This window comes from Exiguobacterium sp. SH3S1 (genome assembly GCF_004337105.1).
GTDB classification, from domain to species: Bacteria; Bacillota; Bacilli; order Exiguobacteriales; family Exiguobacteriaceae; genus Exiguobacterium; species Exiguobacterium aurantiacum_A.
In genome coordinates this window covers 166,178-223,408 of sequence record NZ_SJUW01000003.1, presented here as the reverse complement: position 1 = coordinate 223,408, position 57,231 = coordinate 166,178, and the positions used below count along the sequence as shown (strand labels likewise).

55 protein-coding genes and 1 pseudogene (2 of these 56 only partly in view) are annotated in these 57,231 nt (G+C 53.8%); 13 read left to right on the top strand and 43 right to left on the bottom strand.

Annotated elements, in window-relative coordinates:
* Positions 1-1,286, bottom strand: the 5' portion of a protein-coding gene (locus tag EVJ26_RS05555) for a glycerol-3-phosphate dehydrogenase/oxidase (protein WP_131470024.1). It extends 370 nt beyond the left edge of the window; the window shows 1,286 of its 1,656 coding nt (coding positions 1-1,286); the start codon lies at positions 1,284-1,286; the stop codon falls past the left edge of the window.
* A 281-nt stretch (positions 1,287-1,567) separates the two neighbouring features.
* On the opposite strand from EVJ26_RS05555, the gene EVJ26_RS05550 reads away from it, so the two are divergent.
* Entirely contained in the window at positions 1,568-2,683 is a 1,116-nt protein-coding gene (locus tag EVJ26_RS05550; RefSeq protein ID WP_131470022.1) for an NADH-dependent flavin oxidoreductase, read from the top strand.
* 111 nt (positions 2,684-2,794) lie between these two features.
* On the opposite strand, the gene EVJ26_RS05545 is transcribed toward EVJ26_RS05550, so the two are convergent.
* The 4 genes from EVJ26_RS05545 to rpoE all read right to left on the bottom strand — a co-directional run bounded on the left by EVJ26_RS05545 (position 2,795) and on the right by rpoE (position 6,670).
* The gene (locus tag EVJ26_RS05545) at positions 2,795-3,349 is read right to left on the bottom strand and encodes a GNAT family N-acetyltransferase (protein ID WP_131470020.1); all 555 of its coding nucleotides are present in this window, start codon (positions 3,347-3,349) and stop codon (positions 2,795-2,797) included.
* A 42-nt stretch (positions 3,350-3,391) separates the two neighbouring features.
* A complete protein-coding gene (locus tag EVJ26_RS05540; protein WP_236635505.1) occupies positions 3,392-4,207 on the bottom strand; it encodes a TVP38/TMEM64 family protein in 816 nt (271 codons plus the stop codon).
* Positions 4,208-4,358: 151 nt separating this feature from the next.
* A complete protein-coding gene (locus EVJ26_RS05535; protein ID WP_131439214.1) occupies positions 4,359-5,954 on the bottom strand; it encodes a CTP synthase in 1,596 nt (531 codons plus the stop codon).
* 236 nt (positions 5,955-6,190) lie between these two features.
* Positions 6,191-6,670, bottom strand: a complete 480-nt coding sequence (gene rpoE / locus EVJ26_RS05530) for a DNA-directed RNA polymerase subunit delta (protein WP_070328219.1) — start codon at positions 6,668-6,670, stop codon at positions 6,191-6,193.
* A gap of 205 nt (positions 6,671-6,875) precedes the next feature.
* Between rpoE and EVJ26_RS05525 the strand changes: the two genes are divergently transcribed.
* On the top strand, positions 6,876-8,171 hold the full coding sequence (locus tag EVJ26_RS05525; RefSeq protein ID WP_131457738.1) for a globin-coupled sensor protein: 1,296 nt from the start codon (positions 6,876-6,878) through the stop codon (positions 8,169-8,171).
* A 45-nt stretch (positions 8,172-8,216) separates the two neighbouring features.
* Here the strand turns inward: EVJ26_RS05525 and mgtE are convergent, their stop codons facing one another.
* The 7 genes from mgtE to EVJ26_RS05490 all read right to left on the bottom strand — a co-directional run bounded on the left by mgtE (position 8,217) and on the right by EVJ26_RS05490 (position 15,855).
* On the bottom strand, positions 8,217-9,575 hold the full coding sequence (gene mgtE, locus EVJ26_RS05520; RefSeq protein ID WP_131457739.1) for a magnesium transporter: 1,359 nt from the start codon (positions 9,573-9,575) through the stop codon (positions 8,217-8,219).
* Between the two features lie 96 nt (positions 9,576-9,671).
* Positions 9,672-11,801 carry a (Fe-S)-binding protein gene (locus EVJ26_RS05515; protein WP_131470016.1) on the bottom strand — a complete coding sequence of 710 codons (2,130 nt, stop codon included), beginning with the start codon at positions 11,799-11,801 and terminating at the stop codon, positions 9,672-9,674.
* An 89-nt stretch (positions 11,802-11,890) separates the two neighbouring features.
* A complete protein-coding gene (locus EVJ26_RS05510) occupies positions 11,891-12,607 on the bottom strand; it encodes a hypothetical protein (protein ID WP_131457741.1) in 717 nt (238 codons plus the stop codon).
* Positions 12,608-12,613: 6 nt separating this feature from the next.
* Positions 12,614-13,132 carry a GNAT family N-acetyltransferase gene (locus EVJ26_RS05505; protein WP_131457742.1) on the bottom strand — a complete coding sequence of 173 codons (519 nt, stop codon included), beginning with the start codon at positions 13,130-13,132 and terminating at the stop codon, positions 12,614-12,616.
* A gap of 47 nt (positions 13,133-13,179) precedes the next feature.
* Entirely contained in the window at positions 13,180-13,608 is a 429-nt protein-coding gene (locus EVJ26_RS05500; protein ID WP_131457743.1) for a hypothetical protein, read from the bottom strand.
* On the bottom strand, positions 13,605-14,024 hold the full coding sequence (locus tag EVJ26_RS05495; protein ID WP_131439225.1) for a YwiB family protein: 420 nt from the start codon (positions 14,022-14,024) through the stop codon (positions 13,605-13,607). The genes EVJ26_RS05500 and EVJ26_RS05495 overlap by 4 nt, the downstream gene beginning before the upstream one ends.
* Before the next feature lie 127 nt (positions 14,025-14,151).
* Positions 14,152-15,855 carry a glycoside hydrolase family 13 protein gene (locus tag EVJ26_RS05490; protein ID WP_131470014.1) on the bottom strand — a complete coding sequence of 568 codons (1,704 nt, stop codon included), beginning with the start codon at positions 15,853-15,855 and terminating at the stop codon, positions 14,152-14,154.
* A 220-nt stretch (positions 15,856-16,075) separates the two neighbouring features.
* Here EVJ26_RS05490 and EVJ26_RS05485 point away from each other — a divergent pair, with 220 nt between their 5' ends.
* A complete protein-coding gene (locus EVJ26_RS05485; RefSeq protein WP_236635504.1) occupies positions 16,076-16,537 on the top strand; it encodes a GNAT family N-acetyltransferase in 462 nt (153 codons plus the stop codon).
* Positions 16,538-16,742: 205 nt separating this feature from the next.
* Here EVJ26_RS05485 and EVJ26_RS05480 read toward each other — a convergent pair whose 3' ends face one another.
* The 8 genes from EVJ26_RS05480 to EVJ26_RS05445 all read right to left on the bottom strand — a co-directional run bounded on the left by EVJ26_RS05480 (position 16,743) and on the right by EVJ26_RS05445 (position 26,336).
* Positions 16,743-17,396 carry a hypothetical protein gene (locus EVJ26_RS05480; RefSeq protein WP_131470012.1) on the bottom strand — a complete coding sequence of 218 codons (654 nt, stop codon included), beginning with the start codon at positions 17,394-17,396 and terminating at the stop codon, positions 16,743-16,745.
* A gap of 76 nt (positions 17,397-17,472) precedes the next feature.
* Positions 17,473-18,174, bottom strand: a complete 702-nt coding sequence (locus EVJ26_RS05475) for a hypothetical protein (protein WP_131470010.1) — start codon at positions 18,172-18,174, stop codon at positions 17,473-17,475.
* A 28-nt stretch (positions 18,175-18,202) separates the two neighbouring features.
* Entirely contained in the window at positions 18,203-19,333 is a 1,131-nt protein-coding gene (locus EVJ26_RS05470; RefSeq protein ID WP_131470008.1) for a glycosyltransferase family 4 protein, read from the bottom strand.
* On the bottom strand, positions 19,321-20,652 hold the full coding sequence (locus EVJ26_RS05465; RefSeq protein WP_131457748.1) for a nucleotide sugar dehydrogenase: 1,332 nt from the start codon (positions 20,650-20,652) through the stop codon (positions 19,321-19,323). Before EVJ26_RS05465 ends, EVJ26_RS05470 begins: the two co-directional genes overlap by 13 nt.
* A 10-nt stretch (positions 20,653-20,662) precedes the next feature.
* Positions 20,663-22,030, bottom strand: coding sequence for a phenylacetate--CoA ligase family protein (locus EVJ26_RS05460; RefSeq protein ID WP_131470006.1), 1,368 nt, complete (start codon positions 22,028-22,030; stop codon positions 20,663-20,665).
* 24 nt (positions 22,031-22,054) lie between these two features.
* A complete protein-coding gene (locus tag EVJ26_RS05455; protein ID WP_131457769.1) occupies positions 22,055-23,398 on the bottom strand; it encodes a phenylacetate--CoA ligase family protein in 1,344 nt (447 codons plus the stop codon).
* Positions 23,398-24,426: an NAD-dependent epimerase gene (locus tag EVJ26_RS05450; RefSeq protein WP_131470004.1), complete on the bottom strand. Its 1,029-nt coding sequence runs from the start codon at positions 24,424-24,426 to the stop codon at positions 23,398-23,400. The genes EVJ26_RS05455 and EVJ26_RS05450 overlap by 1 nt, the downstream gene beginning before the upstream one ends.
* The gene (locus EVJ26_RS05445; RefSeq protein ID WP_131457751.1) at positions 24,423-26,336 is read right to left on the bottom strand and encodes a polysaccharide biosynthesis protein; all 1,914 of its coding nucleotides are present in this window, start codon (positions 26,334-26,336) and stop codon (positions 24,423-24,425) included. The genes EVJ26_RS05450 and EVJ26_RS05445 overlap by 4 nt, the downstream gene beginning before the upstream one ends.
* A 448-nt stretch (positions 26,337-26,784) precedes the next feature.
* On the opposite strand from EVJ26_RS05445, the gene EVJ26_RS05440 reads away from it, so the two are divergent.
* Positions 26,785-27,537: a homing endonuclease associated repeat-containing protein gene (locus EVJ26_RS05440; RefSeq protein ID WP_131457752.1), complete on the top strand. Its 753-nt coding sequence runs from the start codon at positions 26,785-26,787 to the stop codon at positions 27,535-27,537.
* Positions 27,538-27,572: 35 nt separating this feature from the next.
* On the opposite strand, the gene EVJ26_RS05435 is transcribed toward EVJ26_RS05440, so the two are convergent.
* The 4 genes from EVJ26_RS05435 to speE form a co-directional block, all read right to left on the bottom strand.
* On the bottom strand, positions 27,573-28,523 hold the full coding sequence (locus tag EVJ26_RS05435; protein WP_131457753.1) for a sodium-dependent bicarbonate transport family permease: 951 nt from the start codon (positions 28,521-28,523) through the stop codon (positions 27,573-27,575).
* Between the two features lie 198 nt (positions 28,524-28,721).
* Positions 28,722-29,090 (bottom strand): Na-translocating system protein MpsC family protein, encoded by a 369-nt coding sequence (locus EVJ26_RS05430; RefSeq protein ID WP_131457754.1) that lies wholly within the window; start codon positions 29,088-29,090, stop codon positions 28,722-28,724.
* 2 nt (positions 29,091-29,092) lie between these two features.
* A complete protein-coding gene (gene speB, locus EVJ26_RS05425) occupies positions 29,093-29,974 on the bottom strand; it encodes an agmatinase (protein ID WP_131457755.1) in 882 nt (293 codons plus the stop codon).
* Positions 29,971-30,810: a spermidine synthase gene (gene speE, locus EVJ26_RS05420; RefSeq protein ID WP_070328241.1), complete on the bottom strand. Its 840-nt coding sequence runs from the start codon at positions 30,808-30,810 to the stop codon at positions 29,971-29,973. Before speE ends, speB begins: the two co-directional genes overlap by 4 nt.
* A gap of 205 nt (positions 30,811-31,015) precedes the next feature.
* Here speE and EVJ26_RS05415 point away from each other — a divergent pair, with 205 nt between their 5' ends.
* The gene (locus EVJ26_RS05415; protein ID WP_201738335.1) at positions 31,016-31,936 is read left to right on the top strand and encodes an EAL domain-containing protein; all 921 of its coding nucleotides are present in this window, start codon (positions 31,016-31,018) and stop codon (positions 31,934-31,936) included.
* A 36-nt stretch (positions 31,937-31,972) separates the two neighbouring features.
* Here the strand turns inward: EVJ26_RS05415 and EVJ26_RS14405 are convergent, their stop codons facing one another.
* Positions 31,973-32,125 carry a hypothetical protein gene (locus EVJ26_RS14405; RefSeq protein ID WP_161566971.1) on the bottom strand — a complete coding sequence of 51 codons (153 nt, stop codon included), beginning with the start codon at positions 32,123-32,125 and terminating at the stop codon, positions 31,973-31,975.
* A gap of 238 nt (positions 32,126-32,363) precedes the next feature.
* On the opposite strand from EVJ26_RS14405, the gene cls reads away from it, so the two are divergent.
* Positions 32,364-33,893, top strand: coding sequence for a cardiolipin synthase (gene cls, locus EVJ26_RS05410; RefSeq protein WP_131457756.1), 1,530 nt, complete (start codon positions 32,364-32,366; stop codon positions 33,891-33,893).
* On the opposite strand, the gene EVJ26_RS05405 is transcribed toward cls, so the two are convergent.
* The 9 genes from EVJ26_RS05405 to ypfJ all read right to left on the bottom strand — a co-directional run bounded on the left by EVJ26_RS05405 (position 33,869) and on the right by ypfJ (position 42,230).
* A complete protein-coding gene (locus EVJ26_RS05405; protein WP_236634096.1) occupies positions 33,869-34,402 on the bottom strand; it encodes a TVP38/TMEM64 family protein in 534 nt (177 codons plus the stop codon). The two genes, cls and EVJ26_RS05405, sit on opposite strands and share 25 nt — an antisense overlap.
* 49 nt (positions 34,403-34,451) lie before the next feature.
* Complete coding sequence (locus EVJ26_RS05400) at positions 34,452-35,714, bottom strand: dicarboxylate/amino acid:cation symporter (protein ID WP_131457758.1); 1,263 nt, start codon at positions 35,712-35,714, stop codon at positions 34,452-34,454.
* A 156-nt stretch (positions 35,715-35,870) separates the two neighbouring features.
* Positions 35,871-36,374: a YwhD family protein gene (locus EVJ26_RS05395; RefSeq protein ID WP_131470002.1), complete on the bottom strand. Its 504-nt coding sequence runs from the start codon at positions 36,372-36,374 to the stop codon at positions 35,871-35,873.
* Positions 36,375-36,431: 57 nt separating this feature from the next.
* Positions 36,432-37,484 (bottom strand): DUF871 domain-containing protein, encoded by a 1,053-nt coding sequence (locus tag EVJ26_RS05390; protein ID WP_131470000.1) that lies wholly within the window; start codon positions 37,482-37,484, stop codon positions 36,432-36,434.
* Between the two features lie 53 nt (positions 37,485-37,537).
* Positions 37,538-38,911: a PTS transporter subunit EIIC gene (locus EVJ26_RS05385; RefSeq protein ID WP_131457760.1), complete on the bottom strand. Its 1,374-nt coding sequence runs from the start codon at positions 38,909-38,911 to the stop codon at positions 37,538-37,540.
* 13 nt (positions 38,912-38,924) lie between these two features.
* Positions 38,925-39,818 carry an N-acetylmuramic acid 6-phosphate etherase gene (gene murQ, locus EVJ26_RS05380; protein WP_131457761.1) on the bottom strand — a complete coding sequence of 298 codons (894 nt, stop codon included), beginning with the start codon at positions 39,816-39,818 and terminating at the stop codon, positions 38,925-38,927.
* Between the two features lie 139 nt (positions 39,819-39,957).
* Complete coding sequence (locus tag EVJ26_RS05375; protein ID WP_131468483.1) at positions 39,958-40,416, bottom strand: GNAT family N-acetyltransferase; 459 nt, start codon at positions 40,414-40,416, stop codon at positions 39,958-39,960.
* Positions 40,413-41,261, bottom strand: a complete 849-nt coding sequence (locus EVJ26_RS05370) for a MurR/RpiR family transcriptional regulator (protein WP_070328251.1) — start codon at positions 41,259-41,261, stop codon at positions 40,413-40,415. The genes EVJ26_RS05375 and EVJ26_RS05370 overlap by 4 nt, the downstream gene beginning before the upstream one ends.
* Before the next feature lie 114 nt (positions 41,262-41,375).
* Positions 41,376-42,230, bottom strand: a complete 855-nt coding sequence (ypfJ, locus tag EVJ26_RS05365; RefSeq protein WP_131457763.1) for a KPN_02809 family neutral zinc metallopeptidase — start codon at positions 42,228-42,230, stop codon at positions 41,376-41,378.
* A gap of 156 nt (positions 42,231-42,386) precedes the next feature.
* Here ypfJ and EVJ26_RS05360 point away from each other — a divergent pair, with 156 nt between their 5' ends.
* Positions 42,387-43,166, top strand: coding sequence for a VLRF1 family aeRF1-type release factor (locus EVJ26_RS05360; protein WP_131457764.1), 780 nt, complete (start codon positions 42,387-42,389; stop codon positions 43,164-43,166).
* Positions 43,167-43,232: 66 nt separating this feature from the next.
* On the top strand, positions 43,233-43,421 hold the full coding sequence (locus EVJ26_RS05355) for a 2-hydroxymuconate tautomerase (RefSeq protein ID WP_131469998.1): 189 nt from the start codon (positions 43,233-43,235) through the stop codon (positions 43,419-43,421).
* A 42-nt stretch (positions 43,422-43,463) separates the two neighbouring features.
* Here the strand turns inward: EVJ26_RS05355 and EVJ26_RS05350 are convergent, their stop codons facing one another.
* Together EVJ26_RS05350 and EVJ26_RS05345 are read right to left on the bottom strand one after the other, a co-directional pair.
* The gene (locus EVJ26_RS05350) at positions 43,464-45,050 is read right to left on the bottom strand and encodes a Na/Pi cotransporter family protein (RefSeq protein ID WP_131469996.1); all 1,587 of its coding nucleotides are present in this window, start codon (positions 45,048-45,050) and stop codon (positions 43,464-43,466) included.
* A 24-nt stretch (positions 45,051-45,074) separates the two neighbouring features.
* Positions 45,075-46,370 carry an HD domain-containing protein gene (locus tag EVJ26_RS05345; RefSeq protein ID WP_131469994.1) on the bottom strand — a complete coding sequence of 432 codons (1,296 nt, stop codon included), beginning with the start codon at positions 46,368-46,370 and terminating at the stop codon, positions 45,075-45,077.
* A 107-nt stretch (positions 46,371-46,477) separates the two neighbouring features.
* Here EVJ26_RS05345 and EVJ26_RS05340 point away from each other — a divergent pair, with 107 nt between their 5' ends.
* Positions 46,478-47,320 carry a lipoate--protein ligase family protein gene (locus EVJ26_RS05340; RefSeq protein ID WP_131458785.1) on the top strand — a complete coding sequence of 281 codons (843 nt, stop codon included), beginning with the start codon at positions 46,478-46,480 and terminating at the stop codon, positions 47,318-47,320.
* Positions 47,321-47,327: 7 nt separating this feature from the next.
* The gene (locus EVJ26_RS05335; RefSeq protein ID WP_131458784.1) at positions 47,328-48,173 is read left to right on the top strand and encodes a DegV family protein; all 846 of its coding nucleotides are present in this window, start codon (positions 47,328-47,330) and stop codon (positions 48,171-48,173) included.
* A gap of 45 nt (positions 48,174-48,218) precedes the next feature.
* On the opposite strand, the gene EVJ26_RS05330 is transcribed toward EVJ26_RS05335, so the two are convergent.
* Positions 48,219-50,168 carry a glycoside hydrolase family 3 protein gene (locus EVJ26_RS05330; RefSeq protein WP_131469992.1) on the bottom strand — a complete coding sequence of 650 codons (1,950 nt, stop codon included), beginning with the start codon at positions 50,166-50,168 and terminating at the stop codon, positions 48,219-48,221.
* 304 nt (positions 50,169-50,472) lie between these two features.
* On the opposite strand from EVJ26_RS05330, the gene lipA reads away from it, so the two are divergent.
* Complete coding sequence (lipA, locus tag EVJ26_RS05325; RefSeq protein WP_131469990.1) at positions 50,473-51,390, top strand: lipoyl synthase; 918 nt, start codon at positions 50,473-50,475, stop codon at positions 51,388-51,390.
* A gap of 17 nt (positions 51,391-51,407) precedes the next feature.
* Entirely contained in the window at positions 51,408-52,238 is an 831-nt protein-coding gene (locus EVJ26_RS05320) for a lipoate--protein ligase family protein (RefSeq protein ID WP_131458781.1), read from the top strand.
* A gap of 49 nt (positions 52,239-52,287) precedes the next feature.
* Here EVJ26_RS05320 and desA read toward each other — a convergent pair whose 3' ends face one another.
* The gene (gene desA, locus EVJ26_RS05315) at positions 52,288-53,304 is read right to left on the bottom strand and encodes a Delta(5) desaturase DesA (protein ID WP_070328262.1); all 1,017 of its coding nucleotides are present in this window, start codon (positions 53,302-53,304) and stop codon (positions 52,288-52,290) included.
* A gap of 253 nt (positions 53,305-53,557) precedes the next feature.
* A complete protein-coding gene (locus EVJ26_RS05310) occupies positions 53,558-53,713 on the bottom strand; it encodes a transposase (RefSeq protein ID WP_131458780.1) in 156 nt (51 codons plus the stop codon).
* 69 nt (positions 53,714-53,782) lie between these two features.
* Here EVJ26_RS05310 and EVJ26_RS05305 point away from each other — a divergent pair.
* Positions 53,783-54,097 (top strand): annotated as a pseudogene (locus EVJ26_RS05305) (VanZ family protein); the annotation flags it as partial.
* A 50-nt stretch (positions 54,098-54,147) separates the two neighbouring features.
* Here EVJ26_RS05305 and amyS read toward each other — a convergent pair.
* The 4 genes from amyS to EVJ26_RS05285 all read right to left on the bottom strand — a co-directional run.
* The gene (gene amyS / locus EVJ26_RS05300; RefSeq protein WP_131469982.1) at positions 54,148-55,692 is read right to left on the bottom strand and encodes an alpha-amylase; all 1,545 of its coding nucleotides are present in this window, start codon (positions 55,690-55,692) and stop codon (positions 54,148-54,150) included.
* A 172-nt stretch (positions 55,693-55,864) separates the two neighbouring features.
* A complete protein-coding gene (locus EVJ26_RS05295) occupies positions 55,865-56,392 on the bottom strand; it encodes a DUF2812 domain-containing protein (protein WP_131458777.1) in 528 nt (175 codons plus the stop codon).
* Positions 56,389-56,721 (bottom strand): PadR family transcriptional regulator, encoded by a 333-nt coding sequence (locus EVJ26_RS05290; RefSeq protein ID WP_131458776.1) that lies wholly within the window; start codon positions 56,719-56,721, stop codon positions 56,389-56,391. The genes EVJ26_RS05295 and EVJ26_RS05290 overlap by 4 nt, the downstream gene beginning before the upstream one ends.
* Positions 56,722-56,837: 116 nt before the next feature.
* On the bottom strand, positions 56,838-57,231 hold the 3' end of the coding sequence (locus EVJ26_RS05285; RefSeq protein WP_131469980.1) for a YfbR-like 5'-deoxynucleotidase. It continues 734 nt past the right edge of the window; the window shows 394 of its 1,128 coding nt (coding positions 735-1,128); the start codon falls outside the window, past its right edge; the stop codon is at positions 56,838-56,840.

Genomic DNA, 57,231 nt, shown 5'->3' with positions numbered 1-57,231 from the left:
GTCAAGAAGTCGTCAAAGCCGTTCGAACCACCCACATGTCCACCTGACATCGGCATATGTTTCGTCCGTGACGCCAAGAAGACGATGCCCTCGTCTTGTTTGAGTAGCTTCGCGACGAGATCGACGACCGTCTCAGACATCTTCCGGTAGCCTGTCAACTTACCGCCGGCGATTGTGATCAGGCCGCTGTCCGATTGCCAGATCTCATCTTTCCGTGAGATTTCGGACGGGTCTTTGCCTTCCTCATAGATGAGCGGACGGATGCCGGCCCAGCTCGACTCGACGTCATCTTCCGTCAACGACACATCCGGGAACATATAGTGGATCGCGCCCAAGATATAGTCGCGGTCTTCTGTCGTCATGCGTGGGTGTGCCTTATCTTTATCGAAGAACGTGTCGGTCGTCCCGACGTACGCTTTGCCGTCACGCGGGATGGCGAACACCATTCGGCCATCTGGTGTATCGAAGTAAGTCGCTTGTTTGAGCGGGAACTTCGATTGATCGATGACGAGATGAATCCCTTTCGTCAGACGAAGCATCTTGCCTTTATTCGAGCCGTCCTGCTCACGGAGCACGTCGACCCATGGGCCGGTCGCGTTGATGACTTTTTTCGCATAAATTTCATACGTCTTCCCGTCGATTTGATCTTCGACGTTCACGCCGACGACTTTGCCTTGCTCGTATATGAGACCGGTCACTTTCGAGTAGTTTAAGAGGAGTGCGCCATGGTTCGCTGCTTCTTTCGCGACTTCGATCGTCATGCGCGCGTCGTCCGTCCGATACTCGACGTAATAACCGCCACCGACGAGCCCATCTTTTTTGACGAGCGGTGACTTCTCGATCACCTCTTCGGGCTTCAACATCAAACGGCGCTCCGCTCGTTTGACGCCGGCCAAGAAGTCATACACCATCAGCCCGAGCGCGGTCGATAGCGGTCCGAACGTGCCGCCCTTGTGCATCGGTAGAAGCATGCGCTCCGGCGTCGTGACGTGCGGTCCGTTCTCATAGACGATGGCGCGTTCTTTCCCGACCTCGGCGACGAGCGCGACTTCGAACTGTTTCAAATAGCGCAAGCCACCGTGGACAAGTTTCGTCGAGCGGCTCGATGTTCCGGCCGCGAAGTCTTGCATTTCAAGAACCGCCGTCTTCATTCCCCTTGAAGCGGCGTCGAGGGCGATTCCGGCACCGGTGATGCCCCCACCGACGACGAGGATGTCATGACGCTCACTCGTCAATTGTTCGTATCGCTTGGCACGTTCTTTTGCTGAGAAGTTTCTGATTTCCACTTTATTCCCTCCTATAATGAATCCGGTTCGTATAAACAAAGAGACCACAACAAAATAAGGCTTCGCCTCCTATGTCGTGGTCTCTCTGTCGTCTCCAACCGGTTATCAACTTTTCTCCTGTATTATACCCTATTCTCTATTGTTCAACCATCGACATTCTCTATTGTTCAACCATCGATCGGCTCACCAGATGCGCAACCTGCCTGAGCGAAAGCGTCACGCTCGCAATTTGAAATTCAGAAGACTAGACTTCAAAGTATCACTACGAAGGAGGAGTTTTCATGAAACGCATGTTACAATCTTTTCAATTTAAAAATGGCGTCGAGCTTCATAACCGGCTCGTCCTTGCGCCGATGACCCATTATTCGTCCGAGCCGACAGGTGAGGTTTCGGAGCACGAACTCGCCTACTATCGGAAGCGAGCGAAAAATGTCAGTCTCGCCATCACGGCGTGTGCCTATGTGACAGAAGACGGTAAAGGATTCCCGAACGCGTTTGGCGCGAGCGACGATCACTTCATCACCGGTCTCCGTCAACTCGCTGAAAGTTTGAAGGCGGAAGGCGCCAAAGCCGTCCTGCAAATCTTCCACGCTGGGCGCATGTCTCCTCCAGAGCTCGTCCCGAACGAACAACCCGTGAGCGCAAGCGCGGTCGCACCCGTCCGTGAAGGTGCCGCCACACCGCGTGCCCTCGAGACAGAAGAAGTCGAGGCGATCATCGAAGCGTTCGGTGAAGCGACACGTCGTGCCATCGAAGCTGGATTTGACGGCGTCGAGATTCACGGAGCGAACACGTACTTGATCCAACAGTTCTTCTCACCGCATTCAAACCGCCGAGACGACCGCTTCGGAGGCGACGTACAGGCGCGCCTAACGTTCCCGCGTGAAGTCATCCGTTCTGTGAAAGCCGCGGCGAAAGACGCTGACGATTTCTTGATCGGCTACCGCTTCTCACCAGAAGAAGTCGAAGAGCCAGGTATCACGCTCGACGACACGGACGTATTGATCGACATGTTGCTCGAGGAAGGACTCGACTACCTTCACGCCTCGCTTTGGAACTTCAATATCGGTTCGATGCGCAACGAGAACGTGACTGAGCGCTCGATCGACCGGATCGCGAAACGCATCAACGGTGCCGTCCCGCTCATCGGAGTCGGACAACTTCAGCGCCCAGGTCAAGTCGAAGACGCTTTGAACGTCATCGACCTGGCCGCGCTCGGCCGTGAACTCATCATCGACCCTGACTGGCTTGAAAAAGTGCAAACGGATCGTGAAGAGGAGATCGAAACGGCGCTCGACTTGAACAAGCAAGCCGAACTCGCTGTCCCGGCCCCACTTTGGAACGCCATCACGACACGTGCCGGTTGGTTCCCAATCAAAGATGAAGCAGTAAAATAAGCAAGCTGTCCGCAGACATAAGTCTGCGGATTTTTTCTGAGCTCGAGGATGAAAATAAGTCACGGTGGAAATCATTCCAGCAATTGCTTTACATCTAAAAAGCGCGATGCCTCAACTTGAGACGTCGCGCTTTTGTTCGTCTTCCCATTCTTCACGAAGCATGCCCATCCGAATCGAATCGTAGCGCTCGCCACGGACGACGCGGACACGTCGCATCCGACCTTCGAGCTGCATGCCGACCTTTTCAGCGACGCGCACCATGCGCTCGTTCCCTGACCACGTCGTCAATCCGACCCGAACCGTCGAGAGCGTTCCGAACAGATGGTCGATCCAAAGTTTGAGCGCCCTCGTCCCGACACCTTGATTCCAGCGGTCTGACTGATGAAGGATGATCCCGACTTCGAGCCATTCCTTCCCGGCGTCTTCATAATAGTAGGACACCGTACCGAATACCGTCCCATCGACTTCGACGACCCACATGTCGTCACGTCCGACGTGGCGGTCCGCCTCCTCCCGATAAGCATCATAGCTTCGCGCGCGATGTTCAAAATAAGGCGCGTCCCAACGTTTCCATTCGGGCGCCGCTTCTTTGTAAATCAATTCCCATAATCGGTCCAAGTCGTGCGCCTCGATTGGTCGGATGACCAGTTCTTCATCTCGATACATAACATCGTCCTCTCTATATGTGCCCACCACTCATTCGAGACGTTAGTTCGAATTCCCTTTTTTCCGTTTCCGCCAGACGAGCGCCAAGATGACAAGGATCAAGCTTGCCGTCACCGAGACGACCGCGAACGGGCTCGTACCGGTCACGAACAGTTCACCGAGCGAGACCGAATAAGCTAACCCGAACGACGTGACGAGCTTCGCTCCGGCTGCGATCATCACGAAACGGACGAACGGCACGCGGCTGAATCCGGCGGCTATGCAAATCACTTCGTCCGGTAAGATCGGGATGATGAACAAGACGAGCAAGACACCGAGACCGTACTTACCGACATAACGATCATACGTCGCGAGTTTATCCGCATCGATCAAGTGCATGACCCGCTCCCGGCCGAACCGCGCGAGCCCGTACATGACGAGAATGCCGAGCGTCGTCGCGACACTGCCGATCAAGGCAGCGCGCAACGGGCCGAGGGCGACACTGCCGATCGGGACGCTGATCGCTTCCGGGACCGGCAGCGCGATCGGCTGCAGGAAACTGAAGGCGGCGAACACCCAGATCGCATGCGCCTCATAACGCTCGAGCAGACGATCGAGCCCATACGTATCGTATAAGATGAGGCCGAATGAGACGTAATAGATCAAGACGAATAATAAAAGCAACGTGAATGTCACTTTTAACATCTGCTTCAAGTAGACGCTCGATCCTTCACGGATCGACCGCAACAGACCGATCGATAGAGCCAACAGGACAACCCCGGTCCACCCGAGTTGATACGGCAATAAGAGTGTCGGCAAGACGACGAACGGCAATATGCTCAACGCGACTAAAGCGACACCATACCCCCAGTAAATCATGTTTCGTTCCCCCATGTGACATCGCCCTCTCCCCGTTCTACTCTTAGTTTACCCGGATTTAGGTGAACATGTATCCATCCTAAGCTGTTGAAGCAGTCAGTCTTTTGCCCGAGAAAAAAAGCCACGACCGAAAACGGTCGTGACCTCTCCCTCACTCTGCGAGTGCTGCTTGGATGAAATCGTGGAACAAGCGCTGCGGGCGCTCTGGACGCGAAATCAATTCCGGGTGGAACTGTGACGCGACGAACCACTTGTGTTCTGGAATCTCGATGATCTCGACGAGACGGCCGTCCGGGCTCGTCCCCGAGAACTTGAAGCCTTCCGCTTCGAACGCTTCACGGTACTCGTTGTTGAACTCATAGCGGTGACGATGACGCTCATAGACGAGCTCTTGGTTGTAAGCGGCGTGCGCTTTCGTGCCCGGCTCAAGCTTACAAGGGTAAAGGCCGAGGCGGAGCGTACCACCGAGGTCCTCGATATCTTTTTGCTCAGGAAGAAGATCGATGATCGGGTAGTTCGTCGTCGGATCGATCTCTGCCGAATGGGCGCCGTCTAACTTCAAGACGTTACGGGCAAACTCAACCGTCGCGAGCTGCATCCCGAGACATATCCCGAAGAACGGGACGTTGTTCTCACGCGCATAACGCGTCGCTTCAATCTTCCCTTCAATCCCACGCTCGCCGAAGCCGCCCGGGACGAGAATCCCGTCGGCGTCGCCGAGAAGCGCCTCGACGTTTTCAGCCGTCACGTCTTCTGCGTTGACCCAGTCGATGTCGATGTCGGCGTTGAACGCGTAACCGGCGTGCTTGAGCGATTCGGCGACCGAGATATAGGCGTCGCGGAGTTCGACGTATTTCCCGACGAGTGCGATCTTCACTTTCTTCTCGAGGTGCGTGACCGTATGGACAAGGTTTTTCCAAGCCGTCATGTCAGCCGGTGGCGTGTTGAAGCCGAAGTAGTCGTTGACGAGCTGGTCCATGCCTTGTTTTTGAAGGTTGAGCGGCACTTCATACAACGTCGACGCGTCTTGTGCCTCGATGACCGCTTCTTTGCGCGTGTCACAGAAGAGGGCAATCTTTTCACGCATGTCTTCCGGGATATCATACTCGGTACGGAGCACGATGATATCCGGCTGGATTCCGTAACTGCGGAGCTCTTTGACGCTGTGTTGTGTCGGTTTCGTCTTCATCTCGCCAGCTGCGCGAAGGTATGGGACGAGCGTACAGTGAACGTACATGACGTTCTCTTTACCGATGTCATTCTTCACTTGACGAATGGCCTCAATGAACGGAAGCGACTCGATGTCCCCGACTGTTCCGCCAATCTCTGTGATGACGACGTCCGCGTTCGTCTCGCGGCCGGCACGGAAGACGCGGTCTTTAATCTCGTTCGTGATATGCGGGATGACTTGGACCGTCCCCCCGTTATAGTCACCGCGACGTTCTTTTTTCAATACCGTCGAGTAGATGCGTCCCGACGTCACGTTCGCGTTTTGCGACAAGTTGATGTCGATGAAACGCTCGTAATGACCGAGGTCAAGATCGGTCTCGGCGCCGTCGTCCGTGACGAACACCTCACCGTGCTGGTATGGGCTCATCGTCCCTGGGTCGATATTGATATATGGGTCAAACTTTTGAATCGTTACGTTCAAACCTCGGTTTTTAAGCAGACGTGCGAGTGAAGCGGCTGTGATCCCTTTACCGAGTGAAGATACTACCCCACCTGTTACGAAAATATACTTTGTCATCATCATTCTCCTCTCTTGAATGCCCACATCGGGAAACGAAAAACAAAAAAAGCAAAAGTGCCCCCACTGACATGGGGGACACTTTTGCTGCATCGTACGTGCTAAACTAGCCCATGACTAATTTACGTCAGAGACGATGCAGTCGTCAAGTTATTATTTTTTTCTTGGTTACGTGTGCCAAAAAAAGAAAAAGAGACACGCCTAGCCGGGACAAATGCCCGGCTTTTTGCGGTCTCTTATAAGTCGTCCTCGTCTTCAAGGTCGAGGTCGTCGTCTAAGTCGTCGTCCTTGAACTCGTCAAGGTCTGGTACTTTTTCAGTTTCATCATCCGCATCAAATTCAGATGCATCAAAATCTTCACCTTTAGCAAAGACGTCAAGGTCGTCTTCGATGTCGACGATGCCTTCGTCCGTCTCATCGAGATCTTCCTCGAACTCGTCGAGCTCGCCGCGTTGGCGTGCCTCGATGACGAGATCTTCGTCTGACTTATCGAACGGATACCAAACACGAAGCGCCCAACGGTTAGCTCCCAAGTTGACGAATAGTCCGTCGATGTTCATGTCCGTGTAGAGTTGCGCGATTTTCTCGAGCTCTTCCTCTTCACTTGTGAACGTATAGTTTTGTCTGATCTGCTCGCGGATTTCATCAAATGAAACTGGTTGCTCCCCAGTCTTTTGAAGAATTTCGTAAACAAAATCGATCAACGATTTATTCATTAAAGGACACTCCTTTTCCGTCACTAGTTAAACATCACTCCTCATTATAAACAAAACCGATATAAAAAAGCTAGAGGAAATTATTTTCTTGCTTTGAACACCATGGAACGGGTGGAGAACACATCGACCACTCAGTAATTTCAAAAATCAACCGATATAGAAGTGACACCTCTATTCTATGTATGATGAAAAAGGAGATTTTTGAATGGCACTCTTCCGTAAACCAAAAGCACCTGTTTATACCGCATCAATCGCTTTCCCTGACGCAACGACCATTGCACAACCGTCAGACAAACGTCTGAGCGGACGCGCGCATTACATGGGTTATACGTCGACTCAAGTCGAACGACTTCAAGCGATGGCACCGCTCGTCGAATCCGTGCTCGATGACGTGTTAGAAAGCGTACTCGACCATTTGATGTTGCAGCCTGACATGGTCAAGATCGCCAACGCCTCATCGACGCGCGAGCGCTTGAAAAAAGTATTCGCCGACTACTTCCGCAGCTTGTTGACGGGTCGGATTGATGAGAAGTTTCTCGCCATGCGTAAACGCATGGGACAGACCCACCATAATTTCTCGGTACCGGTCGTCTGGTTCCTCGCGACGTACTCTGCCTTCAACACGTTGCTCGTCCCGAAAATCGTCGAGCACTATCAACACGACCCGGCGGCGATGACCGAGTCGTTGCTCGCGTTGTCTCACGCGATGAATTTAGACGCTCAAATCGTGACCGAGCAGTACGTCGACGCCAGACTCGGTGAAATCGAATCGGCAAACGCGGCCCGGACCGATTTGTTGACCGATATCGGTCGTGTCAGCACGGAAGTCGCGACGACGATGGAACGGACCGGCGCCGCCATGTCCGAGACGAGCGACCGGGCCCACCAAGTGTTGTCTGAAACCGAACAGACGGAGAAGATGAGCCGTCACTTGATGGAACTGACGCAAACGAACGGCAAACAGATCGAGCAGATGGAGACGGAGTTCACGCAATCGGCGACATACGTCGACGCCTCGCTCGAGCGCATCACAGCACTCAAAGACGGCTCGCAAGAGATCGTCAGCATGACCCGCAGCATCGAACAGATCGCCAACCAAACGAACTTGCTCGCGTTGAACGCCTCAATCGAGGCGGCCCGGGCCGGTGAGCACGGCAAAGGCTTCGCCGTCGTCGCGACCGAGGTCCGGACGCTCGCCGAGAACGCCAAACAGCTGAGCAGTCAAATTAACGTACTCATCCACGAGAACGAGACGAACATCGCCGCCCTGCTCGACCAGATGGGACAAATGCATCGGACGAACGACGAGGCGATGCGTCAGTTGAGCGCGGTCAAAGTCGGCTTCTCGACCGTGAAAGACGAGATGGGCAACTACGTCCTCTCATTCGAACGCAACAAGCAAGACCTCGGACGGATGGTCGAGACGATCTCAGCCATCAACGAGACGACGCAAGGACTATCTCACCTGACGTCTTCACTGCTCACAAAATCCGAAATGTAAGTAAACGAAAGCCGGGCCTGGTCGCTGACCAAGCCCGGCTTTGTTTTACATCAGTTTTGTCAAAAATGCCGTCGCGACACCGAAGTAGATGAGCAACGACAAAATATCGTTGATTGTCGTAATGAGCGGACCCGACGCGACGGCCGGATCAACGTTTAATCGATACAAGATGAGCGGGATAATCGTCCCGGCGAGAGTACCGATGATGAGCGTCATAAGCAGCGAACTACCGACGACGAGACCGAGCGTCCAACTGTCCTGCCAGAAAAATGCGATTACTGCAATTAGCACTGCACACGTGACACCGATGATGAGGCCGACCTTCAGTTCCCGGAAGATGAGTGCGCCAACTTGCCTCGGCGTTAAATCACGGGTTGCGAGTCCTCGGACGACGACGGCGAGCGACTGTGTACCCGTATTCCCGGTCATCCCGGCAATCATCGGCATGAAGAACGCGAGCGCGACGACTTGTTCGATCGTACCTGAGAATCTATCGATGATACTGCCAGAAATCAAACCGATGAACAACAGTAAAATCAGCCACGGTAAACGCCGATAGGCTGCGACGAGCGGTAACGTGTCAAAATCAATCGACTTACCGGACGCAGACAGTTTCTCGATATCCTCGTTCGCCTCTTGAATGACAATATCGATGATGTCATCGATTGTGATGACGCCGACGAGCCGGTTGCCGTCCTCGACGACAGGAATCGAAATGAAGTCATAACGACCAATCAACTTTGCTACATCTTCCTGATCGGTCATCACGTCGACTTTAACGACGCGTTTGTACATGACGTCCGCAATCGCCTCGTCCGGTTCGGCCAAAATTAAATCTTTATACGAAACGACACCGACGAGTCGTTTTTCTTCATCCACTACGTATAAATAGTTCAGGTACTCAGCGAGTGCGGCGAAATCTTTTAACTTCCCTACCGCCTGACGGATCGTAAACTGTTGCGGAATCCAAACGAACCGGTTGTTCATCAGACGTCCCGCCGTCTCCGCCGGATAGGTCATCATATTTTGGACGACACTCGATTCCTCATCTTTCATCTCAGCTATGAGTTCCTCGACTTTTTCCGGATCGAGTTCAGACAAAAACGACATGACATCATCATTTTCCATTAAATCGAGGACTTCGGTCGTCCGCTCAAAACCGAGCCGGTGTAGTACTTGAAGCCGGGTCGTCTGATCGAGTTCTTGAATCATGTCGGTCATTTGTTCGATAGTCAAGTACAATAAGAATTTATTCTGATGTTTGCTCGGCAACAGTTTGTATTGCTGGGCGACATCGTATGGCTGCAGTTCATCAACGATGTTCTGGAACTCGTTCTTTTTGGCTTCTTTTAATGCTTGAATGATGGCCAAAGCAATCTCGTTATCGGTCATCAATTCGACCATACGCTCACGTCCTTTATTCGGTCTAATCTTTGCTTATTCCCAATTTTACGATGCGACGAACAAAAAAGACAGAGCACAAAGGCTCCGTCTTAGCGATTACTGTACAAGCGGTTCTGGTACTTCGATCGGCTTCAGTGAACGATCGAGCAGCTCGACGACGTCGAACGTTCCGACCGTCTCATCGACTTCTTTCGCTTTCGTACCGTCCGAGAGCATCGTCAAGCAGTATGGACATGCCGAACCGATGACCGTCGGCTTCGTCTCGAGCAACTGCTCGGTCCGAGCGACGTTGACACGCGTCCCGACTTTCTCTTCTTGCCACATGAGTCCACCACCGGCTCCGCAACACATGCCGTTCTCGCGGTTACGTTCTGCTTCGACGAGCTCGACACCTGGAATCCGTTCGAGGACGAAACGCGGTGCGTCATAGACATTGTTATAGCGCCCGAGATAGCACGAGTCGTGGTAGACGACGCGTTCGTTCACGGCCCGGTCCGGTTTGACCCGTCCCGTATCGAGCAGTTCGGCGAGCAGCTCGGTATGATGGTACACTTTCACACCAGTCAGCCCGAAATCCGGATACTCGTTTTTGAACGTGTTGTACGCGTGCGGGTCGACTGTGACGATTTTCGTGACCCCGTACTTCTCGAACAGTTTGATGTTCGCCTCGGCGAGTTCTTGGAACAACAGTTCGTTCCCGATGCGACGCGGCGTGTCACCTGAGTTCTTCTCCTCGTTCCCGAGGATGGCGAACGAGACGCCGGCCTTGTTTAAGACACTCGCAAAACTTTGGGCGACTTTTTGGCTACGGCTGTCATAAGAGCCCATCGCCCCGACCCAGAAGAGAAATTCGAACTCTTCCCCAGCTTTCTTCTTCTCTTTGGCCGTCGGGATGACGAGCTCTTCCCGGTCGTTGCGCCAGTTCTCGCGCTCTTTCCGGTTCATGCCCCACGGGTTGCCTTGGCGCTCGATGTTCGCGACCGTGCGCTGCGCCTCAGGGTCCATCTTGCCTTCCATCATGACGAGGTAACGGCGAAGATCGATGATCTTATCGACGTGCTCGTTCATGACCGGACATTGGTCTTCACAGTTCCGGCACGTCGTGCACGCCCAAATCTCTTCTTCCGTGATGACGTTGCCGATCAACTCATCGGCGACGAGCATGTGCCCGTTCTGGGCCGCGGCCGCGATCTCCGCACCTTGCGTGTTCTGGAACATGAGGGCCGGTGCCCACGGTGATTTCCGTGTGATGGCCGCACCTTTCATGTTCATATGGTCACGCAGCTTGACGATGAGATCCATCGGCGACAGCATCTTGCCGGTACCGGTCGCCGGACAGACGTTCGTACAGCGCCCACACTCGACACAAGCGTATAAGTCGACGAGTTGCTTCTGGTTGAAGTCCTCGATTTTGTTGACACCGAAGACGACTTCTTCGTCCGACTCTTCCGCCTCTTCCATCGCCGAGAAATCGACCGGCGCGAGACGGCCGACTTTGTGCGTCCGGCCGAGCCAGACGTTTAACGTGCCGGCGATCAAGTGGGCGTGCTTGCCTTGCGGGATGTAGATCATGAAGCTGAGCAAGAACATGAGGTGTAGCCACCAGAAGACGACGAACAAGGCGAAAGCGACGCCCCCAGGTACCCAAGCGAACGCTGAACCGATCAGTGTCGCGACCGGTTCGCCCCACATCGGCAGCTCTTCTTTATAGACGAGATAGAACCCGTTGCCGAACAAGACCGATACCATGAGCCCGCCGATGAAGATGAGGGCGAGGCCGGCCATAAAGTTCCGCTTCAAGCGCACGAGTTTCTCGACGTAACGGCGGTAGAATCCCCAAACGACCGCGACGAGAATCATGAGCATGACGATTTCTTGCATGAACGTGAAGATCGGATAGACCGGTCCGAGCGGCACATGCGGGAAGCGTGTCCCGACGGCGAGCCCTTTCCAGATGAAGTCGATGGCCCCGAACTGGACGAGGATGAACCCATAGAACATCATGACGTGGATGATCCCGCTCTTCTTATCCTTCAGTAGTTTCTTTTGACCGAACACGTTGATCATGACTTGTTCGAGCCGTTCCTTATTCGTTTGGCTCCATTCTGCCTTCTTCCCAAGCTTGATGAACGTATACCGCTGATAGACGAGCGTCGCGAACAAATACAGTCCATAGCCAAGAACGAGCAAGAATAGAATCCAGTTGACGATTAAAAATGTCGACATCCCCAAAACTCCCCCTTATGAAAACGGATTCAATCTTGAGTTCAGTATAACAAAAAGTGAATGAACAGTCATTCATTTTCTTGTTGGAATCAAAAGTCGAGCACATGTTTCAAGAACAACAAGATGCCGCCGTAGCCGAAAACGGCGAGCACGAACGTCCGGAAATGGAGGTTGCGGTCGGCCGGCAGCTCGAACTTGACGATATTGAGGATCATCGCCCCGGCGACGAACGCAAACAGGAGCGCCTCGACGTGCGTCGCGAGATCGATGAAACGGGCGAACAAGCCGCCAACGAGAATCCCGCCGCTCAAAAAATAACGGCCTTGTGCCAAATAACGTTCCCCGTAGTGACGGTACAAGTCGTGACCGACAGCGAGGAAATGGACACCGAGCGCCGTCGCATAAAAACTACGTGCCACAAACGTGACCGACGTCGCCGTGACGACGTAAGCCGAGAACGACATGTACGCCGTCAGAAGCGTCACTTGAAGCCAATACGACACGTTCCGGTCAATCGTCTCGTCTTGAAAGTACGGTGTCCGCACGAACCGCATCGTCCCGTAGAAGACGGTGAAGCCGAGCAGGCTGACGACGTATATTTCTGAAGGTAAAGCAAGGTCGAGCCAGTCGACCCGGAGCGTATCTTGGCGCTTATTGAGCGACGGCAGTAAATACATGAAAAAATACGTGATGGCGATCCCGCTCGAAAATGAGAACCATTTCTTAGACGGTATCCGGTCGCGTGGAAACAAATAAATCCCAAAGAAATTGATGAGCACTAAATACACGACAATCCAGTTCGCCATCCCATGTCACCCTTTCAGTTCAATCCAAAACCGCTCGACGACGTTTCCATCTTCTTCGGTATACGGTGTGTCGGCGACACCCCCATTGTTCAAAATGACTTGGCGAGAGGCGACGTTCTCTCGGTCACACGTGATGAGCGCCCGCTCAATCCCAAGTTCTTTCACCTTCTCGAGCGCGAGACGCAACTGTTCCGTCGCCAAACCGCGTCCGCGCGCACTCGGCTTGATGCCATAACCGATATGTCCCCCGAAGTTCAACAGGTGGGCGTTTAACTCATGGCGAATATTCGCCGCCCCGAGCAACTCATCCCCGTCCGTCAACCAATACGTCGTGCTCGGCACCCAACCGTCCTCAATCTTTTCACGGTCTTCCGCTTCGAGGAGTCGTTTGACGTAGGCGTCAAAATCGCTCGTATCTTTATTAATCGTCGTCGGGACGATGTTGCTTCCGTCCTCTTTCCATTCGCTTAACAGGGCAAGAACTTGATCTTGCTGTTCGACTGACGTCTTCACGAGCCGTAACATAGCATTTCCCCCCTAATCATATGTATGAAAAAGACCGCAATGCGGCCTTAGTCTTCGAGTCCTAATCGTTTTGGCATCACGGGTGCGAGTTGTCTCGCTTCGTCTAAGCGACCGGCTTCGACGAGCGTGTGGAACCGTAAAAATTCCTCATGCTCAGCGTCACCGATTGCCGCCAAGTAGTCGATATAGCGATCGTACACCGATTTATCTTCCGGTCGCGCCTCGATCAACGCGATATAGAGTCGGACCGTGTCTTCTCCGTACAAGAGCGGGAACTCGTCGTTCAATTGGAGCAACTTGTCGACCGCATCCATATCGACGCCGGTCTCACTATCATAATGACCGATGACTTGTTCGGCATGGTCTTCGAGGCGGCCTCGCCATTCCTCATACTCTTCCTCGTTCGTCTCGAGCATCTCGAACCAATCCTCGTTCAACATCTCTTCAATCTTTTTCACACGTTCTGCAAAATTCATCTCGTTTCTCCTCCTTCAAACGTCCAAGCGACGTCGACTTCGTAGTCGCCCGCCAAGTCGTCATTCATCGCCAACTCGTAATGGAAACGGCAACGGCCGTCCCGGACATCGAGCCGCACCGTCGTCGTCGCCATCGTCATCGACATATATGGATTTTTGTATAGGCTTTGTGTCAGCCGTCCTTCAATGAAGGAATGGTTCATCTCGATCGGTCCTTTACAGATGAGGGCGAGCCGCCCGGTCGTATATTTCAACGTTGTCGGCACGATGCCGTCCTCACGCTCTTGGTCGAACATCAAGATGAAGCCGGTCTTTAATTCATAGTAGAGACCGTCGGCATGGAGCTCGATCGGTTCATCGACCTCACTGACTTTCGTCGTCTGCCGGACACGGACCCGTCGTGGTTCAATTGCCATGGTGATTCCCCTTTCCGCTGTCTCATCGTACCATATCTCCTAAACGGTCCGGAATCGCTAACTTTTTCTTTCCCGGTTCGTGCCAGCTTCACACTACAAAAAAGACAGGGTTTCCCCTGTCTTTTAGTCAGCTCAACTTGTAGACGCGTGCTTCGAACGGCTTCAAGTGGAGGAGCATCGTCTCATCATGCGCGTCGAGCGGCATGTTCTTCAAGACGACGTCGTCTGAACGAAGCATGATATCCGTCGCGAAGATCGCTTCTTTGCCCGTCAAGTTCGAGATGACGAGGTATTGCGTGTCACCGAGCGTCCGTGTGTAGGCGTAAATCTCCGGATGTTCCGGCAAGACGACGTCGTACTTGCCGTAGACGAACGTCTCGTCGTCTTTACGGAGACGGATCATCTCTTTATAGAAGTTGAGGATTGAATCCTCGTCCTCGAGCTGCGCGCCGACGTTGATGTCCGTATAGTTCGGATTGATACCGAACCATGGCTTCTCGGCGAACGTGAAGCCGGCGTTCGCGGCGTCGCTCCATTGCATCGGCGTCCGTGTGTTGTCACGCGACGAGTTCCACGTGATGTCCATCATCTCTTCATGGCTCTTGCCGTGCTCAAGTCCGATATAGTAACGGTTGCGTGTCGCGATGTCATCGTACTGGTCGATCGAATCGAACTTCACGTTCGTCATCCCGATCTCTTGGCCTTGATAGATGAACGGCGTCCCTTGCATGAGGAAATACATCATCGCGATCGATTTGGCGCTCTCTTTCCAGTAACGCTCATCGTCGCCCCATGACGACACGGTCCGTGTCTGGTCGTGGTTTTCGACATACAAGGCGTTCCAGCCGTCTGCCTCGAGTCCTTTTTGCCATTTCGTCAAGACGTTTTTCAAATGGACGACATCTAATTTCGACTCGGCATCTTCACGCCAAAGGCCCATATGCTCGAATTGGAACACCATGTTCATCTTGCCGTCCTTCTCACCGACCCAAAGGTGGGCGTCGTCAGGCGAGACACCGTTCGCTTCACCGACCGTCATGATGTCATGTTTGTTGAACGTCTCGTCGCGAAGTTCTTCCAAGTAGCCGTGGATGCCGTCGACGTTCATATGCATCTCGAACGACGGCACGAAGTCGAGGCCTTCCGGGTTTGGAAGATCGCCGAACGACGGGTGTTTGCGGATATGGCTGATGGCGTCGACGCGGAAGCCGTCGATGCCTTTGTCGAGCCACCAGTTGATCATGTTGTAGATCGTCTGGCGCATCTCAGCGTTCTCCCAGTTGAGGTCCGGCTGTTTCTTCGAGAAGACGTGCAGGAAATACTGTTCGGTCGTCTCGTCGAACTCCCAAGCCGAGCCGCCAAAGATCGACTCCCAGTTGTTCGGCTTCGAACCGTCGGGCTTCCCGTCGCGCCAAATGTACCAGTCACGCTTCGGATTGTCTTTCGAGCTCTTCGATTCGATGAACCACGGGTGCTCATCTGACGTGTGGTTGACGACGAGGTCCAAGAGCAGCTTCATGCCGCGCGCATGGACTTCTTCCAAGAGACGGTCAAAGTCTGCCATCGTCCCGAACTCGTCCATGATGTCCTCGTAGTCGCTAATGTCATAGCCGTTGTCGTCGTTCGGCGATTTGTACATCGGGCAAATCCAGATGACGTCGACGCCGAGGTCTTTCAAATAATCGAGTTTGTCGATGATGCCTTGAATGTCCCCGATCCCGTCACCGTTCGCGTCGTAAAAACTGCGTGGGTAGATTTGATAGGCGACGGCTTCTTTCCACCAATTTCGTTGTAAAGTTTTTGTTTGTTGGTCACGTTGTAAAAGTTGCATATCTCAATAAGACTCCCTTGTCTCTAAACTCACTGCGCATCCTATATACTTATCCTATTACCAGTGCTATTTTTTCTTCTTACGGTTAGCGCAATCGTTTGCACGATTACAGTAAGTTTATCTTACCAAAAATCGTTCGCCGACACAAAGAAGTTTTAAATAGCTTACTCACCGTGTACCCTACACGATTTGAAAACTAATTGAAAGCGAGGCGACTCATATGATTCGTTTGGCCACCGTGTCCGACATATCTCCTATCGATAAGCTTATTTTAACGAAAGCGATGGAGTTTAAAGCAGCCGGAAAAACGCAATGGCAAAAATATTTAGAGCCGAGCCGGACCGAGATTGTGACGTATGACGTCACGAACGGGACGGTGTACGTATATGAAGAGAACGACACCATCATCGGGGCGGTCAGTTTGATCCCGCCGACGTCGTGGGACGAGAACTTATGGAGCGACGCCGACACAGCCGTCTACGTGCATCGCCTCGTCGTCGACTCACGTCATAAAGGAAAACAGATTGGTTCCCAATTGATGCGTCAGGCAGTGGCCGGGTCAAAACAGATCCGGCTCGACTGCGTCGCGACGAACGGATTTTTGAACGACTATTATCTTCGCTTCGGCTTCAGCTACGCCGGCGAACGCGACGGTTTTTCCTTGTTCGAAAAACAGGCTTGACTTTGACGTGACTTCACGCTTTACGCTGCATTCAAGAAGGTGAGGCCTATGTACTCGAGTCAACAGCTCGCCAAGCTCGCCGGGACAACGGTTATCCTCTCTATGCGGAACATGACGTACGCTTCTGTTCTACCGGTCGCTCGACGTGATCCAACATTACTGCATCAAAAATAGCTGAAAGGCCAAAGCGAACTCGCTTTGGCCTTTACTCTGCCGTCCGTCGATCATATACGTCCTCTTCGAGCATCGATTCAATTTGACGACGCAAAAGCGGCAGAGCCGTCACAAGTTGAAGATAAGGATACGTCGCAAAGTTATCGGTGCCCCCGACATAAAGGACGGACCGGTCGAGTACAGTCCAGCCTCTGTCGCCCCATTGTTCGATTCTCACTTCACAGACGTCAGGCTTGGCGCGAAACGCCCAGTACGCTTCAAGTTGTCCTTTGGCCATCGAAGGGCTGACCGTTAAAATCGGACAGTCAAGACGGTGCAATCGGCTCATGTCGACGGGTCCGGTCTCGTGCAAGATCACGAGTTGTGGTTGTAAGCGATCAAGCCACATCATCGTTCGTGCGTCATTCAGTGACGTGACACGCAACAGATGATGCGATGGGATCGGATTGTCGTTCAGCGGATAACGTGCTTGTAACTCTCGGACGCGCTGACGGCTGAATCGGCGCATGAGCGGTGACGTCAATCGAACGTATGATTGACGCATCCACTCGTTGATCGAGTCGGGCCGCACTTCAGCCGGACCGTCTTCTTTGATCACATGGGTCACCCCGAGATTTCGAAGCGCCTGGTACACATAAGTCGAAGTCGGATCCTCGCCGATACATAAGACGATCGGACGCGTCATAAGCCCTCCTCCTTCCCTCTCTTTGAAGCGTCATCGTTTGTCTGGTCTGTAAATTCTGGCCCCATCGCCGAAAGTGCTATGTCAAAAGAACCGAACATCTGTTGGATATCTTTAAGCGCCGGTCCTTTCCCGTCTTTTTTTGCCATATTTCATAACCCCATGGCGAGAGGACGGCCAAATCCTCACTCGCTTCTTTCAACGCCGATAGAATATCTTGTTCCGTGAACGCTTTACGCGTCGACAATCCGATTTCTTCGAGCGCTTGCGTCCAGGACCCGAAGCGCCGAACGACTTTTGTGATACTCGGACGTTGGTGCGCTTTCGCCCATTTCGCATACGTCGTCGAATTGAATGGTTCGATTTCATCGCTCGCATCGAGCAACGCTTGAATGATTTCAATCTTTTGGTCTTTTGCCATCATCCCGAGTAGATCGGCCTCGATCAATGCGACCTTCCAAGACCCAAACTGGATGACAACTTCCGTCAGCGTCGGAGCATCATGGTCGTGCGCCCATTTTCGGTAATCGGCACTACTGATCGAGCCAAGATCCTTCGCTGCCCGGCGAAGCGTTCGCAACATTTCCGACTTCGTGAAACGCGGCATCTGGTTTTCAAACCCGACGAGCCGCAGCACGTTCGTCCACGAACCATACACCTCTAACAGTTCGAGTACGGTCGGTCCGCCGTTCGCTTGTTGCCATTGCTGGTACATATGGATTGTGAGACGACCGTCATCGGCGGCCGTCCTCAACTGGTGAATCACTTGTTTCTCTTCCATGCCGCCTCCCCCTTTTATGTGTGACGACTCATCCCACTTCACGAGCGCTAATTTGCGCAAATAAATTGATTTGCCGTGTCAAAATTTTCGATTCATCGAACCGTTCCTCGACGACTTCGCGACCTCGGCGACCGTATGATTCGATACGATCCGAATGCTCGATGAACGACTCCATCGCCTCCGCGAGTGCTTGCGGTCGGGCCACCGGGACGAGGTATCCTGTCTCTCCGTCGATGACTTCTTCTCGACAGCCGCGGATGTTGGTCGCGATGACCGGAAGACCTGACGCCATCGCCTCTAAAATCGAGCGGGGGAGCCCTTCCCGATAAGACGGTAACAGAAAGATGTCATGACGGTTGAACAAAGACGGGGTGTCTGTGACGTATCCGACGTAATGAACGTTCGGATTGTCGACCAAGTGAGCTTCAACGAGTTTGGCGGTCTCTTGATCCCGCTCATTCGATAGCAACTCTCCGGCAATCGTGAGTGTCGCTCCCGGATGACGCGCAGACACTTCCTGAAACGCCTCGAGTAAATCGAGGATCCCCTTTTCTTTGACGAGGCGACCGACGAACAGAAACTTTAACTGCTTCGGGTCAACTGTTTTTTCAAGCGGTTGGAATCGAGCCAAATCAATCCCGTTCCCGAGATGAAGCAGACGGTCATCGCTTTTAAATTGTCGGGTCTTGGCAAGCGAATAATCTTCCTCACTTTGGAGCAGCAGCCAGTCGGTCGCGAGCGCGGCAAGCGACTTTTCGAGCCAAAACACGAGTTCGTAGGCGACCCGGCTCATCCGTTCATGGAAGTAAAATCCATGGGCCGTGTAAAGAATGTGCGGGGTGCGGGCGATTCGGGCCGCAACCCGTCCGAGCGCGGCCGCAACCGGCGTATGGACATGGATCGCGTCATACTTCTCCCGTCTCAGCAAGGCGACGAGCCCTTGAATCGTCTGCACGTTCCGCTTCGGATGGAATTTACGATCGATCGGCAGCGTATGGATGACCCAACCTTCCGCCCGCAACCGGTCCGTCCGGTCACCGTAGGCACAGGCGACATCGACTTGGTGCCCTTCGGCTTTAAGCGACTCGATGAGCGGACGCAACAGGACGTCAGCGGTCACGTCGACCGCGCAGAATTGAAGGATCTTTAAAGGCGCCATAAGTGGACCTCCTCTGGCTTCGTCGCCCGGTTTAAGATGCCTTTTAAATCCATGACGATCCCTCGTCCCATCTTCAACTGACGTTCGGCGATTTTCCACCCGGCACTCACAAACTCATCGTGTGAGACGGCGTAGATGACGACTTCCGCCGGTTTGAGCTCATGGTAGGACTTTACTTGGAGCCCGTATTCTTGTTCGACTTCTTCATGGTGGACGAGCGGGTCGTACACTTGCACCTCAAGGCCGAACTCCTCGATTTCCCGCACGAGTGACGCGACTTTCGAATTACGGATATCACTGACGTTCTCTTTGAACGACATGCCGAGCACGGTGACCCGTGAGCCGAGTACCGGCATGTTTTGACGAATCATCGTTTTAATGAGCGACGTGGCGATGAAGCTACCCATCGTCTCGTTGATGCGCCGTCCGGCTAAAATAACCTCAGGGTGATAGCCGAGCATCTCAGACTTCATCGTCAAATAGAACGGGTCGACCCCGATACAGTGGCCACCGACGAGTCCGGGCCGGAAGTTCAGGAAGTTCCATTTCGTACCGGCCGCTTCTAACACTTCAAGCGTATCGATGTTCATCCGCTCGAAGATGATCGCGAGCTCATTCATCAATGCGATATTCAAATCCCGTTGCGTATTCTCGATCACTTTCGCGGCTTCGGCGACTTTGATTGACGAAGCGCGATGTACACCGGCATCGACGACCGTCTCATATACGGCTGCGACGATATCAAGCGTCTCCTCATCCTCGGCGGCGACGACTTTCTTGATCGTCCGGAACGTATTGACACGGTCCCCTGGATTGATACGCTCTGGCGAATAGCCGACTTTAAAATCAATCCCGGCCCGTAGACCCGACTCTCGTTCGAGTAGCGGGATGCACTCTTCTTCCGTCAGTCCAGGATAAACGGTCGACTCGTAGACGACAATCGCCCCGGGCCGTAGATACTTTCCGACGGTTCGCGTCGCGCTGCAGATCGGACCGAGGTCCGGTTGATTTTGTTCGTTGATCGGCGTCGGTACGGCGATGATGATAAAGTCCGCCTCTTCAAGCTGTGACGCGTCGGTCGTGTACGCGACTGAGGCGATTTCAAGCGATTCCCGCTCGACTTCTCGCGTGCTGTCGAGATGACCGTTCAGTTCGTTGATGCGGGCCTCATTAATATCAAATCCGATGACGTCTCCGACTTCTCCGAGCGCGACCGCGACCGGGAGACCGACGTACCCGAGTCCGACGACGGCGATATGGCGATTGGCAATGGTTCTTCGTGCTGTCCGTGATTCTGAGATGAGTTTGTCCATGTCCATCTGCCTCCAGTTATTGTGAAATTTGATTCATCAACTTTTCGACGACGATGACTTTTCCGTTCGGGCCTCGAGGAATTTGGTTGACCGGCGTCAACGTAATCTCGACGCCGTCTCCGACGAGCTCTTTCAACCCCCGTCGAAGCACTTGTTCATGCGACGAGGTGAAGCGATTTGGGTCTTTGATGTAGCGCATCTCGATGTGATGCAAATCGAACTGCCGAAACTGGACTTGAATGACCGAGTTCGGAAGCTCGCTGACGATCGTCGTCAAATCCCCTTCATAGACTTTGAGTCCTTTTGGCGTGACGATGAAATTAGTTTGCCGTCCCTCGATTGACTCGACATACGTCCCGCCTTGACCGCACGGACAAGTCCCTTCCCCAAACTTCATCCGGTCCCCGATCCGGTAGCGGACGAGCGGTGTGCCGTGGGTCGTAAAGCTCGTGACGAGAATTTCGCCGTCCTCCCCATAAGGCTCGATGACCCCTGTCTCGTGATGAAGGTGCATCCGTCCATAACTGCATTCGCTCAAAATCGGTGCCCCTTCAGACGAGGCGTATTGGTCGAATACGGGCGCGTTGAACGCTTCTTCAAGCAACGACCGTCCAAACGCCGTGATCGTCTCTGACGTCGGGAACAAGGCGATCAGTTGGAAGTCGAGTTTGATGTTGTGCGCTTTAATGTATGAGGCCAGTTCAATCATGGCGGACGGGGCGCTATCGAGAACGATTGGTTTGAACCGATTCAGCTCCTCGATATAGTGCGGGATATTCGCCTCGGTCAGATGAAACAACGACAGCAACAGTTGATTCATCGGACGATTATACCGCCAAAACACGGGTGCCGCTTGATCCGGTTCACAAATGACGCGTCCCGTGAAACTGGCTCGTTTCATCCCTTTTTTAAAGCCGTGTTGTTCTTTAAAGTAATCCAAATGGGCCATCCGGATCTGATAATCTTCCGCTGTGAATTTCACTTGGAGCGACGCACCGGTCGTCCCGCCTGTCTTGCCGATAATGTCTGTCTTCACGTGCGAGTAGATTGCCGGGGTCGAGCGGACCGTTTCCTTCTCGAGTATCGGAATCTGTTTCAAATCTTCAATCGAGTCGAGCGGGAGCGATACGCCGGCCTCGTCGAATAACTGACGGTAATAGTCGTTGTTCGCTTCGCAAAATGCTAAAAAGTCATTGAGTCGTCGAAGCTGGTCTGCTCGAACGGCCGCGTCATCCGTCGGACGGTTGCGTAGTGCGACAAGTTCCTGCTCGTACGCTTTTCCGTAACGCTCTTGTGACAACTTCAAGCCGTAAAGTGACGTCATCCAGTTTTGAAGGCGGATCGGCGCCTTAAAATATACGTCCCGCAACGCGAAGATCGCCATAATCGAACTCCCCTTTTGTATGGGTCAGACGTGAAGTCGCTTCACGACCCGAATTTTTCCGTTTGGTTCTTTTTTGATGGCCGGCACATTTTTAAGACGGATTCGCATATTCGGTGTGAACAGTCGTTCCACTTCTTGCTTTAATATCGTCTCATGTTCGTTTTCGAACCGGTCCTCATCTTTGACATATAACATTTCAATCTGGTCGATCTCATGTTGGAGCACTTGGACTTGAAGTACCGAGTTCGGCAGTACGGCGACGGTCGCCGTCAAGTCGCCTTCGAACACTTTATAACCTTCCGGTGTCTCGACGTAATTCATTTGACGGCCATCGATCGACGAGATGACCGTACCCGTCTGGCCGCACGGACACGTCTCATCGCTGAGCGTCATCCGGTCTCCGATCCGATAACGGACGAGCGGCGTGCCGTGGGTCGTGAAGCTCGTGACGAGCACTTCTCCGTCCTCCCCGGCCTCAATGATGCCGCTCTCCGGATGGAGGTGCATCCGTCCATGCTGACATTCGGTGACGAGCGGTGCGCCTTCTGAAGAAGCGTATTGGTCGTATACCGGGGCGTCGAAAACCTCCTCGAGCAACGCGCGTCCCCATGGCGACAACGTTTCGGATGTCGGAAAGATGGCGATTGGCTTGAACGTCAAGCGCATATCCGTGTCTTTTAAATACTTGGCGACTTCGATCATCGCGGACGGCGAACCGTCGAGGGCGTCAGGTTGAAAGTCGTTCAATGATTCGACGTAGGCCGGGATTGTTTTCGGATGAAAGTGAACGACCGAGTAGAGCATCTGTTTCATCGGAGCGTTATAACGCCAATAGACCGGCTCTTCCTGGCCGCGCGGACAAATCATCCGATCGGTGAAACTCGCCCGCTTCATCCCTTTTGTAAAGCCGTGCTGCTCTTTAAAGTAATCCAAGTGGGCCATGCGGGCTTGATAATCTTCGACCGTGAATCGGACTTGGAGTGCCGTCCCGGTCGTTCCACCCGTACACCCGATAATTGGTGCTTTAACGTCCGAGAAAATAGTCGGTTCGGTACGAAGTGTCTCTTTCTCAAGCACTGGAATTTGTTTCAAATCGCTCAGTTGCAGAAGCGGTAGCTCCACGTGATGGCGGTCAAACAAGTCTCGGTAGTAGCTGTTATGCGTCTGACAGAACTTGAGGAACCGATTGAGCTGGTTTAATTGGGTTGTTTGCGGATCGACGAGCCGTTGACTTCGGAGCTTGGTCAACTTTTTATCGTAATAGGGACCGTAACGCTCACGATATAACTTCAACCCGTATAGCGAGATGAGCCAATTTTGGACCGGCAACGAGGAGTTGCTATAGATTTTGTCTTGAAGTGACATCATCACTCGATTCCCTCCTTTAACGCATGGTGATACGCGATATACCAATCGATAAATTCATGCACCCCTTGTTCAATCGGGGTCTGTGGTTGAAAATCAATCGCTTCATACAGTTCCGATGAATCGGCAAAACTTTCCGGCACGTCACCCGGCTGCAGCGGGAGTTCGTTCACGATTGCTCGCTTCCCGAGTTTTTTCTCGATGATCCGAATAAAATCCATCAGCTGGACCGGACTATGATTGCCGACATTGTACACACGGAACGGGACATCACTTCGGTCCGGGAGCGGATCGTGATAGTCAAACTCTTCGTCAGCGAACGGTTGAACGTCCATCAAGCGGACGATCGACTCAATCACATCGTCGACGTAAGTGAAGTCACGGGCCATTTGCCCATAGTTATAGACGTCGATCGGTTCACCTTTTATAATGGCTTCTGTGAATTTGTACAGCGCCATATCCGGTCTGCCCCATGGTCCATAGACGCTGAAAAATCGTAACCCGGTCGTCTTTAGACCGAACAGATGGCTATACGTGTGGGCCATCAGTTCATTCGCTTTCTTCGAAGCCGCATATAACGAGAGCGGATGATCGACCGGGTGCTGTTCAGAGAACGGCATCTTTTGGTTCGAGCCGTACACGGAGCTTGATGATGCATAAATCAATTGCTCAACCGGGAAGTTCCGGCACGCCTCAAGGATGTTTAAAAATCCGACGATATTCGACTGTATATAAGCGTCCGGATTCTCAAGACTGTAGCGGACACCTGCTTGCGCAGCCAAGTTGACGACGATGTCAGGACTCCGTTTCTCGAACACCCGTGTGACAGCCATTTTGTTCTCGAGCGAGTCCCGATACAGTTTGAAGTTCGGGTGCGTCAAGACATAGAGACGCGCCTCTTTCAAATGAGGATCGTAGTAATCATTCACTTCATCAATGCCGACGACGTGGTGCCCTTCTCGCAACAGCCGGCGCGCCAAATGAAAGCCGATGAACCCGGCGACACCTGTGACGAGCACAGTCTTTTTCATAACGTCTTCCTCCTTTGAGTGGGGTCGCTCGAACGAATCCGAACGGGCTCGATCTGAGGCGCGAACATATCTGCCATCACTTCTTCCGGGATTTCGCTGTTGGCGACAAACAAGAGGAAGGACGTCAATGCGCTTTGTTGGTCAAGCAGATGTTCAATCGTACGTAAAATTGGTTCGACCGATTTGAACGATCGCGTACAGCCGACAAAAATTTTATCGTACACTTGATTTTCGCTGCGTTCGCTCGTGGCAAGCAGCTCCTCATACAACTTCTCGCCCGGCCGGATTCCGCTGTATTCAATCGGAATTTGCTCAAGCGTGAAGCCGCTGAGCGTGATCATCCGTCGGGCCAAGTCGACGATTTTGACCGGCTGTCCCATATCAAGGACGAACACCTCACCGCCATTCGCGCGAACACTTGCTTGAACGACGAGCCGACTCGCCTCGGGGATGGTCATAAAGTAACGCGTCATCTCGGGATGTGTCACTGTGATCGGACCACCACGTTCAATCTGTTCTTTGAACAACGGGACGACCGAGCCGCGACTGCCGAGGACGTTACCGAACCGAACGACCGAGAACGTCGTCGCACTATGACGCGCTTGTTGCTGCACAATCATCTCGGCGACCCGTTTCGTCGCGCCCATCACGTTCGTCGGATTGACCGCCTTGTCTGTCGAAATCATGACGAAACGTTCGACGTTAAACAAATCAGCGACTTCAACCATATTTTTCGTACCATAGATGTTGTTCTTCACAGCCTCTTTCGGGTTCCCTTCCATGAGCGGGACGTGTTTATGGGCCGCCGCGTGATAGACGATCTCAGGCTCGAACTGTTCGAATACTTCCATCAACCGCGCCCGGTCTTGGACGTCCCCAATGATCGGACAAATCTCCGTTTCCGTTTGTAAGTCTTTAAGTTCGCGGTCAATCGAATAAATGCTGTTCTCGCCATGTCCGAACAAGACGAGACGTCCCGGTTCGAATTTGATTAACTGCCGGCATAGCTCAGATCCAATCGAACCGCCAGCACCTGAAATTAAAATGGTCGTGCCTTTTAGCTTATGTGAGATCTCGGATACGTTGAGTTGGACCGGCTCTCGTCCGAGCAAGTCCTCAATCGCCACTTCCCTGATCTCATTCATCGATACTTTTCCGGAAGCAAGCTCTGAGAGCATCGGCAACGCGTGTGATTCGACGCCTGTCTTCTCGATTCGCTTGAGCAGTTGCAGCCGCTTGCTGTAAGGCAGGGACGGGATTGCGAGAACAACGACTTCAATTCCGAGCTCTTCAATTTTTCGCTCGAGCGCATCAATCGGGCCAATGACCGGTGTCCCGTGGATATAGAGCCGTTGCAGGAACGGATTGTCGTCTAAAATACCGACAACGTTTAACACGCTCGTCCGATGTTCTTTCAACTCTTTCGTGATCTTTTGTCCTGAGTCCCCACCGCCGATGATGAGTGCCGCTTTCCCGCTCGGCGGAGCGTTCCGGAAGCGGAAGAAAGAGCGGGTTCTCGCCACGATCCGGATGAACAGCATCCCGTTGAACGCGAGCAGGCTCTGGACGAACAGCGCTTGATACGATACATTCTTTAACACGACGAGGGCACCACCGAGGACAAGTAAATCACTCGTGAGCAACACGAGGGCGAGCAATTGTAGCTCACGCATCGAACCGTACCGCCAGTCAATCCGATAAACGCGTGTCAGCCACCCGAGGACGAGCAGAGCTGTACTCTTCAGCGCTAAAATCGTCATCAACTTCGTCGTGTCGTCGGAGACGGTCGTGTCATGAGCGAACAACAGTTTGAACGTGAGAAAGATGGCCGCCGCCGCGATCGTCACGTCGAGCATCATAAGCATCGTGTTTTTTCGGTCCATCGGATAATGATTGAATCGAATAGTCATCCTGTCACCACCTTTAAAGATTGCCGAATGTAACCGGGTTATTCGCTGATGCTAGATTAGTACCCGTTCGAGATTCACAATCTGAAAGAAAACCATAGCTTTTTCATAGCAACGAAATTTAGCCATCAAACAGTTTTACGAATGTATGATGGCCATTTCTTTTTGTTTGTGAATATTTCCGCACTAAATGGGTAATATTGAAAGTATATGAGTCGTGAATTAGGTGTAAATTGTCAATAAGGAGGGGAATTTAGAAATAAGTAAGCATGCATGCTCGTCACATGATTTCTTCACGACTTGCTTACACCGTCAGTCACGAGCCATTTATGTTCGTTGTCAACCGCAGTCGCGCCCTCGACCGTTTAGGCTTTCCTTGAGGACCATTACTGTTCAACCACACCATGACCTTTGAAGCAATCAAGTGCTTCTAAAAAGGAGAGACATCACGATGAAAAGATGGACAGAGCAGCAAATCATCTCATGCCTACAACAAGCAGCGAATGAACTCAAAGAATTCGATACGAAACAATACACACTCTGGGCCCGCAGCAAAGACGTCCCTTCCCTCTCGACCGTGATTTACAAATTCGGTTCCTGGCGCGAAGCCGTTCAAGCCGCTGAAATCAAAATGATGTACCGCTATTATTCGGACGAAGATATTTTAACCGCATTAAACGAGGCTGCCGAAGAGCTCGACATCTTTACGAGCCAAACGTATCGGGAGTGGGCCAAAGTCGCACAAGCCCCATCGCTCACCCTGATCAGCAGCCGGTTCGGCTCGTGGTCAAACGCACTGCGCGAAGCGAAGTTGCAGACGACGACGGCCCGCAATAACGAGGAGCGCATCATTCAAGCACTCATCGAGGCGTCCGCCGAACTGACACGTCTCACTTCACAGCACTACGCTGTCTGGGCGCAGGAGAAGGGATATCCGACCGTGGCGACGATTGCCCGGAAGTACGGTTCCTGGAGCTACGCCTTGTTCGTCCTCGATATTGCCCCACCGAAACGAAAATGGGACGAAGAAGACGTCATCGAGGCGCTCCGGGTTGCTAAAGATGAATTAAACCATTTCAGCATCCTTCACTACCGCAAATGGGCCGAAGGACGAAACGTGCCGAGCACGTCGACAATCAACGCCTTGTTCGGCAGCTGGACCGCCGCTTTGAAATGTATGGAACAACAGCAAGTCATCACATGACAAAAGCGCCGTCTCTCGATGAGACGGCGCTTTTGTCATGTGACGATCGTGATGAACAGCGGGATACCGACGAGCAAATTGAACGGGAACGTGACGGCGAGGGCGAGCGTCAAATAAAACGACGGCTCGGCTTCCGGGACGGACGCCTGGAGCATCGCCGGCGCCGCGATGTAAGAGCCGCTCGCAGCGAGCGTCATGAGCAAGATCGTACCCCCGTCAGACAAACCGGCCAGTCCGGCTGCAAAGTAGCCGACAATGGCCCCGATGAGCGGGAACATCGTCCCGACAATTAAAAACTTCATGCCGTAGGCCGGGACGTCTTTCAGCTGATGGCCAACCTTGACCCCAAGGCTCAGTAAGAATAAGAGTAAGACGCCCGGGAACAAGTCGACGAAGAATGGTGTCAGCGCCGACGTGTCCGGTGTGACGAATCCGACGACAAGGCCGGCGATGAGCAAGAGGATGCTCTTTGAGAGCATACTGTCCCGGATGACGGTGAACGACTGGCTCGGGGCGGCCGTGATGCCGAGCACACGCGTCTGGTTGTACAGTAAGAGCGCGACGACGAGACCGGGAATCTCGAGGACGACGACGAGCGTCGTCATGAACGGTTCATAGCTGATACCGAGCCGCTCGAGCTGGGCGGTCGCAGCGACATACGTCACAAGCGAGACCGAACCGAACGTCGCCGCCATGGCGATCCGTTCGTGAAAGCTGAACTTGAGCAGACGACCGAGTCCAAAAGCGACGAGCGGTAAAACCATCCCGAGGACGAGCGTCACGGCGAGCGGTGCCGCAAGCTCGTCAAGCGAGACAGCGGCGAGTCCCATGCCGCCTTTTAACCCGATGGCGAGCAGCAGATAAATGTTGAGCGTCACACTGAGCGATTCGGGGATTCTTAAATTCGACTTTCCGAGGGCGGCAATCACGCCCGTCACGAACAGGAGCACCGGGGCGCTCGTCAATAAAAACGTCAATAGTTCCATTGTTTCCTCCTAGACGACAAAAGCGCACACCAAAGAAAGGTGTGCGCTGCATGCCGACGGCTCGAACACGGTCGTTCCGTCTAGCCGACAACTGTCGGGGTAGTTTTTGACAGCTCCGTTTCAGGACGGCGGTGGAAAGTTCCCGTAGGCATTCTCCACCAATCCTGACGCGTCTCTGCTTCTAGTGTAAAAATGTCGTTACGCCTTGTCAATCACATCGTCCCACGGTGCATCCAACCGAAAGACGATGAGGCGTTCGCCTGTCTTCGTGCTGATGTCCGTATGGAGCGACACGAGCCGTCTCCCGAGTACGTCATGAATGATTGTCTCGAGTTGGACCCGGCCGGATTCGACTAGGTTGTTGCGGTATTTCTTTAACTGATCGCGACCACTCGACTTCGCGGCGAGTTCATACTCGGCCGGGGTCAAGACGCCTTGCAGCGTCACGATGGCCAAATCGCGGAGCAGGTCACTCTTACACGTTAATGAACCGCGCCCGAGATACTCTTTCTCCCATTGGGTGATCCGGGCGCTCAGTTCCATCTCGAGCTGACCTTTTTTTTTCATCGTTACTTCACGAATCCGATCATCATCTCGCGAAGGATCTTCGCGGCGGCGATCGCCGTCATGTCTGACTGATCATACGCCGGTGACACTTCGACGAGGTCGGCACCGATGATATCAAGGTCAGCATTGGCGATGGCATGGACCGACTCGAGCAACTCTTTCGTCGTGATGCCGCCGATCTCTTGCGTGCCGGTTCCCGGTGCTGCCGACGGGTCAAGGACGTCGATGTCGATTGTGACGTACACTTTTTTGCCGGCGAGCGTCGGCAAGACGCGCTTGAGCGGTTCGAGTACTTCATATTTGTACAAGTTGTAGCCGACTTCTTTTGCCCAGTCGAACTCTTCTTTCATCCCCGAACGAATCCCGAACGAGTAGCAGTTCGACGGTCCAATCAAGTTGGCCGCTTTTTTGAGCGGTGTCGAGTGCGAGAGCGGCTCGCCTTCGTAATCGTCACGAAGGTCGGTGTGCGCGTCGATGTGCAAGATGACGAAGTCGGCCCCGTACGCGTCATGCATCGCTTTGATGACCGGCCACGTGACGAGGTGTTCGCCGCCCATACCGAGCGGGAACTTTCCTTCCTTGATGACGTCTTTGACGAACGACTCGATCATGTCGAGCGATTTTTGGGCGTTGCCGAACGGAAGCGGGATGTCCCCTGCGTCATAGACGGCCGCTTCGTTCAAGTCCCCGTCAAGGTACGGGCTGTATTCTTCAAGTCCGATCGACACTTCACGGATGCGGTTCGGACCGAAACGTGAGCCCGGACGGAAACTGACCGTCCAGTCCATCGGCATGCCGTAAAGGACCGTCTTCGCATCCGTCACTTCCGGCAGGCTCGCGATAAACACTTTTCCTGAGTAGGCTTCATCGAATCGTTTGATCATTTCGTCAAGTCCTCCACGAATTTAGGAAGTACGAACGCCGCCGAGTGAAGCGCTGGCGTATAGTATTTCGTCTCGATGTCGTGGAACCGCTCAGCCGGTACTTGAAGCGGGTCGTACTTCTTCGAGCCGATCGTGAACGTCCATAAGCCGCTCGGATACGTCGGTACGTTGGCTGTGTACAGCTTCGTGATTGGGAAGATCTCTTTCACGTCACGCTGTACCGTTTGAATGAGTTCTGGTGTGAACCACGGGTTATCCGACTGCGCGACAAAAATCCCATCGTCTTTGAGTGCTTTCGAGATTCCCGCATAGAACCCTTTCGTGAACAAGTTCGCTGCCGGTCCGACCGGTTCAGTCGAATCGACCATGATGACGTCGTACTCGTTTTCAGATTTCGCGATGTGCATGAAGCCGTCGCCGACGATGACTTCGACGCGCGGATTGTCAAGCTCACCCGCAATATTTGGCAAGTATTTCTTCGAATATTCGATCACTTTCCCGTCGATGTCGACAAGAACCGCTTTCTCGACTGTTGGGTGTTTCATAATCTCACGGATAACTCCACCGTCGCCGCCGCCGACCACGAGAACGTGTTTCGGGTTAGGGTGCGTGAACAGTGGCACGTGCGCCACCATCTCGTGATAGACGAATTCGTCTTTATCCGTCGTCATGACCATTCCGTCAAGCAACAACATTGTACCGAACTCGTCCGTTTCGACCATCTCTAGTCGTTGAAACTCCGTTTGTTCGCTCTCATAAACGTGGTTAACCCGGAACGTGATCCCGTAATCTTCTGTCTGGTGCTCCGTAAACCATAACTTTAATTTTTGGTCCATCGATAGAACCCCTTTCTGTTCAAAAAGTTGTTCGTATGCGAGTGGCGTTTTGAGGCGCTTCTTATTCATACGATAGGAAGTATACAAAAACTGTCCGCATTTTGCACGATTTTTTTATTTATTCGTCCAGATGTGTGATTTTTCCATGTGGTTTAGCCGATAAACTGGATATAGATGTATTTTATAACAGTAAAGGAGGGATCCTATGTGGTCTCCTTGCGTGGCCTGCTCCACGACAATCCCGCTCTTTGAACGGGGCTTGTTGGTCGTCAACGACCAACCTCAGCCATACGAATCATTTGATGAACTCAAGACTAAACTATCTTCGGTCGAGGACAATGTATATTGTGTCAACCCTGCCACGAAACAGCAAACGCCGATTCTACCAGCAGTCGATTTGCTCGAACAGATCGCCAACCGTGACACGATCGAGCTGATCCAACACGGGGAGTTCGAGAGTCACCTGCAACCGATCATCCATCTCGACACAGGTGAGCGGTTCGGTTACGAGGCGCTCCTTCGCAGCCCGAACAATATCTCGCCTGGGGAGCTGTTCCGCGCCGCCAACCGGTTCGGACTTCATTCGAAGCTCGACCAACGCGCCCGGTCCGAGGCGATCAAAGCGACGTATCACGCCGTCGCACCTCACGAGAAGACGTTCATCAACTTCTTGCCGTCGACGATCTACAATCCTGACTACTGCCTGCAACACACGTTCGAAGTCATCGACCACTACGGGCTCAGTGCCGACCGCTTCATCTTTGAAGTCGTCGAGACGGAGCAAGTCCAGGACGTCGCTCATTTGCAGCACGTGTTCGCCACATATAAGAAACGCGGCATGAAAGTCGCGCTCGACGATGTCGGCGCCGGCTTCTCGACGCTCGATATGTTACAGCGGCTCGAGCCCGATTACGTCAAAATCGATCGGTCGTATATTTCGTTCTGTGACCAAGATGCCGAGAAACGTACGTTCTTGAAGAATGTGCGTCAATTGACGCGCTCGATGGGTATCACCATCCTCGCCGAAGGGATCGAACGCGCCGAAGAGGTCGACGTCTGTCGCGAACTCGGTTATGATCTCGCCCAAGGTTATTTCTTCGGAAAACCGTCTCCATACGCGCTATGAAAACAAGGCCTAGAGCGCGTGCTCTAGGCCTTTGTTTCAATAGTCATCTTCTTCTGTATCTTCATTCATATCGTCTTCTTGCATTTCCGTGTCATCGTTGTTCATCGGTTCCTCGTCCGCTCCCCCGCAAGCGCCGAGAATGATGCCTGTCGCGAGAAGCGACGCGGCCAATGTACCTTTTCTTTTCATCAAACACACCCCTTTTTGAAAGTTCTGCCGTATAATACGGTTTATTCCCTTGGCTTATCCAATCAAACGTCTTTTTAGAGTGAACTACTCACCACTTATTTGCTTCGCAAGCGATTCATCTCCCACCTACGCTGGGCTTCGCCCCAGACGCTTAGAGGTGGGAGAATTCTCGCTTAATTAGATTAAAACTGTCTGATTGGTGGAATCAATTTAATGATGACAACTGAACAGAAAGAAGGTGTACCTTTTGAAACGACGTGTCTTACAACTAATCGGAATGTTCGTCCTCGGCATCTTCCTTCTGCTATCGCTTTACTCGATCGATGGATTGATCCCGTTTTTGATCGGTGTCGGCATCCTCGCGCCGCTCATCGTCGGTTGGAATATTTTGTTTGACCAAGTTCAGCCGCAAGCGAAGCTCGCCTGGCTGCTCACCGTCTTATTCATCCCGTTTCTCGGCGCCCTCGCCTGGGTGCTATTCGGCCGGACACCGAAACGCCATCGCCGGATCAAACGAACTTCGTCTGAGATTCGGATGTTCCGGCAAGCGATCGAAGCCGACCGCGTCGAGACGACGAATGACGTATCCGACCGATTCCCTCTCACGAGAGCGCTCGAGAAAATGGGTGCGACCGGTGCCGACGGCCATACGGCGACGAAACTGCTCGTCAACGGAGATGAAAAGTACGACGCCGTGCTCAAAGATATCGAGCAAGCGACGCACCATATCCACGTCCAATATTATTTGTTCCGGACCGATGAGATCTCCCTGAAAATTCGCGACGCCTTAATCAAAAGATCCAATGAAAACATCACCGTCCGCTTTCTTTATGACGGTCTAGGCAGCCAAGAGATCAGTGAAGATTTCCTAGAGCCTCTCCGCGAGTCGCGGGTGCACGTCGAAGCGTTCGATCCGGTCGTACATCCGCTGCTCGTCTTTAACGCCAACTTCCGAAACCATCAAAAACTCATCGTGCTCGACGGACGAATCGCCTACACCGGTGGGCTTAATGTCGGCGATGAATATCTCGGCAGACATAAGAAGCTCGGTTTTTGGCGAGATACGCATTTGCGTGTCGAAGGACCGCTCGTCCGGGAGCTTCAGCGTCTGTTCATCGAGAATTGGCTTTATGCCGGACACGAAGAAGATAGCGAGACGTGGGACTTGTTCGCCGACGCTAAACACCTTCCAGAATATTTCATTAACGAACCGCAAGACGCGAACGGGGCGACACAACTACTCGTGACGTCTCCCGGTAAGGACGTCACGATCCGGGACGGGCTGATGCGTCTGTTGATGGAAGCGAAAGAATCGATCTGGATCACGACCCCTTACTTGATTCCGCCGCCCGAACTGCTCGCCGTGCTAGAAGTCGCGGGTAAGAGCGGCATCGACGTTCGCATCGTCGTCCCAGGACAAGGCGACGAATGGTTCAGTTTCCATGCGACCGAATATTATTTCGAGCAGCTGCTGAAACGTAACATCCGCATTTATAAATACAATCGCCATTTCATCCATGCAAAAACCGTCCTCATCGACGGCAAGATTGCGCTCGTTGGGACGGCTAACTTTGATTTCCGCAGCATGTATTTGAATCACGAGATGACGATCGCCCAGTTCGAGACGTCATCAATCGGTCAACTGCATGACGCGTTTTTGAAAGACTTCGACGAGTCGACTCTCGTCGACTGGTCGATGCTCCGAAAAAAATCGAACGGCAAACGGTTCATCGAGGCGCTCTGTCATATCTTCTCGCCGCTTCTTTGAAACGTACGCCAGAGGAGATAGATGAGCAAGAGTAGCGCGATCAGCACGAATTGCCAACCGGTCGCAACACGCATCACGGCCGTGACCGTGAGCGCCTCGATAAGGAGCGCCGGGATTTTCCCAATCGTGCTCGCCGCGGCGAACGACGGGAGCGTCATCCGGCTGAACGCGGCCGATAACGTGACGAGTCCGGACGGGACGAACGGCATGAGTCGCATCCCGAGGACGAGGAACCACGCCTCAACCCCGCTCGCTTCGCGGAGACGCTTGAAGCGCTTTCCGTTCGGTGACGTATACGTTTGTAGCGCACGTCGGTACAGTACGAAACTGATGACCGCTCCGACCGCCTCACCGATGATTGAGACAGTGACGCCGAGACCGAAACCGAGAATGTTTACGTTCAGCGCCGTCAAAAACGCGCTCGGCAACACGCCAGCGACGGCGACGGCACTGTTTAAGACGATGCTGATGACGACAAACAGCGGGATCGGGAGCAGTTCCCATTCCATCATTCAAACCCCATTTCAAAAGGCTGACCCCGCGAGGTCAGCCTTTGTTTTATTTCGCTTCGACTTCATCCCACGCGTCTTCGTCGACAGGTGGAAGGTGTTTCTCTTCAAGCTTCGCTACAACGACCGCACATGTCGCGTCACCCGTGATGTTGACGGACGTACGGAGCATGTCGAGGATACGGTCGACCCCGATGATGAGGGCGATCCCTTCGACCGGCAAGTTGACCGACTGTAAGACGAGTGCGAGCATGATGAGCCCGACACCCGGCACACCAGCCGTCCCGATTGAGGCGAGCACTGCCGTGATGACGACCGTCACGAGCTCGGTGATCGTCAAATCAGCGGCGAACACTTGAGCGATGAAGATTGTCGCGACCCCTTGCATGATGGCCGTTCCGTCCATGTTGACTGTCGCGCCGAGCGGCTGGACGAATGACGAGATCGAACGTGGGACGCCGAGCTTCGTTTGGGCGAGTTCCATCGACACCGGAAGCGTCGCGTTTGAAGACGACGTTGAGAACGCGAGCGTGATCGCTTCATAGAAGTTTTTAAAGAAGAAGACCGGACTCATCTTGCCAAGCAAGATGAGCGCTCCGCCGTAGACGATGGTCGCATGTAAGAACAACGTCAAGACGACGGCAAACATGTACCATGCCATCGCTGCGACAGCATCAAACCCGATACCGCCGATGGCCGAGGCGATCAACGCGAAGGCACCGTATGGGGCGAGCTTCATGACCAAGTGAATGAGATGCATCATGATGCGGTCCCCTTGTTTCACGAAGCGACGCCACGTCTTGGCACGTTCGCCGAGGGCGATCATCGCAAACCCGATCAACGCCGCGAAGACGATAATCTGTAGCATGTTCCCTTCAGCGAGCGCTTGAATCGGGTTCGTCGGAATCATATTGACGAACGTCTGGACGATGTTCGACGATTCTTCTGTCGTTGTCGATTCAAATGCTAGATTGGCTGTTTCGAAGTTGCCGCGTTCACCTGGCTTGATGACCGACGCGACACCCATCGCGAGTACGATAGCGAGCGCTGTCGTCGTCAAGAAGAATAGAAGCGCCTTCGACCCGACGCGCCCGAGCTCTTTCGGGTCACCTAGGCCCATGACACCGAGAATGATCGAGAAGAAGACGATCGGGACGACTAACATTTTAATCAAGTTCAAAAACACTGTCCCAACTGGGGATAGTATGTACGTATTGATCACGTCGTAGACGTTACCGGATAGGCCGGCGAGACCGAGACCGACGATGACCCCTAAGGCGAGGCCAATCAAAATTTTCTTAGTTTCACTCATCGTGTCACCCTTTCTTTTTTACACAGTGCGTTTAGTATAGCATAATGCTAAATTTTCTTACAATTCCGCTTGAAACACACGCCATAACACGGTCATTTTCCCAAGTTGCTTCAAAAGAAAACAAAAAAGATTGGAGACCGTGACGGTCCAATCTTTTCACTCGGCAGCGAGACGCGCGAGTTCAGTATGAAGTTCGGTCGACTGGTCCCAAATCTCCAGACGGTGCTGTTGCAGAAACTCCGCGAGCACGCTCCGTGACGGCGCATCCATCATATCGATGAGGATCCGTCCTTTGAGCGACTTGTCCATTTGGTTGACGTGATACGGGAGCAATTTATACCCGCGACGCGCCTCCAAGTCAATCGACATGTCACAAGCCGCAATCCCGCCGTAGTAAAACCCTTCCGGCTTGCGTCCGACCGTCACCCAGACAATCCAATACGGTTTACCGTTCGGCACCGCTTCCGGGTCGGTCAAAAACTTGATCCGCTTCTCGATCGCCGACTTGGCGTGCATCGCACCCATGTCGATCACTGCCGTACCTGCCTCGACGTCGATGATGACGGGCGACATATTGTTCAAACTGAGCGATCCGACCCCAAAACCGCCGTGGCCGTCCGTCGCATCGTCAGCGATAATATTAAAGTTGATATCTTTCATGGCATTCCCTCCCCCTCTACTGTACACAAAGACGAGGGAACGTGGCAATCGCGAACGTCAGCCCCACTCGATTCGAAACTTCGTGCCGGGTCCAACCGAACGAAGGAGCGGACGATCCGCTTCGATGACACGTCCGAGCACGTTGACCCGCTTGTCGGCCTGAAGGTCTGTCTTCGTCACTTGCATTTCGCCAGCATAGCGCCCGTAATCCATGTTGTCAATCGTGATCGTGCCGAGCGGTCGCTGTTTCGCCGCAACCGGTTCGAGCAAGCGGTCCCCAGGGCGACCATACGCCCGTGATTCGACGGAACGGATGACGTCGCGCGCCGGGTCCATCCGGTTCGTCTGGACGCGGTAGAGCGCCGCCTCGATTGTCGTATACGCCTCGGCCCGGAGGACGAGCATCCCGTCCCCGTATGACGCGAACTGTTCAACCGTCGCATCCGCTAGTACCGGGTCCCCAATCAAAATGCGGTCGACGCTCCCCGTCAACTCTAAATAAGCGGCGAACGTCGACAGCTGCCGGTGGTCTTCAAGCGTCGGCAGTCGTTCGTATAGCGGTCCGCGGAGCGTCCCATCTCCCGGGATGAACGCCTGCACGCTCAACCCTTGTCGTTTCAACCAGTCATTTTTTTCGTCAAACCATTGCCGGTCGAGCCCGGTCTCTGGGCGCGGGTAGAAGTTGTGCCATGCTTCGACATTGTCCGTCATGAGCCCTTCCCGTTTCATCTCGTCGAGCTCTTCAGCAGTCAACGTGCTCGCGTTCAAGGCGACGGTCATCCGTTTCGACAAATCGGCGACCTGTTTCGGGGTCACCCCGTAATCGACGCGGAGGCCGGTCACGCCCCAGTCGATGAGCGTATGGGCGTCGTCCCACGTCTTCACGAGCGCGGCGAGCGAAGTCGGGGCGATATCGGCGAACAGTTCCATGTCATGCTGTCGAGCGAGCGTGCCGAGTCGACGCAACCGCTCCGTGTAGACCGATGGATCGTCTTCCGGGATATGTAGCGATGTGAACAGTGACGTGAAACCGATCTCACGCATGCGTTTCATCCACACCGTGAACGCTTCTGTCAGCGGTTCGCTCAAGTAAACAGATAATCCTCTCATATAAAACAGCCCTCCCTATTCAAAAAGGTGACTCGAAAGAGCCACCTTGGTTGTTAAATCCCATCCGCCATCTCTTCTTTGAAACCGAAGAAATACGTGAAGATGAAGCCAGCCGTATACGAGATGACGAGACCCCCAATATACGTCAAGTACATCCCATTGTCGATGAGCGGTGTGAGCGAGAGACCCGAGACCCCGATCCCGAGCGCTGCCGTCTGCATCGACGCTTGGAACGCACCGCCGACCGCGGCTCCCATACAAGCCGTCAAGAACGGACGACCGAGCGGAAGCGTGACCCCATAAAGAAGCGGTTCGCCGATGCCGAGGAATCCGACGGGGATCGCCCCTTTGATGATGTTGCGGAGACGTTGGTTGCGCGTCTTCACGAAAATCGCAAGCGCGGCCCCGACTTGTCCCGCTCCTGCCATCGCAAGGATCGGCAAGAGCGCCGTGTTGCCAACGGTGTTCAGTAACTCAAGGTGAATCGGCGTCAAACCATGATGCAAGCCGACCATGACGAGCGGCAAGAAGAAGCCAGCGAGGACGGCCCCTGCGACCGGTCCGCCGATTTCAAGCACGGCGTTCAGTCCTTGCATGATGCCGTCTGACAACACGCCTGCGACCGGCATGATCGCATAGAGCGCCGTGAAGCCGACGACGAGCACCGTAAGCAGCGGCGTAAAGATAATATCAATCGAGACCGGCATGAAGCGGCGGACGTGTTTTTCGATATACGTCATGAGCCAAGCGGCAAAGATGACACCGAACAGCCCACCCCTTCCGACGACGAGTGCTTCTCCATAGATGACGATGTCGGCGAGTAACGGGTTGAACAAAATCCCCCCGGCAATCGCTCCGAGCACTGGCGTCCCCCCGAACTCTTTCGCCGTATTCCACCCGACGAGGATGGCGAGATAGGCGAAGACCGTGCTCCCGAGCACAAGCAGAATTTGCATCCACGTCTCGGTCCGGTCGACACCAGCGTTGACGGCAAAGTTTGCTGCCCCGTTGATGATCCCTGAAGCGACAAGTCCCGGGATGAGCGGGATGAAGATATTCCCTAAGCGACGCAAGAAACGTTTGAACGGTGACTTCTGTTTATCTTTCACTTTTTGACGCTCGATGGCCGCCCGCTCGTCAGGCGTCAAGTTCGCATCGACTGCCTCTTCCCCGATGGCGAGCCCCGTCTCACGGCTCAAGTGATCCGCGACACGGTTGACCGTCCCCGGTCCGACGACGATTTGCAGCGTCTCGTCATCGATGACGCCCATGACGCCGTCGATTTTTTTCAACGCCTCGATGTTCACTTTCGTTGGGTCTTTCAACGCCAACCGGAGGCGTGTCATACAGTGCGCGAGTTGGCGGATGTTCTCTTTTCCACCGACGTGCTCGAGTATGGCTTGCGCCAACACCTCTTCTTTCTTCATCTCGTAATCCCCCTTAAATCGCGTCGCGGACGAATCCGTTCGCGCGCTGTAATCGTTCGACTGCCTCCGCATAAGAGACGTCGGCTAAAATCATGACGATCGCCGTCTTGACGTGGCCGTTCGATGAAGCGAAATAACGCGCGGCCGTCTGTTCGTCGACCCCTGTCGCTTCCGCAATCATCCGTTTGGCCCGAACTTCCAATTTCTCGTTCGTCGGCTGCACGTCGACCATCAAGTTTTGATACACTTTGCCCACTCCAATCATCGACGCCGTCGAAATCATGTTGAGGACGAGTTTCTGGGCCGTCCCCGCCTTCAAGCGCGTCGATCCGGTCAATACTTCCGGTCCCGTCTCGACTTCGATTTTGAACTCGGCGTGGTCGCTGATTTTCGAACCTTTGTTGCAGGATAGCGCCGCCGTCGTCGCACCGACTTCACGCGCGTAATCGAGTCCGCCGATGACATACGGAGTCCTGCCGCTCGCGGCGATGCCGACGACCGTATCGTCCGGACTCAAGTGAAGCGCTTTCAAATCGTTGATTGCCAAATCCATGCTATCTTCTGCTCCCTCGACCGCCTTCACGAGCGCGCGTTCACCCCCGGCAATCAAGCCGACGACCATGTCCGCTGCCACGCCGAACGTCGGGACACATTCTGCCGCATCTAAAATACCGAGTCGTCCACTCGTCCCCGCACCGATATAGATCAAGCGTCCGCCTCGTTTAAACGATGTGATCGCTCGTTCTACGACTTGTGCGATGACCGGAAGCTGTTGCTTGATCACGTGAGGCACCGACTGGTCCTCTTCATTCATCACGCCGAGCAGTTCCTCAACCGTCATGTCGTCTAGGCGCATCGTCCGTTCGTTCCGTCGTTCCGTAGCCAATTTGTCTAACATCGCCACCATCCTTTCTTCTCTCTAGTTTTATTGTACTAATTTGAAATTAAAAGTCAAATTTATTTAAAAAAATAAAGAATTATAATTTCATAAACACTCAACTCGAGTGCCAACAAAAAAACTCGGCCGTTTGAGGACCGAGTTCGCTTCATTCGATGTCTTTTTTCAACACATGGACGTGGACACCATCCCCCGTGACCGAGTCTTGCTCATACACGTAGCCTTGCCGCTCCCAAAAACGACGGGCCCGCACGTTCGTCGGGAGCACACCGAGCCGGAACGTCGTCTGGAACGGACGCATGTGGTCCCGCTCGAGTTGATCGTATACCTTCTGGGCGAGACCGGTGCCGTGAAGTTGTTCGTCGACGAGGAGCAGGCCGAGCCAAAGTGAGCCGTCGATCGGGTGACGCCTCAACAAATCCGCCATCGCCACGATCGCCCCGTCGTCCTCCACGACGAGGCTGACCGTACCTGTCTCCTCGAAGTCAGCCAAATTCTCATCGCGGAACACTTCGAGCGTCTGAGCGTTCAATGCGGCGAACGCTTGTTGTGTCATGAGGAAAGCTGCCACTCGTTCGCGGTCTGACGCTTCATATCGGCGAATCATCGGCGCAGCTTCACCATCTCGTCGCGCGCCTCGGCGTAACGATCGATCAGCCCTTCGCCTTTTCGGTGCAACAGACCCATGTAGAGCGTGTCGATAATCGTCAATTGTGTCATCCGTGAGGCGATGCTCGCGATCCGGTAATCTCGTTCGACGGTCGGTGTGCACAGACGGACGTCCGCCTCGCGGTAAAGCGGCGACTTGTCGAGGTCGGTGATGGCGACGACGGTGACGCCTTTTTTCTTGGCGAACCGGACGAGCTCGAGCACGTCTTTCGTCCGGCCCGACGTGCTGATCGCGACGAAGACGTCGGTCGGCCCGAGATGTGGGATGAGCGACAGCATGTAGTGAAAGTCTTGCGACGTCAGAGCGGCGTAGCCGAGTTTCGTGAACTTGTACTGCGCGTCATAGGCGGCCGTCGATGACCCGCCGACTCCGTAGAAGATGACCCGGTTCGCGCGAGCGAACGTATCGATCGCGTGTTCGAGTTCGCGTTTGTCCATCGCCTCGGCACATGCCTCGATGGCCATCTTGTTCACGTGGATGACTTTTTGGAACGAGTCGTACGGCGTGTCCTTCTGTTGGAGGACGTTAAAGTCAGTCAGCATCGTCTCTGTGATCGCCAAGTCTTTGACGAGGGCGAGCTTGAACGATTTGAAGCTGTCGATCCCGACGACGCGCGCGAAGCGGACGATGCTCGCCTCTGACACGTCGGTCTTTTGGGCGAGTTCTTTCGTCGTCATATTCGGGACGAGCGTCGAATGGGTCAAGATGTAGTCCGCGATTTTCTTTTCGACGGACGTCATCTCGCCTTGGGCGAGCTCGATTTTTTTCAGTAAGGATTCCATCAGGTCATCCCCTTCCTGCTACTAGTTGCTGTATTTAATGATAGCGGATTCTTTCCCTACATTCCAACTTGGACACGAAAAAGGCTGAGCTCGCGCTCAACCTGTAGGTGAGACTTACAAGTTTTTTGTATTGAACGTGTCGCCGCCTTGGATTGTTCCATTTTGAAAACCTTTATCAAACCACCGTTTCCGCTGTTCCGACGTCCCGTGCGTGAACGAGTCCGGCGTGACGTAGCCACGCGCTTGTTTTTGTAGCGTATCGTCACCGATTTGATGCGCCGCGTTCATCGCCTCTTCGACATCACCCGCCTCTAAATAGCCCATGCCTTGGGCGTGATGCGCCCAAACACCGGCATAGTAGTCGGCTTGAAGTTCGAACCGTACCAAGTACGTGTTGAACTCGGTCTCGCTCATGTCGTTGCGAAGCGGCATGATCTCGTCGGTCGTACCGAGCAACGTCTGCACGTGGTGTCCGACCTCATGGGCGACGACGTACGCCATCGCGAAGTCACCCGGCGCGTTGAAGCGCTGACTGAGTTCGTCATAGAAACTCAAATCGATGTACAGTTTCTGATCACCTGGGCAATAAAACGGTCCGACCGCAGAGCCAGCAATCCCACATGCCGACTCGACTTGTCCTGAGTAGAGGACGAGCGTCGGTTCCCGATACGTCAACCCGTTCTCGGCAAAGATGTCGGTCCACACTTCTTCGGTGTCACGCAGGACAACCGAGACAAAGTCCGCCATCTCTTCTTCCCGCGCCGAGCCTTGATACGTCTCAGAAGACTGCGGCTCACCGATTCCGATATTGTTGACGATGTCTCCCGGGTTACCCCCGTTCAAAAGCGTGAAGACGATGACTAAAATGAGGCCAAGACCGCCTCCGATTCCCGCAATCCCTTTCCCCCCAACACTTCGCCCCCGTCGGTCTTCGACATTCCGACTCGCCTGTCTGCCTTTCCATTTCATACGATTGTTCCTCCTACTGCTAGTCTGTCTTGTTACTTACCCGGATTCATCTCGTTTCGCACCTACTTTTTCACATTTTCCCATCGTATTCGGTGTTTGAGTACTAACCAAGTAGGAAACAGGTTAATAGAACGTTTACTTTAGGGAGGAATTAAGATGGGATTAGCAAGCGACTTGAAACAATTGCGTCAGATTGAATGCAAGGACAAGTGTGTGCTATCGGTCTACCTTAATACAGGACCTAACCAGCAAGGCGACTGGTCAATCCACTTGAAGAACGGTTTGAAGCGAATCGGTGAATATTTAGAGGCGTCCAGTGACGAGACGCAACTGAAGAACTTCAAAAAAGTACGTAAGCAAGTCGATCAAGAGCTCGGCAAACATCGGAACGACTTGGCGCGAAGCTTAATCATTTTTGCTTCGGAAGAAAACGATTTATTTGAAACATACTACCTTCAACATGATGTCGAGACGTCGTTCCACTGGGAAACGAAGCCAGTACTTGAACCACTCGAGGCGTTACAACAAAAATTTCCGTCCACCGGTATTATTTTGACGAACCTCGACCACGTGACGGTACTCGACACCTCACTCGGGCACATCGATGCGACGTTCGAATTCGCGTTCGACCCTGAGACCGAGGAGTGGGTTCGGTTTGAAGGGACGGCTTCGGGTGACCGTATGGCGTCGAGCAGCTCGCAAGTCGATAAATTCGATCGTCGACTTGCCGAAAATCTCGGTCGGTTCTACCGTGACCTCGCCCAAACCGTCGAACAGATGAAAGGTGCACACGACTGGGAAGCGCTTGTCGTCATCGGAGAAGCCGAGCTTTCCAACTCGTTCCGTGACGAGTTGCGGACGAAACCAGAGCGCGTCGTGCACAAAAATTTGTCGAAATCGAGTGTACCTCACATCATCGAAGCTGCATTCCATTGATTTTTCGCTTTCCTCTCGACTAGTGATTCTCTAAAATAGAAGAGAACTAGAAAAGGAGGAAATGATATGCCATACGTTACCGTAAAAATGCTCCCGGGCCGTACCGTTGACCAGAAACGTGCCTTGATCGAGAAAGTGACGGACGCCGTCTCAGAGACGACGAACGCACCGAAAGAGAACATCACCGTCTTCATCGAAGAGATGGATGCGACGCACTACGGTCAAGCCGGTGTCATGCACGCCGACAAAAAATAACGCCAGGCACCCGCGCATCCAGTTGGACGCGCGGGTGTTTTTTCAGTCTTCTAAGTTCACTTCGAACCGCTCGCTCGGAACGGTCGGCTTGATCAAGTGTCGCGTCGCCCGCCAGACGTGATAACCAAGCCGGTCGAGCCAAAGGAGCGCTTGAACTTTGCGAATCGTCTGCTCCATTTCAAGCTGGTTCGCCGCCGTCTCCTCTAACATCTCGGCCCGATGCGCTTTCCGGTACTCGGCAAGTTGCTTCGACGCCGTCTTCCATTGTTTCGAATCTTCCGGCGGCGTGTGATGGTTGAGGGCATCGACAAGCTCGAGCTCATGCAAGACGAGCTGACGTGCGACTAAAAAGTCGGTGTCGCGGAGGGCGTCGACGGGATCGACTTCGCGCAGGACGAACAGCCAGCGCTCCAAATGGTCGATCGTATGGAGCAGTGACAAGTGTTGTCCGTAGTCGTTGCGGCCCTGCCCTTCTTCCAATTGAATCGTGCTCAAAAATACCCGGACGTCACCGAGCGTCTTCTCGACGAGCTGCAACTCGTCCTCCCGCTTGCGCGCTTCCGTCAATAACAGTTTCGTCTCGTTTCCGAGGTAGCGCTCGATCTCAATCAACGAACGTCTTGCCGCTTCGAGTGCGACCGTCGGGATACGCGACATGTTCGGGTCGAGAAAGCGGATCAGTTTTTCAGACCGACTCGGCACCCATTTGAGCAACCGTCGGCTGAACGCTTCGTGAAACGGCAGAAACGTCAACACGCCGAGCAAGTGAAACGACGTATGGAACAACGCGAGCCGCAATAGCTCATTCCAATCCAGCCAGTCGGCCACGCGATTGACGACACCAAACAAGAGCGGGAACGTCAGCCAGCCAATCAACAAAATCGAACTGTGAACGAGTACGTGTCCGAGCACGATACGCCGCGCTGATTTCCATCCTCCGAGCGAGCCGAGCGCGACGACGAGACTCGTTCCGGCACTCTGCCCGAGTACGAGGAATGCAGCCTGCGCGAGCGTCACCGTGTCGGTCGCGAGCGCCGTCATCGTCAAGACGAGACCGATGCTCGACGATTGCAAGACGACGGTCATGAACAGGCCCGTGCCGAGCAAGGCTAATTGATGAAGCGGTGTGTCGGTGTCCCAGCCCGAAAACGAGAACGTGACGACTTCCCGCATCGCTTCTTGGAGTGTTCCGATGCCGACAAAAACAAGTCCGAGACCGACGAGCAACATCCCAATCCGCTTGACCCGTCGTCCGATCAAGCGGAGCGCCATCCCGACGCCGATGAGCGGCAGTAAGAGCTCCCGAATGTCGACGTTGTAGCCGAGGAGCGCTACGATCCATCCCGTCGTCGCACTACCAGCGTTCGCCCCGATGACGAGCGTGAGCGCCTGCGTGAACGTCAACAGCCCTGCGCTGACGAAACTGATCGTCATGAGCGTCGTCACAGTCGAGGACTGGAACAACGCCGTCATCGTCGCACCGAGAAACGCCCCTGCCACCGGTCCTTCCGCCAGGCGGTTCAACCGCTCTCGCAGTCTTTCCCCGGCCAAGCTTTTCAACGTATCGGTCAACAGCATCATCCCTAACAAAAAGATGCCGATTCCGCCGATGAGCGTCCCAATCCCCATGGTGTCACATCCTTTTCAAGCGATTCAATCGCCGCGTAACGTTGACAACATCCATGATTTTTCTGAAGCGTGGTCTTTCAAGTTCAACAGTACGTCCTCAGGGTAATAGATTTTCTCGTCCGACTGTCGCGAATTCAAAATCGATTGGACGAGCATCGACACCTCTGAAATTTCGCGACGGTCGCCGTCGTTCATCTGCAGGTAAATCCCTTCGTACGTACCGTGCCCTTTATATAGATCATACGGCAGCTGGCTGAGCTGGTCCTCGAGCAAATAATAGCGCGTCGGCAACCCGATCGCTTCCATCGTCGACCGTAACCGGTCCATATAGCGGACGCGGTTCGCTTCCGGGAAGTTTTTATACTTTAACAGGCGTCGATTGACGAAACGGCTCGCCAGGTCGGCCAAAATCGGGTCGGCCTCGTCCATCCATTCTTGAAAATAGAAGTAGACGATCGTCTCGTCGAGCTTCAGATAGTGTTCGAGCGTCATCTCGTCATGGTTGAAGATCGGCAAGAAATGCTTCGGTGTCATCGCAAACACATAGCCCGATTCATGCAGTTCTTGGGCCCGCTCGAGCACGGCTTTTAATAGCAAGTCACTCGAACGCGTCGCCGGATGCAGATAGACTTGCCAATACATTTGATAGCGCCGCATGATATAGTCTTCGATCGTATGCATCCCCGACTGTTTGACGACGATTTGATCTTCGTCCGGCCGCAACACACGCAGCATCCGCTCGAGATCGAACTTTCCGTAACTGACGCCGGCGAAATGGGCGTCGCGAAGTAAATAGTCCATCCGGTCGACGTCGAGCTGTGAGCTGAGCATGTTGACGATCAGCCGGTTCGGGTGCGTCTTGTTGATGATGGCCGCGACTTCTTCCGGGAACCCGACGCCCATCTCGGAGAGGACTTTATTCACTTCCGTGTCCCCTAAGATGATCCGTTCCGTCCAGATTTCATGGCGGACCGAGAAGACGTGCTCGAACGCGTGCGAGAACGGGCCGTGCCCGACGTCGTGCAACAGTGCCGCCGCGAGCAACAGCTCCCGGTTGCGGTCGTCCCATTCCGGATAGTCGCGGAACTGGTCGATCAACTGCCGGGAAATCTCATAGACGCCGAGCGAGTGGTGGAATCGGGTGTGTTCAGCCCCATGGAACGTCAAAAACGACGTCCCGAGCTGTTTGATCCGACGTAACCGTTGAAACTCTTTCGTGTTGATCAACTCCCAAATGAGATGATCGTAGACGTATATATAGCGATGGACCGGGTCTTTAAACACTTTTGACCCAGATAGCTGACCTCGTGATGTGTACATGTTGGTGCCCCCTGCGTTTTATGTATTGTACTGATTCGACTTCTTCCGAGTCGTTCCCTCCATGCTATAATGAGGAAGACATTATTTTTTGAAAAGGAATTATGCATATGATCCATCCACTTTTACGGCAACCGACTTACCGCCTGATCGACCAATCATCGCTCGGTGCGGCGTTTCAAGCCGAGCAATCATTCGCGACGGACGATACGCTGTGCGCGTCGACGAAACACCAAGGCGCCGTCTTTCGGGCCTGGGTCCATCTGAACACAGTCGTGCTCGGGATTCAAGACGCGCGGCTGCCTCATCTGCGCGACGGGATTCGACTGTTGCACGAACATGGCTATCGTCCCGTCATCCGTAACTCAGGAGGACTTGCGGTCGTCCTCGACGAAGATGTATTGAACCTATCTCTTATTCTACCCGAGAATGACGGCATTCAAATCGATAGCGGCTATGAGGCGATGACGTCGCTCATTCAACATATGTTCAAAGACGTGACGGACAAAATCGTCGCTGGCGAAATCGTCGGTTCGTACTGCCCGGGTAGCTTCGATCTATCGATTGACGGTAAAAAGTTCGCCGGCATCTCGCAGCGACGCGTTCGTGGCGGTGTCGCCGTCCAAATTTATTTGAGCGTCCGCAAGAGCGGAAGCGCTCGTGCCGCCCTCATCCGTGACTTTTACGACCGTGCCATCCAAGGCGAAGCGACACGATTCACGTACCCGGCGATCGTCCCGGAGACGATGGCGTCGCTCGAAGACTTGCTTCACATCCCGCTCACCGTCGAGGATGTGCTCCGCCGCGCCTATGACGTGCTCGGGGAGACGAGCCGACTCGTCCCGGCAACGCTCGACACGGACGAACAAGCGACGCTCGTCGTTCAGCTCGACCGCATGTGGCAACGAAACGAACCGATCCGCGACATTGAACACCAACTACTAGAGGAGTGATCCAACCATGTTCAAAATCATAACCGATACCGGTGCTGATTTGACGCAAGACCAGATCGTCGAATACGGCCTCGAGATGTTACCGCTCGGGGTCATCATCGACAACGAAGAGTTTTTAGACGGAGAGACGATTCAGCCGAAAGAAGTATATGACGCGATGCGTGTCGGCAAGACGCCGAAGACGTTCCAAATCGAGGCGGCCCGGATTGAGCGCTGTTTCCGCCAACATCTCGAGTCCGAGATCCCGTTCCTTTACCTCGCCTTCTCAGGCGAACTGTCCGGTACATATCAGACGGCAGTCATGGTCGGGAACTTGCTTAAAGAAGAATACCCGAACAGCACGTTCCATATTCTCGACACGCGGACCGCGTCGGTCGGACAAGGGTTGTTCGTCCGAACGGTCGCCGAATACGGCCAAGACCACTCGTACGAGGAGACGTCCGCCTACGCCGAGTCGCTCGTCGGGAAGATCCGCCACTTGTTCACCGTCGAATCGCTCGAGTACTTGATGCGCGGTGGCCGCGTCTCGAGAGCGAGCGCGTTCATCGGGGACTTGTTGACGATTTTACCGCTGCTCACTGTCCGAGATGGTAAGCTCGTCCCGATCGAGAAGATTCGCGGTCATAAAAAAATGATGCGGCGCATCGTCGAGTGGATGACCGAGTCGAAACCGCTCATCGAAGGACATCACATCTTTATCGGCCACGGGGACGACCCGGCCAAAGCCGATCAGTTGGAAGCATTGCTACTTGAACAGATGAATCCGGCCAGCGTGACGAAGACGATCGTCGGTTCGGCGATCGGCGCGCACACGGGGCCTGGACTCCTTGTCGTCAGTTACTTCGAGGCGTGAAATTAAACTAAAAGCAGCGAGCACCCTCAAGGGCGCTCGCTGTTTTTAGTTATTCCAGTTACGGAAGCCGTCACCGAATTCGAGGTGGAGTTCGTCATCGAACATACCGTTCTCAAACGTCGGGACGTCGACCGGGAGCTTGCCTCCTGGTTTGACTTCACCAAAAATGGCGCGAATACCAGCCGGGAGGTTTGGTCCAGCCGACTTGCCGTTACCTGCTTCAGAGTCCGGTCCGTTCGGGTCACCTTTGAAGCCATAGATGAGCAGCTGGGCCGGCGCATCCGGTTGGACGGCCACATCGTACGGGTTACGAAGGCTGAGCAACACCGATTTCTTGCCCGTCTCGTTGGCATAGCGGAACACTTCTGCCGGTACGTAATTATCGGCCGAGATCGATTTCAGCTTGGCGCTGCTATTGACGTTCGAGCCGACGATGATGTAGTCGGCCGCCTCGACTTTTTGTTTTAAATCTGGGTTTTGGTCAAGGTGCGGTGTCGACGCCGTATAGTTCGCCGTGATGACGTTCACTTGCTTCATGTTGCCCGCGTTCTTTTTAAGCGATTTGATCGTCTTGACCATGCTGTCGGTCTGATCTTTTGCTGGCGAGATGACGAGCACCGTCTCCCCTTTTTTCGGTTTGAACGGAAGTGTCTTGTCGTCGTTCTTCACGAGCGTGACGGCCGCTTCGGCAATCTCACGTTCTGTCGCTTTATGCTCGGCACTACCGACGACCGCCTTTGCTTCCTCGAGTTTCGCCTCGAGCGTCGTCGTATCCATTGACTCGCTCCAGATGCCGCGTTCCGCTTTCAGCTTCAAGATCCGTTCGACCGCTTCATCGATCTTCGCTTCTGGCAAACGGCCGCTCTCGACAGCCGCCATGACGTCTTCAAAGATCGTCTCAAGTTTCACGACGTCCGCGTTCGACCGTAAAATCGTTGGCATGAGGGCGATATCGACGCCCGCCTCAAACGTCTTGATGACCGCCTCGGCTTCGGTGAAGTTGTCCGTGATCGCCTTCATGTTGAGGGCGTCCGTGATGACGATGCCGTCATAGCCCATCTCGTCACGCAAGACGCCGGTGATGACGTCGTCAGAGAGCGTCGCCGGGAGCGGGAACGTGCCGCGCGGTGAGTTGACGACCTCATCCTCGATTTGTGGCATCCCGATATGGGCCGTCATGATCATATCGATGCCTTCCGTGATGGCCCGCTTGAACGGCAACAGCTCGAGCCCGCGCAAGTCTTCAAGTGACTTATCGACGATCGGCAAGCCGTAGTGCGAGTCGACGGCCGTGTCGCCGTGTCCCGGGAAATGTTTCGCCGTCGCGGCAACGCCTTGGTCTTGAATCCCTTGCGTCAGCGCCGAGCCGAGTTCACCGACGAGTTCCGGGTCACTCGAGAACGAGCGGACCCCGATGACCGGGTTGCCCGGGTTGTTGTTGACGTCTAAGACCGGACCGAAGTTGACGTTCACCCCGAGCGCGTTCAACTCTGACCCGATGATGTTCCCCGCATCATATGCGTATTGGCTGCTCCGCGTCGCCCCAAGCGCCATGTTCCCCGGTAAGTTCGTGCCGGTCCCGAGCCGGGTCACGATCCCGCCTTCTTGGTCGATCGTGATGAAGAGCGGGATGTCGTTGCTGTCGTCTTGCTTGACGACTTCTTGCAGGTCGTGGACGAGTTTCGTCGTCTGTTCGGTCTCGGTCACGTTTTCCGCGAACAAGATGACGCCTCCAAGGTCAAACCGGTCGATGACCCGCGCCACATCTGGCGCGAGTGCCGTATGATTCGCCCCGTTCCAAAGTCGGAAGTCTGGCATGATCATTTGTCCGAGTTTCTGTTCAAGCGTCATCGCCTCGAGTTGCGCGTTCACTCGTGTCTCAATCGATGGCGCCGGTGTCTCTTCTGCCACGATCGCGCTTGCCATCGGGACGGACGAGCCGAGTAACGCTGTCGTCAATCCGAGTGTTGCTGTCCAGTTCAGTACTTTGTTCATGTTTTCACTCCTTTTTGAAAGTTCCCCCGACCACAAACGAAAAGGCATGGAGGAATAAGCGTTGCCTCACCAACGCTCGTTCACCCCACGCCTGATCGAATCAGTTACATATGGTCATTATTCAGGTGGTCAACGTCAGTATAGCAATTCAAAAAATGGGAAACAATGACTTTGATGAAAGCGTAACCATTTTGAAACATTTGACCTGTCTTGGAACACGTTCCACCTGTATTGGCAAAGCCAATAATTTGAGTGGTTCGATTTTCATTTGTTTTTTGGTAAACTCATTTCGTTAGGGGTTGACATGATAAAGGGGGAATCCGAAGTGGCAAGAGGAGAACTGAAACGAAAGCCAGAATGGCTGAAAATCAAATTGAATACGAACGAGACGTATACCGGCCTTAAAAAGATGATGCGGGAGAAGAATTTGAACACGGTGTGCGAGGAGGCGAAATGCCCGAACATCCATGAATGTTGGGCCATCCGCCGCACGGCGACGTTCATGATTCTCGGGAGCATCTGTACACGGGCGTGCCGCTTCTGCGCGGTCACGACCGGTAAACCGAACGAACTCGACTGGGAAGAGCCAAAACGCGTCGCCGAGTCGGTTCGGCTCATGAACTTGAAACACGTCGTCATCACCGCCGTCGCCCGCGACGACTTGAACGACTATGGAGCGACCGTGTTCGCCGAGACGGTCCGCGCCGTGCGCGCGTTGAACCCAGAAACATCGATCGAAGTATTACCATCCGACATGATGGGCGACTTCTCGGCACTCCAGACGTTGATCGACGCAGAGCCGGACATCATGAACCATAACTTGGAGACGGTGCGCCGCTTGACGCCGCGAGTCCGGGCCAAAGCAACGTACGATCGCACCCTTGAATTCCTAAAACGTTCCAAAGAATTGAATCCGGACATCCCGACGAAGTCGTCGATCATGCTCGGTCTTGGCGAGACACGAGAAGAATTGATTCAAGCGATGGACGACCTTCGGGCCCATGACGTCGATATCTTGACGCTCGGTCAATACTTGCAGCCGACAAAGAAGCACCTCGACGTCGAGCGCTACTACCACCCGGACGAGTTTGCCGAGTTGAAAAAAATCGCCTTGTCAAAAGGCTTCTCACATTGCGAGGCCGGTCCGCTCGTCCGCTCGTCATATCACGCCGACGAACAAGTCCATAAGGCACGTCGCCATACGATGTTGCCAATCGATTGAGAGAAAGAAGAGACACGATGACTGATACAACATGGCACATTTTAACGACACAATCACTCGCTCCGGCTGAAAACATGGCAATCGATGAAGCGGTCGCGGGTTGGGTCGCCCGCGGCGAACTGAAGCCGACGCTCCGCTTCTATTCATGGGCCCCGCACGCGATCAGCGTCGGGCGGTTCCAACGGGCGACGCGTGACCTTGACCGTGAAGCGCTAGCAGCGAACGGCATCCCCGTCGTCCGTCGCTTGACTGGGGGCCGGGCCGTCTTACACGCCGACGAATTGACGTATAGCGTCATCTTGCCCGAAACGACGCCGACACTCCCGACGAACGTCATCGAGAGCTATCGCCTGTTGACCGAAGGCGTCCGCCGCGGCTACCGAGCGCTCGGTGTCCCGGCCGAATTCTCGGTACCGTTGACCGAAGAAGACCGCGAAGTATTGCGGAAACCGAAGTCGGCCGTCTGTTTCGACGCCGCTTCTTACTACGAACTCGCCGTCGACGGCCGTAAAGTGGCGGGCAGCGCTCAAGTCCGGCACCAAGGGGCGGTCTTGCAGCACGGATCGATCCCACTGTCGATCGATGATGACGTCTTGTTCGACTGCTTCAATATGGAAGCAGACGAGAAAGTATACGCGAAAGCACGGTTCAGCAGCAAAGCGGTCGCTTTGAACGAGACGCTCGGCCGCTTCGTGACGTTTGACGAAGTCGCCGTGGCGTTCGAGGACGGGTTCCGCGACGCGTTTCAACTGACGTTCGAGCCGCTCGTGTTCACGGCGACGCAACGAGATGAGATTGCGCGTTTAGTTGAAAAGTATGAGAGTGACGACTGGGTCTGGAAACGCTAAAATATGTGAACCAAAAATGTCCCGCTGAAGCGCTTCAGCGGGACATTTTTTATAAAGTCGTCTTCGGGTCACGCAACAGATGCTTAATGTCGCGGAACGTGACGAACGTCATATTGTTCGCATCGTACAATTTGTAACGAAGCGATTTTAAACTAGAGAACAATCCGATCGTCGTCGCTTTTTGTAGCGGCGGCGTCGCCGTATGCGCTTTTTCGAGATTATAGTTCGGCACGCGCGGGCTCAAGTGGTGGACGTGGTGGAAGCCGATATTGCCTGTCACCCACTGCAACACTTTCGGCAACTCGTAATACGAACTGCCTTCGATCGCCGCTTTGACGTAATCCCATTCGCTCTCATCTTCAAAATACGAGTCTTCGAACGTATGTTGGACGTAAAACAGCCAAATCCCGAGGACACCGGCCGTGAACATCGTCGTCCCTTGAATAATCAAGAACGCCTGCCAGCCGACCAAATAAATCATCAGACTGTACAGCACGACGAGCGAGAGATTGATGACATGCGTGTTCATCCGCTCTTTTTTGCGAGCGTCCTTGCGGTTAAACCGGCTCGTGACGAGAATCAAGAACAACGGTCCGATACCGAACATGACGAGCGGGTTGCGATAGAGGCGGTACTGAAGACGCGTCCATTTCGAGGCCTCGACATATTCCTCGATCGTCATGACCCAAATGTCACCGACACCGCGCTTATCGAGGTTACCGCTCGACGCGTGGTGGATCGAATGCTCCCGCTTCCACTTCTCGTACGGGAACAGCGTCAACACACCCATGATCGTTCCGACGACGGCGTTCGCTTTCTTGTTTTTGAAGAACGAACCGTGCGTACAATCATGGAAGATGATAAACATGCGGACGACGAACCCGGCTGCGATGATCGCGAGCGGGATCGTGAGCCACACCGACACTTCGAGCGCTTGGTACGCGAGGAACCAGGCGACGAGGAACGGCAGGATCGTGTTGATCATCTGCCGGACACTGACTTTGACGTCTGCCTTTTCAAAAGGTGAGACGTGTTTACGTAGCTGGGCGATCTTTTCTTTACTCATATGTGAGCCTCCTTGAATTCGACAGCGTTCACGACGCTTCTAAATTGATGATATGAAATGAAACCGACAACCGACGTGCGTGAAGGTGAATTCATAGTATCCATATGATTATTTTCCCCACCTAAACTAATACCAGGTAATTATACCATGTATTACACTAGAAAAGTATACGCTTGTGAACTACTCACCACTTAATTGAAGCGCAACCTGAAGTCGGCGCTGCTTGGGAACACCGCGCTCTTGTTAGCCACGGTTATGGACCAAGCTCGCCCCATCCGGCGTCCTGAATCGACTTCAGCGTCTCCACGATAATGACTTGGTTCTCGTCAACGATGCGTCTCGTCAGCTTGTGGAAGACGTCGTGGTGTTGGTTGTTCCCCTCCATGGCGGTCGGTGTCGTGATCATCATCCTTTATCATCCGATACCCGCACAAGGGGCCGACGAACCTGAAGGAATGGCGAACTTTCGTTTGTTACCCTTGTCCCGTTCGAAACAATCAGCTTGTACATTCAAGCAATCAACAGCGGAAGCTTGAAAGCGGACATCCCAATCAAAAATCTAGGCGGTAACGTATTGCTATTCTTGCCGATGGGAATCTATGTGCCGCTGTTTATAAAATCGGTGGATCGAATCGGCAAGTTCGTCGGATTCATGACGGTGCTATTATTCAGCCTCGAACTCATCCAGCTCGTCACGCGACGCGGCAGTTTTGATATCGATGATTTCATGTTGAATTTGATTGGATACGGGATGTGGCATACGAAGCTCGTGCAACGTCTACTGCAAACATGAAAACAGAGGGGCATCATCCATTACGGATGGCGTCCCTCTGTTCGAAATCGTTATTGTTGAGTGTAAATCGACACTGAACCTCCGTTGACGAAGAACTGCCCCCAGCCGTCGCTATTGATCGTGACGAGACGGGTGTTGTTGTTCGTCATATCTTTCCACACTTCACCGGCGTTCTGCTTGCCGACGTACATCCATTTCGAGCCGCCCGGACCGTCAGACAGAATCGTCGCGAGACCCGACTTGGCCCGGTCACTCACGCCTTCGCGTGTCCAACCGACGACGTCTTGATGATCGAGATAGTCGTGCTGTGTCCCGTAGGCGAAGTCTTTACGCGCTTTCATGATCGGTCGGAGCGACGCCGACATGTTCGGGATCTCCCGGTTCGTCGTCCCTTGCGTGCCGTAGTAGTCTCCGTAGAAGAGTGTCGGATAACCTTGGCTGCGCGTCATGATCGTCGCATAGGCGAGCGGTTTGAACCAGTTGGCGACCGTCGACTCGAGCGACTGCCCAGGTTGTGAGTCATGGTTGTCGACGATCGTCACGGCGAGCGTCGGATGCTGCTCGGTGACGGTGCCTTTCAAGATGTTGCGCATATCGTAAAACCCGCCGCCGTTGCCAGCCGCCTGGAAGTTATAGTGCAGCGGCACATCGAAGACAGAGTGCGTGTAACCGGTCTTCGCGAGATAATCGTTGATGGCGCCGAGGTCGTTCTTCCAATACTCGGCGACGGTGAACATCTGTTTGCCGGTCGTCTGCCGGACGCTCGTCACCCACTCACGCAAATACGCGTGACTAATATGCTTGACCGCGTCCAAGCGGAACCCGTCGAGTCCGAGCGAGTCGGCGTACCATTTGCCCCAGTTTTTCATCTCTTGGCGGACTTCCGGATGCTCGAAGTCGACGTCGGCATACATGAGATAGTCGTAGTTGCCATTCTCATTCGAGACGTCCGTGTCCCACGCCTTGCCCGTACTCTTGAACTTGTAGATCCGGCTCAAGCTGCGTGACTGATCCCAGTCGGTCCCGTCAAAGTGATACCAGCGCCATTTGAACGGCGAGTATGTATTGTTGCGGCCCGCGAAGTTGAAGCCGGTCCAGGCCGAGATGCCGTATTCCCCTGACGTCTCTTGGTTACGGTTCGACGGATTCACTTCGATCGCTTGGACGGACTCGGTGTAGTCGGCGCCGCCCTTATGGTTCATGACGACATCGCCGTAGACGCCGATACCTTTACCACGCAAGTTCGAGATCGCCGATTGGAGCTGCGCTTTCGTGCCGTACTTCGTCCGGACGGTCCCTTTTTGGTTGAACTCACCGAGGTCATACAAGTCGTACGCCCCGTAGCCGACATCGTTTTGCGACGTCCCTTTATACGCTGGCGGGATCCACACCGTCGTCACTCCGATATCTTTCAGGTTCTGCGAGTCGTTCGATAACCGATTCCAATGCAAGCCGTCGTTCGGGACGTACCATTCAAAATACTGCATCATCGTTCCGTTTTGTGGTGTCGCTGCTTGCGCGACCGGTTGCCCGGCAAGCAGCGCAATCGCCGTGACGCCAGCTGTCACCGCTACTGCGTTTCGTCTCTTAACCATGCGTTTTTCCTCCTATCGAATTATATGCAAGCGCTTTCATTAATCATCATGAACGATTCCACTTTAGTTGAACAGAGGATTTCCGAAAAACAGTTCTCTGCACCTAACTATTTTTTTCTTGAATAGTTCAGTTGACCAAAACAAAAACGGATGGCTTGTGCCATCCGCCTAGTCATCCTTTGCGATCGAGCCGTTTTCGCTTCACGAGATAGCCTAAATACGGGAGACCTGTGAAGACGAGTCCGATCGTGACGAGCAACTGGATCATCACCAGTCCCGTCTCGACGAGTCCCGACCAATCCAGTTCAAGCAATATAAACAGCCCGACCCATAAGATGAGCAGTGCCAGCGCGACTTTCCCCATCTGCCCTTCGACTTGTGCATATTTCTCGTGTGTCGTCTCACGATCCGAGTAAATCGGTCGCGCGTCCGGACTACCTTTGAACACGTGAATCTCGTCCCCGCTTGACGTGACGTGTTCCCAGCCGCTCGCGCGGAACAGCTCGAAATAATCCTCGTCCGGTCGTTTACGATAATCAAGACTATACTGGACGTCCGCCGGTTCCCCTTCGACGAGCGTATAGCCGAGCGGTGCGAACTTCTCTAAATGCCAGCCCTTCGCGGCCATTCGTCCCAACTTCTCCATCTCACGCTCTTCAGCGAACGCGAGGCCCCAACTCGCCATATATTTTCGGTTCATCTGTGGTCCTCCCCTTCCAAAATGAAACGTGCGTCGTCGACCATCGCTTGGCGTCGTTTCACGTCTTCGTGTAACAACTCGCGCCCGATGTCCGTGATGATGTAACTCTTCTTCTTGCCGTCCCCGTCGAGCGGTTCGATCAGCGACGCGTTCACGAGTTTTTTGATGATCGTGTACATCGACGCCGGACCGATCTGCACCCGCCCGTTCGTCAACTCTTCGACGAACTGCATGATCAAATACCCGTGTCTTGGCTCGGTCAGCGCGAGCAAGATGTAAAATGTGCTGTCGGTCAACTCCCCGAGCCCGATCGTATCGTTCCGTGGCATCGTCTCGCCTCCTATATCATTCATCGATATACTTCTTACTCCTAATATATATCGTTGAATGATATATGTCAATGAATGATATAAAAAAAGCCGCAGACAGGTCGTCTGCGACTCGTTTAGCTCGTGACATAATCGAGATCGTGCAAAATGTAGGCGAGGAAGAAAATCATACTCGGGTTCTCATAGCGCGACTGGACTTTCCGGAGCTGTTCCCGGTACGTGACTTCATACTCGGCCCCGTTCATCTTCCGCTCCATGTTCATCTTGATCAACGCATCGAGCTTGTCCATCATATCGACGAGCGACCCTTCGTACGTTGCATCTTTCGAATCGGCCATATAGCGCCGGAACGCTGGTTGCATGTATTCCGGGAGGAGTGACAATAACGCCTCGCTCTCGGCCCGTTCATACGCCTCGAACGCAGCACCGGTCTCGGCCGTCGAGTGCTTCACCGGACCGAGCACGTCCCCGGTCACGCCTTCGACGAGGTCGTGACAGAGCAAGCGCGCC

Bases quoted from the DNA above. Each gene is read 5' to 3' on its own strand.
- EVJ26_RS05550 (WP_131470022.1), top strand. From the start codon at position 1,568: ATGAAACGCATGTTACAATCTTTTCAATTTAAAAATGGCGTCGAGCTT.
- EVJ26_RS05545 (WP_131470020.1), bottom strand. From the start codon at position 3,349: ATGTATCGAGATGAAGAACTGGTCATCCGACCAATCGAGGCGCACGAC.
- EVJ26_RS05540 (WP_236635505.1), bottom strand. From the start codon at position 4,207: ATGATTTACTGGGGGTATGGTGTCGCTTTAGTCGCGTTGAGCATATTG.
- EVJ26_RS05535 (WP_131439214.1), bottom strand. From the start codon at position 5,954: ATGACAAAGTATATTTTCGTAACAGGTGGGGTAGTATCTTCACTCGGT.
- rpoE (WP_070328219.1), bottom strand. From the start codon at position 6,670: ATGAATAAATCGTTGATCGATTTTGTTTACGAAATTCTTCAAAAGACT.
- EVJ26_RS05525 (WP_131457738.1), top strand. From the start codon at position 6,876: ATGGCACTCTTCCGTAAACCAAAAGCACCTGTTTATACCGCATCAATC.
- mgtE (WP_131457739.1), bottom strand. From the start codon at position 9,575: ATGGTCGAATTGATGACCGATAACGAGATTGCTTTGGCCATCATTCAA.
- EVJ26_RS05515 (WP_131470016.1), bottom strand. From the start codon at position 11,801: ATGTCGACATTTTTAATCGTCAACTGGATTCTATTCTTGCTCGTTCTT.
- EVJ26_RS05510 (WP_131457741.1), bottom strand. From the start codon at position 12,607: ATGGCGAACTGGATTGTCGTGTATTTAGTGCTCATCAATTTCTTTGGG.
- EVJ26_RS05505 (WP_131457742.1), bottom strand. From the start codon at position 13,132: ATGTTACGGCTCGTGAAGACGTCAGTCGAACAGCAAGATCAAGTTCTT.
- EVJ26_RS05500 (WP_131457743.1), bottom strand. From the start codon at position 13,608: ATGAATTTTGCAGAACGTGTGAAAAAGATTGAAGAGATGTTGAACGAG.
- EVJ26_RS05495 (WP_131439225.1), bottom strand. From the start codon at position 14,024: ATGGCAATTGAACCACGACGGGTCCGTGTCCGGCAGACGACGAAAGTC.
- EVJ26_RS05490 (WP_131470014.1), bottom strand. From the start codon at position 15,855: ATGCAACTTTTACAACGTGACCAACAAACAAAAACTTTACAACGAAAT.
- EVJ26_RS05485 (WP_236635504.1), top strand. From the start codon at position 16,076: ATGATTCGTTTGGCCACCGTGTCCGACATATCTCCTATCGATAAGCTT.
- EVJ26_RS05480 (WP_131470012.1), bottom strand. From the start codon at position 17,396: ATGACGCGTCCGATCGTCTTATGTATCGGCGAGGATCCGACTTCGACT.
- EVJ26_RS05475 (WP_131470010.1), bottom strand. From the start codon at position 18,174: ATGGAAGAGAAACAAGTGATTCACCAGTTGAGGACGGCCGCCGATGAC.
- EVJ26_RS05470 (WP_131470008.1), bottom strand. From the start codon at position 19,333: ATGGCGCCTTTAAAGATCCTTCAATTCTGCGCGGTCGACGTGACCGCT.
- EVJ26_RS05465 (WP_131457748.1), bottom strand. From the start codon at position 20,652: ATGGACATGGACAAACTCATCTCAGAATCACGGACAGCACGAAGAACC.
- EVJ26_RS05460 (WP_131470006.1), bottom strand. From the start codon at position 22,030: ATGGCGATCTTCGCGTTGCGGGACGTATATTTTAAGGCGCCGATCCGC.
- EVJ26_RS05455 (WP_131457769.1), bottom strand. From the start codon at position 23,398: ATGATGTCACTTCAAGACAAAATCTATAGCAACTCCTCGTTGCCGGTC.
- EVJ26_RS05450 (WP_131470004.1), bottom strand. From the start codon at position 24,426: ATGAAAAAGACTGTGCTCGTCACAGGTGTCGCCGGGTTCATCGGCTTT.
- EVJ26_RS05445 (WP_131457751.1), bottom strand. From the start codon at position 26,336: ATGACTATTCGATTCAATCATTATCCGATGGACCGAAAAAACACGATG.
- EVJ26_RS05440 (WP_131457752.1), top strand. From the start codon at position 26,785: ATGAAAAGATGGACAGAGCAGCAAATCATCTCATGCCTACAACAAGCA.
- EVJ26_RS05435 (WP_131457753.1), bottom strand. From the start codon at position 28,523: ATGGAACTATTGACGTTTTTATTGACGAGCGCCCCGGTGCTCCTGTTC.
- EVJ26_RS05430 (WP_131457754.1), bottom strand. From the start codon at position 29,090: ATGAAAAAAAAAGGTCAGCTCGAGATGGAACTGAGCGCCCGGATCACC.
- speB (WP_131457755.1), bottom strand. From the start codon at position 29,974: ATGATCAAACGATTCGATGAAGCCTACTCAGGAAAAGTGTTTATCGCG.
- speE (WP_070328241.1), bottom strand. From the start codon at position 30,810: ATGGACCAAAAATTAAAGTTATGGTTTACGGAGCACCAGACAGAAGAT.
- EVJ26_RS05415 (WP_201738335.1), top strand. From the start codon at position 31,016: ATGTGGTCTCCTTGCGTGGCCTGCTCCACGACAATCCCGCTCTTTGAA.
- EVJ26_RS14405 (WP_161566971.1), bottom strand. From the start codon at position 32,125: ATGAAAAGAAAAGGTACATTGGCCGCGTCGCTTCTCGCGACAGGCATC.
- EVJ26_RS05405 (WP_236634096.1), bottom strand. From the start codon at position 34,402: ATGGAATGGGAACTGCTCCCGATCCCGCTGTTTGTCGTCATCAGCATC.
- EVJ26_RS05400 (WP_131457758.1), bottom strand. From the start codon at position 35,714: ATGAGTGAAACTAAGAAAATTTTGATTGGCCTCGCCTTAGGGGTCATC.
- EVJ26_RS05395 (WP_131470002.1), bottom strand. From the start codon at position 36,374: ATGAAAGATATCAACTTTAATATTATCGCTGACGATGCGACGGACGGC.
- EVJ26_RS05390 (WP_131470000.1), bottom strand. From the start codon at position 37,484: ATGAGAGGATTATCTGTTTACTTGAGCGAACCGCTGACAGAAGCGTTC.
- EVJ26_RS05385 (WP_131457760.1), bottom strand. From the start codon at position 38,911: ATGAAGAAAGAAGAGGTGTTGGCGCAAGCCATACTCGAGCACGTCGGT.
- murQ (WP_131457761.1), bottom strand. From the start codon at position 39,818: ATGGTGGCGATGTTAGACAAATTGGCTACGGAACGACGGAACGAACGG.
- EVJ26_RS05375 (WP_131468483.1), bottom strand. From the start codon at position 40,416: ATGATTCGCCGATATGAAGCGTCAGACCGCGAACGAGTGGCAGCTTTC.
- EVJ26_RS05370 (WP_070328251.1), bottom strand. From the start codon at position 41,261: ATGGAATCCTTACTGAAAAAAATCGAGCTCGCCCAAGGCGAGATGACG.
- ypfJ (WP_131457763.1), bottom strand. From the start codon at position 42,230: ATGAAATGGAAAGGCAGACAGGCGAGTCGGAATGTCGAAGACCGACGG.
- EVJ26_RS05360 (WP_131457764.1), top strand. From the start codon at position 42,387: ATGGGATTAGCAAGCGACTTGAAACAATTGCGTCAGATTGAATGCAAG.
- EVJ26_RS05355 (WP_131469998.1), top strand. From the start codon at position 43,233: ATGCCATACGTTACCGTAAAAATGCTCCCGGGCCGTACCGTTGACCAG.
- EVJ26_RS05350 (WP_131469996.1), bottom strand. From the start codon at position 45,050: ATGGGGATTGGGACGCTCATCGGCGGAATCGGCATCTTTTTGTTAGGG.
- EVJ26_RS05345 (WP_131469994.1), bottom strand. From the start codon at position 46,370: ATGTACACATCACGAGGTCAGCTATCTGGGTCAAAAGTGTTTAAAGAC.
- EVJ26_RS05340 (WP_131458785.1), top strand. From the start codon at position 46,478: ATGATCCATCCACTTTTACGGCAACCGACTTACCGCCTGATCGACCAA.
- EVJ26_RS05335 (WP_131458784.1), top strand. From the start codon at position 47,328: ATGTTCAAAATCATAACCGATACCGGTGCTGATTTGACGCAAGACCAG.
- EVJ26_RS05330 (WP_131469992.1), bottom strand. From the start codon at position 50,168: ATGAACAAAGTACTGAACTGGACAGCAACACTCGGATTGACGACAGCG.
- lipA (WP_131469990.1), top strand. From the start codon at position 50,473: ATGATAAAGGGGGAATCCGAAGTGGCAAGAGGAGAACTGAAACGAAAG.
- EVJ26_RS05320 (WP_131458781.1), top strand. From the start codon at position 51,408: ATGACTGATACAACATGGCACATTTTAACGACACAATCACTCGCTCCG.
- desA (WP_070328262.1), bottom strand. From the start codon at position 53,304: ATGAGTAAAGAAAAGATCGCCCAGCTACGTAAACACGTCTCACCTTTT.
- EVJ26_RS05310 (WP_131458780.1), bottom strand. From the start codon at position 53,713: ATGATGATCACGACACCGACCGCCATGGAGGGGAACAACCAACACCAC.
- amyS (WP_131469982.1), bottom strand. From the start codon at position 55,692: ATGGTTAAGAGACGAAACGCAGTAGCGGTGACAGCTGGCGTCACGGCG.
- EVJ26_RS05295 (WP_131458777.1), bottom strand. From the start codon at position 56,392: ATGAACCGAAAATATATGGCGAGTTGGGGCCTCGCGTTCGCTGAAGAG.
- EVJ26_RS05290 (WP_131458776.1), bottom strand. From the start codon at position 56,721: ATGCCACGGAACGATACGATCGGGCTCGGGGAGTTGACCGACAGCACA.